51 protein-coding genes and 1 pseudogene are annotated in these 51,600 nt (G+C 62.9%); 40 read left to right on the plus strand and 12 right to left on the minus strand.

Annotated features, from left to right (window positions below; translation table 11 throughout):
• Together CQ14_RS02850 and CQ14_RS02855 are read left to right on the plus strand one after the other, a co-directional pair.
• Positions 1 to 376, plus strand: a 376-nt coding sequence (locus CQ14_RS02850) for a tail fiber domain-containing protein (protein WP_199805428.1), incomplete at its 5' end; no start/stop codon positions are given.
• Between the two features lie 2 nt (positions 377 to 378).
• Positions 379 to 1,305: a DUF2950 domain-containing protein gene (locus tag CQ14_RS02855; RefSeq protein WP_057856434.1), complete on the plus strand. Its 927-nt coding sequence runs from the start codon at positions 379 to 381 to the stop codon at positions 1,303 to 1,305.
• Positions 1,306 to 1,314: 9 nt separating this feature from the next.
• On the opposite strand, the gene CQ14_RS02860 is transcribed toward CQ14_RS02855, so the two are convergent.
• Genes CQ14_RS02860 through CQ14_RS02870 form a run of 3 tightly spaced genes read right to left on the minus strand, consistent with a single transcriptional unit; the run spans position 1,315 to position 3,288 of the window.
• The gene (locus CQ14_RS02860; protein WP_057856435.1) at positions 1,315 to 1,614 is read right to left on the minus strand and encodes a hypothetical protein; all 300 of its coding nucleotides are present in this window, start codon (positions 1,612 to 1,614) and stop codon (positions 1,315 to 1,317) included.
• 25 nt (positions 1,615 to 1,639) lie between these two features.
• Complete coding sequence (locus CQ14_RS02865) at positions 1,640 to 2,161, minus strand: flavin reductase family protein (RefSeq protein ID WP_245320167.1); 522 nt, start codon at positions 2,159 to 2,161, stop codon at positions 1,640 to 1,642.
• A gap of 35 nt (positions 2,162 to 2,196) precedes the next feature.
• A complete protein-coding gene (locus CQ14_RS02870) occupies positions 2,197 to 3,288 on the minus strand; it encodes an LLM class flavin-dependent oxidoreductase (RefSeq protein WP_057856436.1) in 1,092 nt (363 codons plus the stop codon).
• Between the two features lie 125 nt (positions 3,289 to 3,413).
• Between CQ14_RS02870 and CQ14_RS02875 the strand changes: the two genes are divergently transcribed.
• Positions 3,414 to 4,328: a LysR family transcriptional regulator gene (locus tag CQ14_RS02875; RefSeq protein WP_057856488.1), complete on the plus strand. Its 915-nt coding sequence runs from the start codon at positions 3,414 to 3,416 to the stop codon at positions 4,326 to 4,328.
• Between the two features lie 128 nt (positions 4,329 to 4,456).
• Here the strand turns inward: CQ14_RS02875 and CQ14_RS02880 are convergent, their stop codons facing one another.
• Positions 4,457 to 5,338, minus strand: coding sequence for an SMP-30/gluconolactonase/LRE family protein (locus CQ14_RS02880; RefSeq protein WP_057856437.1), 882 nt, complete (start codon positions 5,336 to 5,338; stop codon positions 4,457 to 4,459).
• Between the two features lie 130 nt (positions 5,339 to 5,468).
• On the opposite strand from CQ14_RS02880, the gene CQ14_RS02885 reads away from it, so the two are divergent.
• A complete protein-coding gene (locus CQ14_RS02885; protein ID WP_057856438.1) occupies positions 5,469 to 6,158 on the plus strand; it encodes a TetR/AcrR family transcriptional regulator in 690 nt (229 codons plus the stop codon).
• Between the two features lie 28 nt (positions 6,159 to 6,186).
• On the opposite strand, the gene CQ14_RS02890 is transcribed toward CQ14_RS02885, so the two are convergent.
• Positions 6,187 to 7,167, minus strand: a complete 981-nt coding sequence (locus CQ14_RS02890) for a tripartite tricarboxylate transporter substrate binding protein (protein ID WP_057856439.1) — start codon at positions 7,165 to 7,167, stop codon at positions 6,187 to 6,189.
• Positions 7,168 to 7,373: 206 nt separating this feature from the next.
• Here CQ14_RS02890 and CQ14_RS02895 point away from each other — a divergent pair, with 206 nt between their 5' ends.
• The 10 genes from CQ14_RS02895 (at position 7,374) to CQ14_RS02940 (ending at position 18,997) form a co-directional block, all read left to right on the plus strand.
• Complete coding sequence (locus CQ14_RS02895) at positions 7,374 to 8,144, plus strand: enoyl-CoA hydratase/isomerase family protein (RefSeq protein ID WP_057856489.1); 771 nt, start codon at positions 7,374 to 7,376, stop codon at positions 8,142 to 8,144.
• A gap of 2 nt (positions 8,145 to 8,146) precedes the next feature.
• Positions 8,147 to 10,270, plus strand: coding sequence for an acetate--CoA ligase family protein (locus tag CQ14_RS02900; protein WP_057856440.1), 2,124 nt, complete (start codon positions 8,147 to 8,149; stop codon positions 10,268 to 10,270).
• A 58-nt stretch (positions 10,271 to 10,328) separates the two neighbouring features.
• A complete protein-coding gene (locus CQ14_RS02905; protein ID WP_057856441.1) occupies positions 10,329 to 11,546 on the plus strand; it encodes an ABC transporter substrate-binding protein in 1,218 nt (405 codons plus the stop codon).
• A gap of 73 nt (positions 11,547 to 11,619) precedes the next feature.
• Positions 11,620 to 12,831: an acyl-CoA dehydrogenase family protein gene (locus CQ14_RS02910; protein WP_057856442.1), complete on the plus strand. Its 1,212-nt coding sequence runs from the start codon at positions 11,620 to 11,622 to the stop codon at positions 12,829 to 12,831.
• Entirely contained in the window at positions 12,831 to 13,865 is a 1,035-nt protein-coding gene (locus CQ14_RS02915) for an acyl-CoA dehydrogenase family protein (protein WP_057856443.1), read from the plus strand. Before CQ14_RS02910 ends, CQ14_RS02915 begins: the two co-directional genes overlap by 1 nt.
• 15 nt (positions 13,866 to 13,880) lie before the next feature.
• The gene (locus CQ14_RS02920; protein WP_057856444.1) at positions 13,881 to 14,654 is read left to right on the plus strand and encodes an SDR family NAD(P)-dependent oxidoreductase; all 774 of its coding nucleotides are present in this window, start codon (positions 13,881 to 13,883) and stop codon (positions 14,652 to 14,654) included.
• A gap of 34 nt (positions 14,655 to 14,688) precedes the next feature.
• The gene (locus CQ14_RS02925; RefSeq protein WP_057856445.1) at positions 14,689 to 16,239 is read left to right on the plus strand and encodes an SDR family oxidoreductase; all 1,551 of its coding nucleotides are present in this window, start codon (positions 14,689 to 14,691) and stop codon (positions 16,237 to 16,239) included.
• A complete protein-coding gene (locus CQ14_RS02930; protein ID WP_057856446.1) occupies positions 16,236 to 17,021 on the plus strand; it encodes a carboxymuconolactone decarboxylase family protein in 786 nt (261 codons plus the stop codon). The genes CQ14_RS02925 and CQ14_RS02930 overlap by 4 nt, the downstream gene beginning before the upstream one ends.
• A complete protein-coding gene (locus tag CQ14_RS02935; RefSeq protein WP_057856447.1) occupies positions 17,018 to 17,485 on the plus strand; it encodes a tripartite tricarboxylate transporter TctB family protein in 468 nt (155 codons plus the stop codon). The genes CQ14_RS02930 and CQ14_RS02935 overlap by 4 nt, the downstream gene beginning before the upstream one ends.
• Before the next feature lie 12 nt (positions 17,486 to 17,497).
• Positions 17,498 to 18,997, plus strand: coding sequence for a tripartite tricarboxylate transporter permease (locus tag CQ14_RS02940; RefSeq protein ID WP_057856448.1), 1,500 nt, complete (start codon positions 17,498 to 17,500; stop codon positions 18,995 to 18,997).
• Positions 18,998 to 19,030: 33 nt separating this feature from the next.
• On the opposite strand, the gene CQ14_RS02945 is transcribed toward CQ14_RS02940, so the two are convergent.
• On the minus strand, positions 19,031 to 19,837 hold the full coding sequence (locus CQ14_RS02945; protein ID WP_199805429.1) for an IclR family transcriptional regulator: 807 nt from the start codon (positions 19,835 to 19,837) through the stop codon (positions 19,031 to 19,033).
• A gap of 164 nt (positions 19,838 to 20,001) precedes the next feature.
• Here CQ14_RS02945 and CQ14_RS02950 point away from each other — a divergent pair, with 164 nt between their 5' ends.
• Together CQ14_RS02950 and CQ14_RS02955 are read left to right on the plus strand one after the other, a co-directional pair.
• Entirely contained in the window at positions 20,002 to 20,526 is a 525-nt protein-coding gene (locus CQ14_RS02950) for a nuclear transport factor 2 family protein (protein WP_057856491.1), read from the plus strand.
• 48 nt (positions 20,527 to 20,574) lie between these two features.
• Positions 20,575 to 22,209, plus strand: coding sequence for a flavin-containing monooxygenase (locus CQ14_RS02955; protein WP_057856449.1), 1,635 nt, complete (start codon positions 20,575 to 20,577; stop codon positions 22,207 to 22,209).
• 64 nt (positions 22,210 to 22,273) lie between these two features.
• Here the strand turns inward: CQ14_RS02955 and CQ14_RS02960 are convergent, their stop codons facing one another.
• From CQ14_RS02960 to CQ14_RS02970, 3 genes are read right to left on the minus strand one after another with little or no spacing between them, the layout of a single operon-like run.
• The gene (locus CQ14_RS02960; protein ID WP_057856450.1) at positions 22,274 to 23,272 is read right to left on the minus strand and encodes an SIS domain-containing protein; all 999 of its coding nucleotides are present in this window, start codon (positions 23,270 to 23,272) and stop codon (positions 22,274 to 22,276) included.
• 11 nt (positions 23,273 to 23,283) lie between these two features.
• Complete coding sequence (locus CQ14_RS02965) at positions 23,284 to 24,228, minus strand: N-acetylmuramic acid 6-phosphate etherase (protein WP_057856492.1); 945 nt, start codon at positions 24,226 to 24,228, stop codon at positions 23,284 to 23,286.
• 19 nt (positions 24,229 to 24,247) lie between these two features.
• The gene (locus tag CQ14_RS02970; RefSeq protein ID WP_057856451.1) at positions 24,248 to 25,195 is read right to left on the minus strand and encodes a glucosamine kinase nucleotide-binding domain-containing protein; all 948 of its coding nucleotides are present in this window, start codon (positions 25,193 to 25,195) and stop codon (positions 24,248 to 24,250) included.
• 118 nt (positions 25,196 to 25,313) lie between these two features.
• On the opposite strand from CQ14_RS02970, the gene nagA reads away from it, so the two are divergent.
• Both nagA and CQ14_RS02980 read left to right on the plus strand, forming a co-directional pair.
• Positions 25,314 to 26,495 (plus strand): N-acetylglucosamine-6-phosphate deacetylase, encoded by a 1,182-nt coding sequence (nagA, locus tag CQ14_RS02975; RefSeq protein WP_057856452.1) that lies wholly within the window; start codon positions 25,314 to 25,316, stop codon positions 26,493 to 26,495.
• Positions 26,496 to 27,698 (plus strand): aspartate kinase, encoded by a 1,203-nt coding sequence (locus CQ14_RS02980; protein WP_057856453.1) that lies wholly within the window; start codon positions 26,496 to 26,498, stop codon positions 27,696 to 27,698.
• A gap of 94 nt (positions 27,699 to 27,792) precedes the next feature.
• Here CQ14_RS02980 and CQ14_RS02985 read toward each other — a convergent pair whose 3' ends face one another.
• Positions 27,793 to 28,695: a LysR substrate-binding domain-containing protein gene (locus CQ14_RS02985; RefSeq protein ID WP_057856454.1), complete on the minus strand. Its 903-nt coding sequence runs from the start codon at positions 28,693 to 28,695 to the stop codon at positions 27,793 to 27,795.
• A gap of 378 nt (positions 28,696 to 29,073) precedes the next feature.
• On the opposite strand from CQ14_RS02985, the pseudogene CQ14_RS48060 reads away from it, so the two are divergent.
• The 4 genes and pseudogenes from CQ14_RS48060 to CQ14_RS03005 form a co-directional block, all read left to right on the plus strand.
• Positions 29,074 to 30,322: pseudogene (locus CQ14_RS48060) on the plus strand (AMP-binding protein); the annotation flags it as partial.
• Positions 30,323 to 30,349: 27 nt separating this feature from the next.
• The gene (locus tag CQ14_RS48065; RefSeq protein WP_430650130.1) at positions 30,350 to 30,667 is read left to right on the plus strand and encodes a phosphopantetheine-binding protein; all 318 of its coding nucleotides are present in this window, start codon (positions 30,350 to 30,352) and stop codon (positions 30,665 to 30,667) included.
• Positions 30,664 to 31,080: a nuclear transport factor 2 family protein gene (locus CQ14_RS03000; RefSeq protein ID WP_057856457.1), complete on the plus strand. Its 417-nt coding sequence runs from the start codon at positions 30,664 to 30,666 to the stop codon at positions 31,078 to 31,080. The genes CQ14_RS48065 and CQ14_RS03000 overlap by 4 nt, the downstream gene beginning before the upstream one ends.
• Positions 31,047 to 31,877 carry an enoyl-CoA hydratase/isomerase family protein gene (locus CQ14_RS03005; RefSeq protein WP_156434647.1) on the plus strand — a complete coding sequence of 277 codons (831 nt, stop codon included), beginning with the start codon at positions 31,047 to 31,049 and terminating at the stop codon, positions 31,875 to 31,877. Before CQ14_RS03000 ends, CQ14_RS03005 begins: the two co-directional genes overlap by 34 nt.
• 95 nt (positions 31,878 to 31,972) lie before the next feature.
• Here CQ14_RS03005 and CQ14_RS43195 read toward each other — a convergent pair whose 3' ends face one another.
• Positions 31,973 to 32,470 carry an RraA family protein gene (locus tag CQ14_RS43195; RefSeq protein ID WP_156434648.1) on the minus strand — a complete coding sequence of 166 codons (498 nt, stop codon included), beginning with the start codon at positions 32,468 to 32,470 and terminating at the stop codon, positions 31,973 to 31,975.
• On the opposite strand from CQ14_RS43195, the gene CQ14_RS43200 reads away from it, so the two are divergent.
• Complete coding sequence (locus tag CQ14_RS43200; protein ID WP_156434649.1) at positions 32,471 to 32,626, plus strand: hypothetical protein; 156 nt, start codon at positions 32,471 to 32,473, stop codon at positions 32,624 to 32,626. It abuts the gene before it with no gap.
• 1,238 nt (positions 32,627 to 33,864) lie between these two features.
• On the opposite strand, the gene CQ14_RS03015 is transcribed toward CQ14_RS43200, so the two are convergent.
• Positions 33,865 to 35,076 carry an alpha/beta hydrolase family protein gene (locus tag CQ14_RS03015; protein WP_057856460.1) on the minus strand — a complete coding sequence of 404 codons (1,212 nt, stop codon included), beginning with the start codon at positions 35,074 to 35,076 and terminating at the stop codon, positions 33,865 to 33,867.
• A gap of 1,082 nt (positions 35,077 to 36,158) precedes the next feature.
• Here CQ14_RS03015 and CQ14_RS03025 point away from each other — a divergent pair.
• The 17 genes from CQ14_RS03025 to CQ14_RS03105 all read left to right on the plus strand — a co-directional run bounded on the left by CQ14_RS03025 (position 36,159) and on the right by CQ14_RS03105 (position 50,710).
• The gene (locus CQ14_RS03025) at positions 36,159 to 36,899 is read left to right on the plus strand and encodes a response regulator (protein WP_057856462.1); all 741 of its coding nucleotides are present in this window, start codon (positions 36,159 to 36,161) and stop codon (positions 36,897 to 36,899) included.
• A complete protein-coding gene (locus tag CQ14_RS03030; RefSeq protein ID WP_082649681.1) occupies positions 36,896 to 37,825 on the plus strand; it encodes a histidine kinase dimerization/phospho-acceptor domain-containing protein in 930 nt (309 codons plus the stop codon). The genes CQ14_RS03025 and CQ14_RS03030 overlap by 4 nt, the downstream gene beginning before the upstream one ends.
• Entirely contained in the window at positions 37,822 to 39,150 is a 1,329-nt protein-coding gene (locus CQ14_RS03035; RefSeq protein WP_199805430.1) for a sensor histidine kinase, read from the plus strand. Before CQ14_RS03030 ends, CQ14_RS03035 begins: the two co-directional genes overlap by 4 nt.
• A gap of 668 nt (positions 39,151 to 39,818) precedes the next feature.
• Positions 39,819 to 41,177, plus strand: a complete 1,359-nt coding sequence (locus CQ14_RS03040) for an ABC transporter substrate-binding protein (RefSeq protein ID WP_057856465.1) — start codon at positions 39,819 to 39,821, stop codon at positions 41,175 to 41,177.
• A gap of 231 nt (positions 41,178 to 41,408) precedes the next feature.
• Positions 41,409 to 42,332 carry a carbohydrate ABC transporter permease gene (locus CQ14_RS03045; protein WP_057856493.1) on the plus strand — a complete coding sequence of 308 codons (924 nt, stop codon included), beginning with the start codon at positions 41,409 to 41,411 and terminating at the stop codon, positions 42,330 to 42,332.
• The gene (locus CQ14_RS03050; RefSeq protein ID WP_057856466.1) at positions 42,329 to 43,306 is read left to right on the plus strand and encodes a carbohydrate ABC transporter permease; all 978 of its coding nucleotides are present in this window, start codon (positions 42,329 to 42,331) and stop codon (positions 43,304 to 43,306) included. Before CQ14_RS03045 ends, CQ14_RS03050 begins: the two co-directional genes overlap by 4 nt.
• A gap of 68 nt (positions 43,307 to 43,374) precedes the next feature.
• Positions 43,375 to 43,503 carry a hypothetical protein gene (locus tag CQ14_RS48070; protein ID WP_018645440.1) on the plus strand — a complete coding sequence of 43 codons (129 nt, stop codon included), beginning with the start codon at positions 43,375 to 43,377 and terminating at the stop codon, positions 43,501 to 43,503.
• Between the two features lie 10 nt (positions 43,504 to 43,513).
• A complete protein-coding gene (locus CQ14_RS03060) occupies positions 43,514 to 44,611 on the plus strand; it encodes an ABC transporter ATP-binding protein (protein WP_057856468.1) in 1,098 nt (365 codons plus the stop codon).
• Complete coding sequence (locus tag CQ14_RS03065) at positions 44,604 to 45,632, plus strand: ABC transporter ATP-binding protein (RefSeq protein WP_057856469.1); 1,029 nt, start codon at positions 44,604 to 44,606, stop codon at positions 45,630 to 45,632. The genes CQ14_RS03060 and CQ14_RS03065 overlap by 8 nt, the downstream gene beginning before the upstream one ends.
• 12 nt (positions 45,633 to 45,644) lie before the next feature.
• Complete coding sequence (dhaL, locus tag CQ14_RS03070; RefSeq protein ID WP_057856470.1) at positions 45,645 to 46,268, plus strand: dihydroxyacetone kinase subunit DhaL; 624 nt, start codon at positions 45,645 to 45,647, stop codon at positions 46,266 to 46,268.
• A complete protein-coding gene (dhaM, locus tag CQ14_RS03075) occupies positions 46,265 to 46,657 on the plus strand; it encodes a dihydroxyacetone kinase phosphoryl donor subunit DhaM (RefSeq protein WP_057856471.1) in 393 nt (130 codons plus the stop codon). The genes dhaL and dhaM overlap by 4 nt, the downstream gene beginning before the upstream one ends.
• Before the next feature lie 31 nt (positions 46,658 to 46,688).
• Entirely contained in the window at positions 46,689 to 46,988 is a 300-nt protein-coding gene (locus CQ14_RS03080; RefSeq protein WP_057856472.1) for an HPr family phosphocarrier protein, read from the plus strand.
• Positions 46,989 to 46,991: 3 nt separating this feature from the next.
• Positions 46,992 to 48,611 (plus strand): phosphoenolpyruvate--protein phosphotransferase, encoded by a 1,620-nt coding sequence (gene ptsP / locus CQ14_RS03085; RefSeq protein WP_057856473.1) that lies wholly within the window; start codon positions 46,992 to 46,994, stop codon positions 48,609 to 48,611.
• Positions 48,604 to 49,026 carry a hypothetical protein gene (locus tag CQ14_RS03090; protein ID WP_063800289.1) on the plus strand — a complete coding sequence of 141 codons (423 nt, stop codon included), beginning with the start codon at positions 48,604 to 48,606 and terminating at the stop codon, positions 49,024 to 49,026. The genes ptsP and CQ14_RS03090 overlap by 8 nt, the downstream gene beginning before the upstream one ends.
• A 47-nt stretch (positions 49,027 to 49,073) precedes the next feature.
• Positions 49,074 to 50,057 (plus strand): dihydroxyacetone kinase subunit DhaK, encoded by a 984-nt coding sequence (dhaK, locus tag CQ14_RS03095; RefSeq protein WP_057856474.1) that lies wholly within the window; start codon positions 49,074 to 49,076, stop codon positions 50,055 to 50,057.
• Between the two features lie 108 nt (positions 50,058 to 50,165).
• Complete coding sequence (locus tag CQ14_RS03100) at positions 50,166 to 50,483, plus strand: hypothetical protein (protein ID WP_057856475.1); 318 nt, start codon at positions 50,166 to 50,168, stop codon at positions 50,481 to 50,483.
• Positions 50,480 to 50,710 carry a hypothetical protein gene (locus tag CQ14_RS03105; RefSeq protein ID WP_057856476.1) on the plus strand — a complete coding sequence of 77 codons (231 nt, stop codon included), beginning with the start codon at positions 50,480 to 50,482 and terminating at the stop codon, positions 50,708 to 50,710. The genes CQ14_RS03100 and CQ14_RS03105 overlap by 4 nt, the downstream gene beginning before the upstream one ends.
• The last annotated feature ends 890 nt before the right edge of the window (positions 50,711 to 51,600 follow it).

The following is a 51,600-nucleotide window of genomic DNA, read 5'->3' on the forward strand; positions in this document are numbered from 1 at the left end:
CATGGCCTTCGCCGGAAGGGGCGGAGGTTTCGGCGGTCGAGCGGCGATGGGAGGTGGTGGCGGCTTCCGCGGCGGTGGCGGCGGCGGCTTCCGGGGCGGCGGCGGGCGGCGCTCCGACATTGAGCTGAAGCACGACATCACGCTGCTCGGTCATCTCCGTAACGGTCTCGGCTATTACCGCTTCAGCTATCTCGGCAGCACCAAGTCCTATGTCGGCGTGATGGCGCAGGAAGTGCAGATGGTGAAGCCGGACGCAGTGACCCGCGGCGGCGACGGCTATCTGCGCGTTCACTACGACAGACTCGGACTGAAATTCCGGACCTACCGCGACTGGGTCGCGTCAGGCGCACAGATTCCGACGCAATCGAGGATGTGACCATGACGATCCGCCATTCCGTCGGCTCCATTCGTACCCGGTCTTTCATTCCGGCTGCTGCGGTCATGCTGTGTCTGCTGTCGTTTCCGGCCGGCGCGCAACAGGCCTTCAAGACTCCCGATGAAGCGGCGGCTGCGCTGGCAGATGCCGTCAAGTCGGGGGCCGAGAAAAGCATCCTGCAGGTACTTGGCCCTGATGGAGCGGACATCGTCTCCTCCGGCGATGACGTCGCCGACAAGGAAACGCTCGACCGCTTCACCACGGCCTGGACCGCGAAGCACTCGATCAAGAGCGAGGGCGACAACAAGGCGACGATAATCGTTGGCAATGACGATTTCCCGTTCCCGATTCCGCTGGTGAAGAACAAGGCCGGGTGGGAATTCGACACCGCGGCGGGGCGCCTCGAAGTCCTGTACCGCCGCATCGGCCGCAACGAGCTCGATGCGATCCAGACCGCTCTCGCTGTTGTCGATGCGCAGAACGAATATGCGGAGAAGGATCGCGGCGCGGGCGTTGGCGTCTACGCGCAGCGCATCGTCAGCACATCCGGCAAGAAGGATGGGCTCTACTGGCCGGGCGACGACAGCCCGCTTGGCGAGCTCGCCGCGAAGGCGTCCGCCGAGGGATACAAGGCCGGAGAGGAGGCCACTCCCTATCACGGCTATTACTTCAAGATCCTGACGCAGCAGGGGGCGAATGCGCCGGGCGGTGAACTCAACTACGTCGTGAAGGGAAAGATGATCGGCGGCTTCGCGCTGCTTGCCTGGCCTGCCGAATACGGCAATTCGGGCGTGATGACCTTCCTGGTCAACCACAATGGCGTGGTTTACCAGAAGGACCTCGGCGCCCGCACCGCCTTGCTCGCCCTGCGTATCGCGCGGTTCAACCCCGACCAGACCTGGAAGAAGGTCGATACATCCTCCAACTAGGTGATGCGATCAAGGCTGTCGTTCGACGTGGGCGCGGATTGCATTTGTTTCTGCCTCGATCCAACCATGCTCACGCGCTTTCGCGACCATCTCGGCAAAGGCCCGTTCCCAGCTCTCGTCGTCGGGACAGCCGTTCAACGTCGGCACCAGCTGGATGGGAACGAGGGCATTGCGGTCATCGACAAAAGTGATCCCCTGCCACGCGCGCGACTCGGCACTTGCTCCGCCTTTCAGCACGAGCTTGAACCTGCGGAAATCAAACGGCTCTGTTAGCTGGATTTCACCTTCCGACGAGCATTCGACGATCATGCGTCGGTCCGTTCCGGATCTGGGACTAGCGCTGGGGCAATGTCCGTAGCGCGCCTTGAAAATTGACCAAAGGGTCGCCGGTACCTCCCCGGGTGGCCGCGATCCTTCCGACGAACAGGCCGTGGGTGCCGACCACGTGGTGGTGATGCAGCACGCACTCCAGCGCGCCGATGGCGGATCGCAACAGCGGCACGTCGAGGATGCCTTGCTGCCAGGCCGCCGTCTCGAAGCGCTGGACACCTTTGACACCATCCCGGCCGGCAAAACGCATGGCCAGATCCTGTTGTCCGTCGCCAAGCAGGCTCACGCCGAAACGGCCGGAGGCGAGGATCGCATCATGCGTTTCCGACGTCAGGTTGACACCCACCAGCAGGCAGGGTGGATCTATGCATAGCGAGGTGACCGAACTCACCGTCAGGCCACGCCGCTCGGTCTCCGTTCCGGTCGCCACGACGGCAACGCCGCTCGCCAGATTCCGCATGGCCTCGCGAAACTCCGCCGCCTCGACGGAGCGGACGTCGCTCATCGGAAAAAACTGACAGCCCATGTGGTCCTCCAGATCGCCCGATCCTGACGACTGCTCTATGCCGGGGCTGCTTCCCCGGCGATCTTGCTGTCGTCGGATCGGCTTGAGCGGAGTTCGCGCCGGATCGCCGGAATGATCTTGCTGCCCCACAGATCGATCTGACGGAGCATCGTGCGCTGGTCGAAATCGCCGAGCTGGGTCTGGAGCGCGATATGGGACGGCTTCAAAATGCTTATCTCCTCCAGCATGCGATCGATCACCTGGTTGACGCTGCCAACCGGCAGATTGCTGCGCATCGTCTCCAGGCTCATGTCATTCGGTCCGGCTTCCTCCTTGATCAGGTAACCGTCGTCGCTTTGGGCGCGCCGGAATTTCAGGCTTTCCGACAGCCGGCGCTGGAAGCGGGCATTGTCGAGGTAGGAGTGAATTTCATTCTCATTGTCGCTGGCATAGGCGCAGCGCAGGAAGCCGAAATGCGTGTCGTCGATCGAGCGTCCGTCCTTGGATGCAATGCCTTCGAGTCGTTCGCGCAGCGCCTTGATGGCGTCGAGACCATTGAGAAGGGCGGTCACGAACAGGTTGTGATTGTCGCTGATAGCGCGGCCGAGCGTTTCCGGATGCCCTGATGTCACCCAGATCGGCGGCATCGGCTTCTGTATCGTACGAACGGCGATAGCCGTCGGCGGCATCTGAAGGTGCTTGCCGGAGTAAGAGAATATCCGCTCCTGCATCCCCGCCTGAAGGACGTCGTAGAACTCTGCGAACAGGGAATGCGAGTTCTTCAGGTCGACGCCGAAGCGGTCGAACTCGAACTGCTGGTAGCCCGAGCCGATGCCAAGATCGAGCCGGCCGTTCGAGACCGTATCGGCAAAGCCGATCTCGCCCAACAGCCGCGCCGGATTGTAAAGCGGCAGCACGCAGACGGCGGAGCCGAGCCGGATCCGCTTGGTCAGGCCGGCGCAATGCGACACCATCATCAGCGGCGAAGGACACAGGCTGTAATTGTTGAAATGATGCTCGGCGTACCAGGCCGTATCGAAGCCCGCCGCTTCGGCGGTGACGGTCTGTTCGACGGCATTATTGATGACCTGCTGCGAGGTTTGGTGATAGCCGCGCTGTTGAGCCAAAATGAATACGCCGAATTCCATCGGATGCGTTCCTCACCATTTGTGTTTCGGCCCCGTGCGGCCGCTTCAGGCAAAGTTATGGCCTTGTGGTTTTTCGAACAATTGGCGTAATCTGAGCATGTCTTTTGCAGAATCTGAAAAGATCGATGAATCGCCTCCAGGCCATGGAATTGTTCGTCAGCACCGTCCGCGAGGGCAGCTTTTCCGCGGCTGGCCGAAAAGCGGGGCTGTCTCCGGCGTCGGTGTCGCGCTATGTCGGCGAGCTCGAGGCCCAGCTCGGGGTGCAATTGGTCAATCGCAGCACCCGTCATCTAGGACTAACCGAGGCCGGCAAGATCTTCTTCCAGCGCACCGAGCAGGTGCTGCATGGCATCGAGGATGCCGAGGCCGCGGCGCTTGCCTTGCAAAGTACGCCGCGAGGAACGCTCCGGGTTCATTCGCGAACGCTGTTCGGCATCAAGGTGCTTTCGCCGCTGATCCCGCAGTTTCAGAAGCTATATCCTGAGCTGAAGGTCGAGCTTCGTCTGTCGGAACGGCGCGTCCAGCTTCGCGAGGAGGAATTCGACATCGATTTCCAGATCGCCGCGCCGAAGGATCCGGGCCTGATGCAGCGCAGACTGGTGAGGAGCGAACGCATTCTGGTGGCATCGCCGGACTATGCCAGGCGAATGCCAAAGCTGCGCGGCCCGGAAGATCTGGCGGGGCACAACTGCCTGACCTACTGGATGGGAACTGAGGATGTGGTCTGGAAGTTCATGCGCAAGAACCGGCTTCGCGAAATCGTTGTGCCGTCCTCGTTCAGCAGCAACAACGGCATCATCCTGTGCGATCTCGCCGCGCAGGGGCACGGCATTGCCTTGCTCGACGACTACACGGTCGCGGACGAGTTGAAGAGCGGACGGCTGATGCGCCTGCTGCCGGGCTTCCGCGTCACCAACTCGACCTTCGACGAGGGCATCTACGCCACGTTCCAGCAGAGCAGCTATCTGCCGGAAAAGATCAGGGTGTTTGTCGATTACATGGCGGAGAGCGTGCCGCGGCAGATCAAGCGATCCGCCTAGCATGATCCGGAAAAGTGTGTAGCGGTTTTCCCTCGCGACAAACGCGAAGCGCGTTTGCGCGGAGATCATGCTCAAACAAAAAGATGAAGCGGGATGACGATTCGAAGAAGCGTCATCCCGCTTTAGCGTCAGCCGAACCTCTCAGCCGGCAGTCCCTTCACGCCGAGATCCTCGACGGCAAACAATCCTCCGGCATCCGGACTGTCGTCCGCGAGGTTCGTGCTCCGCGAAATTGACGTCACATAGAGCACATCGAGGCCGGGGCCGCCGAACGCCACGCTGGTCGGATGGCGGGCCGGCATCTCGACAAGCCGCTCCATCGTTCCATCCGGCGCGAACCGTGCAATCGCGCCGATGCGCACCAGCACGGTCCACAAATAACCTTCCGCATCGACCGTCGCGCCATCGGCACCCGAGCCCAGCGCGTCCGTGTTGACGAAGATGCGCTTGTTCACAAGCGGGCCCTCGCGGCGATAGTCATAGGCCCAGGTCACGTGCCGCGCCGAGTCCGCGAGATAGAACGTCCTGCCGTCCGGACTGAAGCACGGGCCGTTGGTCACGGCGAGATCGTCCTCGATCAGTTCGATCGCGCCTGACGCGTCGATGCGATACAGGCCGCCAAGCGGCCTTTCATTCTCTGCCCGGCCGCCATGCAGGGTCCCGGCCACGAAGCGTCCGAAAGGATCCGCCTTGCCGTCGTTCAGCCGCACCATGGGGTGGTCGACGTCGATGGAGGGGCCCATGGTCAATCCGCGCGTGTTGAAATCGTATTGCGCAAAACCATGGTGCAGCGCCAGCACCGCGCCGCCACCTTGCGTCAGGGCAAGTGACCCGATCGGGGCCGGAGCCTGGAATTCCTCGATCGCACCGCTTGCGGGAGACAATTTGCGGATCGCTCCCGCAAGGGAATCGATCCAGTACAGCGATTGCGTGCGCTCGTCCCACACCGGGCTCTCGCCGAGCTGGTCTTTGGTTCCGCCGATACGGGTGATGCGCGGGGTTTTATTCATCGCGGTGTACCTTGTTTGGCTGCAAGGGCTGAGCGGGCTTGACCGGCCGGTCGGTGAAAATCTACGGTCGTTCTGGAATGGCGGTCACTGCGGCTCAGGTTCGGACGCGCCAAGGCAGATTGCGGGTTCGATGGTTGAATTATCGACGACAAAGGACGGAATCCCCAATCAGGCGGAAGCGTCCGACCGCGTCCTGCAGATTCTCTCGGAAGCCGGTCGGCTGTTCGCCACCAAGGGATATGACGGAACGTCGATGCGCGACATTGCCGTCGCGTGCGGCATCTCGAAGTCGCTGCTGTATCACCATTTCTCGAACAAGGACGAGATCTACGCACGCGTGGCCGTCGGCTCCACGCTCGAATTGTACCTGTTCGTGCGCGACCGGGTTCCGGACGGGCCGCCGTCGCAGAAGATCCGCGCCTTCATGGTCGCGACCGCCGAGTATTTCCGGCGTTATCGCTGGGCCTGGATCGCATCGACGACCGCGTTCTGGAACGATCCGGATCGCCACCGGCAGAAGGAAAGGCTCACGCGCCGCGACCGGTTCGAAAACTTCCTGCGCGGCCTGATCCAGGAAGCGATCGACGCCGGTGAAATTCGAAAGGTCGATGTTCCCATGACCGGGCGGCTGATCCTGTCGTCGCTCAACTGGATGCATCGGTGGTACAATCCCAACAAGAGCGCGACGCCGGAGCAGATCGCCGACATCTTCTTCGACATGGTGTTTAACGGCCTTCGCAGCGGTGATGCTGCGGGATCGCCGCCGGCAGAGACACTCAAATCCTCCCGGCGAAAAGCGCGTCAGACGCCGCGATCCTGACGATCGAACGGCCGGGCGAAGGCCCGGTTCATTCGAGCGAAATATTTTGCGCCGTGATCACCGGTCCCCAGAGGGCCGCGTCCTTGCCCAGTTGGGAATCGAGCAATTGCGGTGCGCCGATATCGACTTGCAATCCGTCGGTTTCCAGTTGCTTTGCGATCTCCGGCTTCTGCATCGCGGCGTTGGCCGCCGCGTTCAGCCGTTCAATCACGTCGCGCGGGGTGCCGGCGGGCGCGTGCAGCGCGGTCCAGAACGATGCCGAGAGCTCCGGATAGCCTGACTCGGCGAGCGTCGGGACATCGGGGATGTTCGCCATGCGCTTGTCGGAGGAAACCGCGAGAATGCGCAACTGCCCGGTCCTGGCGTGCTCGGCCACGGCGGCGGGCGTTGCGAAATTGAGGTCGCACGTGCCCGACAGCAGCTCCATGATCGAAAGCGGATTGTTGCGATAGGCGACGTCGGTGACGGCGAATCCCATCGATTTTCCCATCATGATCCCGAACAGATGCGTCACGCTGCCGGGACCGAGGGTGGCGTAGAACAGCGGCTTGTCGCGGCCCTTGGCGTAGGTGACGAAACTGTTCACATCGGTGACCGGCATCTTGGCGTTCACGGTCAGCGACAGAGGTCCGTTGCAGAGCATGGCGACGGACGCGAAATCCGCAAGCTTGTAGGGCAGGTTCTTGCGTAACAGGACGTTCAGCGAGATCGGGCCGGTGCCGCCGGCGAGCAGGACGGTGCCGTCCTTGGCCGCCCGCGCCACGTATTGCGATCCGACGATGCCGTTGGCGCCGGGCTTGTTGTCGACCAGAACCGGCTGATCGAGCGTTTCCGACATTCCCTTGGCGATCGCGCGCATCAGGCTGTCGATCGAGCCGCCGCTTGCATAGGGCACGATGATGAAGATGGTCTGTGACGAGCGTGCCCTGACGATCGCAGGCGCGGCAAGCGGCGCGATGATGGCGCCGGCCACTAGCGTCGCGGCCTGACGTCGGCTGATTTTTGCCATGGCGAATTCTCCCGGGATTTTGTTGTCGGTTGGCTTGCAATCTACGTCCTGACCGATCGGTCAGTCAACTGATACGTCAAGTAAGCTATTGCAAGCGGGGAGCCTTGGTGCTATCTGGCAAAAAACTGACCGATCGGTCAGGCGCCTGTGCCTACGCCGGCGTCGAGGGTCGCGACGTCAAAGATCAAGCAAATCAGGAGGAAGCCATGTCCGGCGACATCATCACGCTCGAAGTATCCGATCACATTGCATTGGTGACGTTGAACCGCCCGCCGGTGAATGCGCTCAATCGCGCGATGCGGGATCGCATCGTCAGCGTGTTCGACGAGATATCCGAGCGCAGCGATGTCCGCGTTGCGATTCTCACCGGGGCCGGAAAGGTGTTTTGCAGCGGCGCCGATCTGAAGGATCGTCCGGATCCGACGAAGGTCGGTGCGTTTCACGACCACAACCGCATCACCCGCGAAACCGGTAACTGTATCCGCGAGTGCTCCAAGCCGGTGATTGCCGCGATCAACGGCGTCGCGCTCGGCGCCGGCCTCGGCCTGATGGCGTCCTGCGATATCTTCTTTGCTTCCGAAGAGGCCGTGTTCGGCATGCCCGAGATCAATGTCGGCCTCGCCGGCGGCGCCGCGATGCTGAACACACTGTTCGGCCGTTCCCTGATGCGCCGCATGTTCTTCACGGGCTACCGGGTGCCCGCCGCCGAGCTCTATCGGCTCGGTATCATCGAAGCCTGCACCACCCGCGAAAACCTGATTCCGGAAGCAATGAAGATCGCGCGCGAGATCGCCGAGAAGAGCCCGGTCGCGATCGAGTATGCCAAGCAGGCGACCAACATGGTCGAGCTGATGCCGCCGCGCGATGCCTATCGCTTCGAGCAGAACATCACCATGGCGCTGTCGAAGACCGAAGACGCCAAGGAAGCGCGCATGGCGTTCCTGGAGAAGCGCGCGCCGGTGTTCAAGGGGCGCTGACCATGCGGCCGGGAGAAGGTCTCGACGCGCTGATGGCGCCGCGCTCGATCGCCATCATCGGCGCATCGCAGGATGCGACCAAGATCGGCGGACGGCCGGTGGATCTGCTGCGCCGCTACAGCTATGCGGGGCAGATCTATCCGGTCAATCCGAAGGCCCCGGTGGTGCAGGGGCTTCAGGCCTATGCATCGCTCGACGAACTGCCGGAAGCGCCTGATCTTGCCATCATTGCGGTCGATGCCGAGAAGGCGCCCGAAGCGGTGGAGCAATGCGCCGGGCGCGGTGTCCGCAGCGTCGTCGTGTTCTCCTCGGGCTTTGCAGAGCTGGGCGAGAAGGGGCGCGCTATGCAGGATCGGCTGCGCGTGGCCGCGCGCCGGACCGGCATGCGGCTGCTGGGACCGAATTGCCTCGGCGCCGTTAGTGTCGCCGATCGGGCCATCGCCACTTTCTCGATCGTGCTCGAGCATAGTCTGCCGGCCGCCGGTTCGCTCGGCATCGTCTCGCAAAGCGGCAATCTCGGCAGCTTCACCATGCGCATGGCGAGCGACCGCGGCGTCGGCGTCAGCCGCTTCATGACGACCGGCAATGAATGCGACATCGACATTGCCGACGGAATTGCCTGGCTTGCCCGTGATCCCGCCACCAAGGTCATCTTGTGCTGTGTGGAAGCTTGCCGGGATGCGGGTCGACTGATTGCGGCGCTGACCGAGGCGCGCGATGCCGGAAAGCCGGTCCTTGTGCTGAAGATCGGTACATCGGCGGCGGGGCAGGCGGCGGCTGCCTCCCACACCGGCGCCCTGGCAGGATCGGACGCGGTGTTTGACGCCTTGCTCGCGCGTCATGGCGCGGTTCGGGTACGCAGCATCGAGGAACTGATCGAGCTTGGCCATGCCGCATCGATCCTGCTGCCGGACCGGCTGCCGAAGGGGCCGCGTCTGGCGGTTGTGACCGCGTCAGGCGGGTTCGGCGTCCTGCTGGCGGATGCCGCGCAGGCCGTCGGTTTGTCGTTGCCGGAGCTGAGCGAGGCGACGCAGCGCACGATCCTCGAACTCGTCCCGTTTGCGTCCGCGCGCAATCCGGTGGACGCCACCGCGCAGATGTCGAGCCGGCCCGATCTGTTGCAGAAGATACTGTCGGCAGTCGTGGCCGACGACCGCAGCGACGTGATCGTACTGCCGCTTCCGTTTTCGCTGCATATGCCGCGCCTGCGTTCGGTCTACATGGAGGCCCTGCGCCACATCCGCGCGCACTATCCCGACCGTCCCGTCATTCTCTGTGTCGACGGCCCGCCCGATGCGCTCGCCGAACTGCATGCCATGGGCTATCCGACGATTGCGAGCTTTGACGGCTGCTGCGCGGTGGTCGCGGCGCTGGCGCGACTGCAGGCGGCGGCGAAAGCCCCGAAGGATGCAAGCCCATCAGCCATTGCGAAAGCCTTGCCGCTTTCCGCTGAGGCGTTCCGCCATGAACTCGGCGCCAAGCGCGCGCTTGCGGACGCCGGCCTTCCGGTGCTCGCCGAGCAGTTGGTCTCGAATGCCGACGCCGCGGCACACGCCGCCAGCGAGATGGGCTTTCCGGTCGTCTTGAAAATCGCCTCGCCCGATCTGCCGCACAAGACAGAAGTCGGAGGTGTCGCTATCGGGCTTCGGTCCGAAGCCGAGGTGCGACAGACCCATGCCGAGATGCTCTCGCGGGTCGCTGCGAAGGCACCGCATGCAGCGATCGATGGCGTGATCGTTGCCCCGATGGCGCAAGGCCTGTCCGAGCTCATCCTCGGCAGCCGGATCGATCCGGTGTTCGGGCCGGTCGTCATGGTCGGCCTCGGCGGCATCTTCGCCGAAATCTTCCAGGATACCGCCGTGCAGATGGCGCCCGTGAGCGAGACGCAGGCCATGGCGATGCTGACATCGCTCAGGGCATTCGCGGTCCTCAACGGGGCGCGGGGCCGGCGGCGCGCTGATCTCGAGGCGGCGGTGCAGGCCATCGCCGCGTTGTCGCGCTTTGCCGTCGCGCATGCGGAATCGGTGTCCGAAGTCGACATCAATCCACTGCTCCTGAAGGCGGAAGGCGCGGTCGCGCTCGACGCGCTCATCGTTCCGCGCACAAGCGGTCCGCAGCAACACTGAAGACGCCAAACAACAAGAACCGCGAAGCCGGCTCAATCACTGCAGGGAGGAACTCTTGATGAAACTGAGCATCCGTTTTCTCGTTGTGCTGGGAGCGATGTTGGTCCTGACCGCACCGCTCCGCGCCCAAGGCATTTCCGGCGACGTGATCGCGATCGGGATCATGAACGACCAGAACGGTCCGTATGCCGACAATTGCGGACCGGGCGCCGTTGCCTCGGCGAAGCTCGCGATCTCCGATTTCGGCGGCGCCGTCAACGGCAAGAAGATCGAACTCGTCGTGGCCGACGACCAGAACAAGCCCGACATCGGGGTCGCCCTCGCGCTGCGCTGGCTCGACAATGAGGGCGTCGACGCCATCGTTGGCTGCTCGGCTTCCTCGATCGCGCTCGCCGTGCAGGACATCATGAAGGCGCGGAAGAAGCCGTACCTTCTGGCGGGGACGGCGGGATCGTTCTTCACCAACGACAAGTGCTCGCCCATGACCACGCAATGGATGGTGGACACCTATGCGCAGCCGAAGGCCACGGTGAAGGCCTTGCTGGGGCAGGGCGTGGACACATGGTTCTTCCTGACCGTCGACTACGCCTTCGGCAAGGGATGGCAGGCCGACACCACGAACTTCATCAAGGCGGGCGGCGGCAAGGTCGTGGGCTCGGTGCTGCATCCGCTGAACTCATCGGATTTCTCCTCCTTCCTGCTGACGGCGCAGGCGAGCGGCGCCAAGGCGATTGCGCTCGCCAATTCGGGAGCGGATTTCGGCAATGCCATCAAGCAGGCGCAGGAGTTCGGATTGCCGCAGAAGCAGTTGCTGGTGCCGCTGGGCTTGATGATCAATCAGGCGCACGGGATCGGTCTGCGCGACCTGCAGAACGTCCGCTTGACCACGCCGTTCTACTGGGACCTCGCTGTCGAAACCCGCGCCTTCGCCAAGCGCTTTGCCGAGGCGTCTAACGGCCAGATCCTGAACGAGGCAAAGTCTGCCACCTACAGTGCCATCACGCACTACCTCAAGGCGGTTGCGGCTGCCGGTACCGACGAGGGCGACGCGGTGACGCGGCAGATGAAGAGTACGCCGGTCAACGATTTCGCGATGAAGAATGTCAGCATCCGCGCCGACGGGCAGGTGATGCGTCCGCTCTACGTTGCACGCATCAAGACGCCGGCCGAGTCGAAATACGCCTACGACTACTACGAAATCACCGGGACCATTCCCGCCGAGGAGGCGTGGCGCCCGGCCTCGGAAAGCGCGTGCGATCTGCTCAAGTCGCCATGATCGGAAGAAGCGGGGCGAAGCCGGCCGACACACGGCCGGTGGTGGCCCGAGGTTCAGAATGCGGGAAATCGACATGACAGTCATTGAAACGGAGCCGCCTGCGGCCACAGCAACCGGTGATCTATCCGGTGAGGCCTATCGGGTCGCGATGCGTCGCTGGCTGCGGGCCAATCTGCCGGCGAGCTTTCGCAGCGACAGCGCGGCATTCTCGCCGCCGACCTTGCCGCAATCGATTGCGTGGGAGGCGGCGATGTATCGCGCCGGGCTCGCCGGCATCATTTGGCCGCAGGCGTATGGCGGGCACGGCCGGACCTTGCGCGAACACCTGATCGCGAACCAGGAAATCGGCGCGCTGGCGATGCCGGAAAGCGTCAATTCGATCGGCAAGGAGCTTGCGGGCCCGATCATTCTCGCGGTCGGCACCGAGGAGCAGAAGCGCCGCTTTCTGCCGGCGATCCTGGAGATGCGGGACATCTGGTGCCAGGGCTTTTCCGAGCCCGAAGCGGGGTCGGATCTCGCGGGCCTGCGGACGCGTGCCACGCGCAGCGGCGACACCTGGCGGATCAACGGTCAGAAGATCTGGACCAGCGGGGCGTACCGCGCCCAGCGCTGCCTGGTGCTGGCGCGAACGGGCCCGCTGGAGGACCGGCATCGTGGGCTAGCGATGTTTGCCGTGCGGCTCGACGCCAAGGGTGTGCGCGTGCGGCCGATCAAATCGATCGACGGACGCGAGAGTTTTTGCGAGGTATTCTTCGACGACGTCGAGGTGCTGCAGTCCGATGCGCTCGGCGCACCGGATGAAGGGTGGGCCGCCGCGATCCGGGTGCTCGAGATCGAGCGGGCGACCAACCGCATGTATCGGGCCTGGCGCTTCGAGAACGAGCTGCGTCACCTGATCTCGGCTTGCAAGGCCGACCCCACATTGGCGCAACTGGTCGCAGAGCGTCACTACGAAGTCAGGCTAGGTGAGATTGTCGTCGATATCGAGGTGTTGAAAGCGCATGTCGAGACGGCCGTGGACGCGCTGGTGAATGGCGACCGGATCGGCGCGCGCGGTAGCCTGGCGAAGCTGCATTGGAGCGAAGCGCATCAGCGCTTTGCGGCGCTCGCACTGGAGCTGCTGGCGCAGGCATCGTTGCCGCTGCATCCGGCCGTGCAGGTCGCGCGCCGCCGCTTCGAGGCGATCTATCTGCAGGCACGCGCCGAGACCATCTATGCCGGCACCACCGAAATTCAGCTCGGCATCATTGCCGACAGGATCTTGCAGCTTTCGAAAGGCAAGTGATGACATTGACCGGCGAAGCGTTGCAGCCGAGCGAGTTCGCCGTCACCGCGGCGCGCGCGGTTGCCGATTGTGCGGATTTGAGTTTGCGCGAGCAGGCAAAGCATTTGGCCAATGACGGCCTGCTCGGGGTGATCGCGGCTCACGACGTCGGCGGGCTGGATTTGCCGCTGGCTTTTGCAGTCCCGGTGGTTGCTGCGGCCGGCTCGGGCCTGCTCGGCTTTCCCTTGATGGAGGCGCTGCTCCTTGGCCGCGCGCTGCAAGAATCGCAACCGCGGACGGCCGAAGCCGTCGTGTCGGGCGAAATGCTTGCGACGATCGCCTGGCAGGGCAGCGTCAGTGCCGCCCGTGAAGGCGAATCGGTTGTGCTCGACGGCTGGGTTGCCCGGGCCGCTTGCGCGCGCGAGGCTGACTACCTTCTGGTCCGCATCGGCACGAGCGGGGCGGCTCTGGTTTCGACCAACAGCAATGGGATCGTCGTCGAAGACGCGACGGGGCTGGATCTGACGGTGCCCGAACACGCTGTCCACCTGGAGAGCGTCACCATATCGGCGGCAAACATTCTGCCCGAAAACAGCTGGAATGTTCTGTGCTCGGACGCCAACGTCCTGCGCGCCGCTGCCATCCTGGGCTCTGCCGAGACGTGCCTGACGTTGGCGCAGGAGCACGCCTCCACGCGCCGCCAGTTTGGCCGCGCGCTATCCTATAACCAGGCGATACGACATGCCCTGGCCCGCCAGAAACTCGGGCTGGAAGGCATACGACACGCCATCACACGCAGCGTCGGTGACGAGGCCGGCGCGCTGCAGCGTGATGCGGCGTTTCTCGCCGCCGGCGTCTATGGCAGCGCGATCAGCGAGGGCGCGCTCCAGATTCATGGCGGCATGGGATTCACCTGGGACGTGCCGGTGCACCGGCACTTGCGCCGTGTCCGCGCCTTGCAGGCGCAGGGTGATGCCAGCGGGGTCCTGGCCGCGCTTGGTCGCCGCTATGTTGGTGCGATCGCGCCGGCTTCCGATGTCACCGCGTCACGATAGGGAAGGAATACCGCAATGACGGAAACCAAGGACAAGCCCCTTGCAAATCGTGTCGCGTTCGTGAGCGGCGCCGGGAACGGGATCGGACGCGCGACCGCGCTGCTTCTGGCGTCACGCGGCGCCACCATCGGCGTCAATGACCTCAAGCCGGAGTTCGTCAGTTCGACGGTGGAAGCGATCAAGGCGGCCGGCGGCAGCGCGGTTGCTGTCACGCAGGACGTCTCGACCCGCGACGGAATGCGCGCCGCCGTCCTGGGCCTCGCTGAGAAGCAGGGACGCCTCGATATCCTCGTCAACAATGCCGCCTGGGTCCGCTACCAGTCGGTGCCCGACATCGCCCCCGAGACCGTGGATCGCATGCTCAATATCGGCTTCAAGGCGATCATCTGGGGCATCCAGGCGGCGGCCGAGGCGATGGATGGCGAGCGCGGCGGCGCGATCATCAACGTGGCCTCGGTTGCGGGATTGATCTCCGCGAAAAACAGCCTCGTCTATAGCGGCATCAAGGCCGGCGTGATGGGCATTACGCGGGCCGCGGCGGCGGAGCTCGGCGAGCGCAAGATCAGGGTGAACGCGGTGGCGCCATCGGCGATTCCGACCGAAGGGACGATGCGAAACCGCAATGCGGAGCTCGACGCGCGCCGGATCGCGCGGACGCCGCTCGGACGGCTCGGCACGGTCGACGATATCGCCAACACCATCGCCTTCCTGGCCGGCGACGACAGCAGCTTCATATCGGCGCAGGTGCTGACGGTCGACGGCGGGATTGTCCTCACAAACATCGCCTAGCGCAGAAGACGCATAGGAGCATCGGGGACCGGTTGTGACGCGAGCCGAACGGGAAGCTGAACTGAGCGGACGTGTCGTCCTGATCACGGGGGCGGCTGCCGGGATCGGTTGGGCAGCAGCGCGGCGCTTTGCAGCCCAGGGCGCCCGGGTGCTGATCGCCGACATCGATGCGGACAAGGCCGCAATCCGTGCCGACGAGCTTGGTGCAGCGCATGGATATTTCGGCGTGGATATGGCGCGGCCGGAGCAGGTTGCCGAGATGGTGCAGTATTGCGTCCGCCGCCTCGGTGGCCTCGATGTGCTTGTCAACAATGCCGGTCGTACCGACACGGACGGGGTTGGCGTGGTGGATCAGCCGGTTTCCGTCTTCGAAAATCTCGTGGCGGTCAATTTGCGCGGCAGCCTTGTCGCCGCGGAGCAGGCTGCAGCGGTGATGCGGCGCTCCGGCGGAGGTGTCATCGTCAATATCGCTTCCGGAGCGGCCTTGCGGCCGGTGCCGTTTCGAAACGGCTACAGCGCCTCCAAGGCGGGCGTGCTTGCGATGACGCGCCATCATGCCTGCGCATTTGCGCGCGATGGAATCAGGGTCAACGCAATCGCTCCGGGCTATACGCGTACCGAGCTCGTCGAAGCGCTGATCGCGCGCGGCCGCATCGATCCCGTCGCGGTGGCCAGACGAATTCCGCTCGGTCGCATGGCGGCGCCCGAGGAAATCGCCGCGGCCATCGCATTTCTGGCCTCGCCTCGGGTATCGTCCATCACGGGTTCCACTTTTCTCGTCGACGGTGGATCGCTGCTCGGTGGTCATGGCCACGCGGAAGAAGCCAACCGCAGCGCTCCGCCGCCGGGGAGGCCGACCTACGTCGTCGTCGGTGCCTGCAGTTCGCTCGGCCAGGCGATGGTCCGGAGGCTCTCCGATGAAGATGCGAGGGTCGTGGCGCTCGATGCCGACGGCAATCAATTGACGGCGTTCGCCGCTGGGGTTGCCGAATGCCACGCGCTTCCGGTCGAAATTTCGAACGAGCATGCCATGGCGGAGGCGATCGCCAGTATCGCGCGCCGTTTCGGTCGCGTCGATGGGGTCGTAAATGGGGTTGGTGCGGATGCAGTGACCACGGCCCATCGAACCGCTCCTTCTGCCGATGCCGGCGGTGACTCGCTGGCGGTTCATCTGACGGGAGCGCTCCGCGTCGCGAAAGCGGTTGGACCGGTGCTGCAGCAACAGGGCTTTGGCACGCTGCTCAACCTGACATCGATCGGCGGGGACGTCGCGTTCGGCGAAGATGTCGAGGTCGCGGCCAGCGCCGGGGCGGTCGCGATGCTCACGCGGACGCTGGCGTGTGAATGGAGCGGGCACGGCATTCGCGTCAATGCAATCGCCGCGGGACCGATCGAGGGGACGGCGTCGAGCGCTGCTAGCCGGATGCCGCTGGAGCGCGCAGCATCGGCGCAGGATATTGCCGAGACCGCGGCGTTTCTGCTCGGCCCCGACGCCGGCTTTGTCACCGGCAGCGTGATCGCAGTCGATGGTGGGCTCAGCGTCTATGCGGGTCCCGATCGTGCCATTGCAGGATACGACTCATGAATCTCACTTCCGAGGAACAGGTACTGAAGGAAGCTTTCATTCGCGCCCGCGGTTACTGGCGGCCATGGACGGAGGGCCTGCTGCGGCTCGATCCGGCTTTTCTCGCAACCTATGCCCGCTATGGCGGCTATCCCGCCGAAACCGGCCCGTTGTCGCGCAAGATGTGTGAATTGATCTATGTCGCGCTGGATGGATCGGCGACGCATCTGTTCCGCTCCGGGCTCGCGTTGCACGTGCAGCTGGCACTTGAACAAGGCGCCACCGCTCAGGAGATCGTCGATGTGTTGCGGCTGGCCACGGCGCAAGGACTCGATGGCAGCAATCTTGGAGTCGGCATTCTCGCCGAGGAGCTTGCTCTTGCCGGGCTCGATTCACGCCAAGCGGCGCTTACGAACGAGCAGACGGCGCTTCGCGACGCCTATGTCGCGCAATTCGGAGACTGGCCGGACTTCTGCGAACTGTGGCTGCGGGCCGATCCCGGTTATTTCGCCGCGATGCTGGACTTGTTGACGTTGGGGCGCCAGGCGGGCGGTCTCGACGAGCCGTCGCGCTGCCTGATCTCGCTGGCCTTGAACGCCTGCTTCACCGCGCTCAATCCGCAAGGGCTGCGCTTGCAGATCAGGCGAGCCTTGCGGCTCGGGATCGACAGGCGTGAGATCCTTCAGGTGCTGCAGATGACGGCCCATCTGGGCGTGCATGCCTGCGCTATTGGCGTGCCGATCCTGATGGACGCGATCGATCAGACGACACGCGCAGACGTAACAGCAGGAGGTCAGGGATGACAGGGCCGGCCATCCGCGATCAGCGCGCCTTTGTTTCGGGCGCGTTGTTTCTTGGCTTTGCGATCTTCTTCTTCGTGATGGCGCTGAACTATCCGGCGGGGACGGCGGCGCGGATGGGGCCGGGCTATTTTCCCCGGCTGCTTGCGATCGTGCTTGCTGCCATTGGACTCACGGTGATGCTGCGGGCGGTGAGGGGAACGGCCGAGCGGCAGGCCTTGCACAGATGGGACGTGAAAGGTCTCGCCTGGGTCACGGGTTCGGTGGTCCTGTTTGCCCTTCTGCTGTTTCCGCTCGGCCTAGTGGGCTCACTCTTCGTCCTGATCGTGGTGTCGAGCAGGGCCAGCCATGAGTTCACCTGGAAGGGGGCGCTGGCAAATGCGGCGATCCTGATCGTGCTGTGTCTGCTGGTGTTCGTCTACGGCCTCGGGCTGCAACTGCCGGTGCGGCCGGCGCTCTTCAATTGAAGGCGGAGCCTGATGGATCTCTTTCACAACCTGGCGATCGGCTTCTCCACCGCGGCCCAACCGGCCAATCTGCTCTACGCTTTCTTTGGATGCCTGCTGGGTACCTTGATCGGCGTACTGCCGGGCCTCGGTCCGCTCGCCACCATTGCGATGCTGCTACCCATCACTTACGCGCTGCAGCCGGACTCGGCGCTGATCATGCTGGCGGGTATCTATTACGGCGCGCAATATGGCGGCTCGACCACGGCCATCGTGGTCAACCTGCCCGGGGAGTCCTCGTCCGTTGTCACCACGATTGACGGCTATCAGATGGCAAAGCAGGGCCGGGCCGGTGTCGCGCTTTCAACGGCGGCGATGGGTTCCTTTTTTGCGGGCTGCGTCGCCACGCTGGCGCTTGCGGCCCTGGCAGGGCCGCTGACGGCGGCGGCCCTGCTGTTTGGCCCCAAGGAATTCTTTGCCCTGATGATCCTCGGCCTCATCCTTGCTTCGGTGCTGTCGAGCGGTCCCTTCATCGAAGGCGTCGGAATGGTCGTGCTCGGCATGCTGTTGAGCCTCGTGGGCACCGACCTCAGCAGCGGAACGCAGCGCTTCGCCTTCGGCGTCCCGCAACTCTTTGACGGTCTCGATTTCGTGCCGCTCGCGATGGGCATCTTCGGCTTTGCCGAGATCGTGAAGAACCTCGAGCAGGACGACAAGCTGTCGCTGGTGACGCAGAAGATCGCCAACCTGTTTCCGACGCGCGAGGATTTCCGGCGCATGATCCCGGCGATGCTTCGCGGCACCACGCTCGGCACGCTGCTCGGTGTGCTGCCGGGCGGTGGCGCGGTGCTCTCGTCGTTCGCCTCCTATACGCTGGAAAAGAAGCTGTCGAAACATCCGGAGCAATTCGGCAAAGGCGCGATCGAAGGCATCGCGGGTCCGGAATCGGCCAACAACGCCGGAGCGCAAACCTCCTTCATTCCGCTTCTGACGCTCGGCGTGCCGTCCAACGTCGTGATGGCGCTGATGGTCGGCGCCATGAACATTCACAACATTCAGCCCGGCCCGGAAGTCATGACCAAGAATCCAACCCTGTTCTGGGGGCTGATTGCCTCGATGTGGGTCGGCAATCTGATGCTGCTGGTTCTCAACCTTCCGCTGGTCGGATTGTGGGTCAAGCTTCTGACCATTCCCTATCGCTATCTGTTTCCGGCGATCATGGTGTTCTGTTCGATCGGCGTCTATTCGATCAACGGCGGCACCTTCGAGATCTATGAAGCGGCCGCCTTTTGCGTGTTCGGCTACGTCCTGATCAAGCTGCAGCTGCCGGCCGCGCCGCTGTTGCTCGGACTGGTCTTGGGGCCGGCAATCGAGGAGAATTTCCGCCGTGCGATGGTGCTCTCGCGCGGCGACGCGAGCGTGTTTCTGACCTCGCCATTGTCGGCCGGCCTTCTGGCTGCAGCCGCCGTGGCCATCATTTTGATCACGCTGCCTGCGATCCGCGCGCGGCGCGAGGAGGCGCTGCAGGAGTAACGGCGGTTCAGCATCTGCCCGTCTGGTGCGATATCACAGGCCGCTATCGGTTGAGGCGTCGTTGGCTTTGACCGATCGGGCCGCCTGCTGCAGAACGCTCAGGTAGCGGCTGGAATTTTGCCTGATCCGCTCGGCGGCACCGCCGAGTCCCAGGGCAACGGGTTGATTCTGAATGGTGGCCGGCAGCAGCACGCAAATCGTGGCCCCGCCCAGAATCGGAACGTTCTCCGCGGAGCAATAGCCCTTGCCGCGGATCTGGCGGATGCGTTTCATCATCTCCGGGAGCTTGACCCTGTCGTGCGCGTTTGGCGTGGCGATGTTGGCGCGGCGGACGATGTTGTCGACTTTCTCATCCGGCATCGTCGACATCAGCAGCCAGCCGAGCGCGGACAGCGTCAGCGGCCTGAGCGTGCCCTCGTCGACATGAAAGCGGAGCGGATGAATGGATTGGACGATCTTGACGTACTGCAGATAGACGTCGTTGGTGGTGCCGATCGCAACGGCTTCGCCCGTTGCGGCATGAACGTCGCGCATCGCCTCGAGCAGGCGGCTGCTGCCGAACAGGGCGCTCGGAATCCAGTCACCCAGTGAAGTCACCTTCGGCGTCGGGAAATACACCCGCGTCTTGCGATCGAAATTGAGGTAGCCGAGGCCGACCAGCGTCTTGAGCAGAACGGTGGTGCTGGACGCAGGATAACCCAGCGCCGCGCCGATCTCCGACATGGCGCGCGGCTGCCGAACGCGCGTGAAGAACTCCAGGATTTCAATGGCGCGCAACGCGGACTTCACCGTGGATCCGGCCGCGGAAATGGAGGCGGATGTCGTCAGTTGCGATGCCACATTGCCCCTCCCTTGGCCGGAGCAAATTCAAGAATGTGAAAGTCAGCTTCACATATGAAGTTTTGTTGGTTGCCTCCACTGCACATGAGATGGTTGCCGTCGTCAAGGGAGGGCCGATGCGCGGGTGCGCATCAAGCCGAAGACGGATGGGCTCTGATATGACCATAGCTCAAGCGAGGATTGCCGAACTGCTCGACCGCGAGGCGATCCGCGATTGCATCTACCGCTATTGCCGCGGCGTTGATCGCGCCGATGAAGCGGCGCTGCGTGGCGCCTACTGGCCGGATGCAACGGACGAGCACGGCCCGTATTCGGGTCCGGTCGAAGGGTTCTTTCAATGGGCGAGTGGAATCTTCGAAAGCGGTGCCCGCAACGTCCATATGGTCGGCAACATTCTGATCGAGTTCACCGCGCCCAACGAGGCCGTTGTCGAAACCTATTTCCTCGCGCTGCAGCGCGGGCCGGGACGGGATGGCGTCGTTCGCCAGTTTCTGATCGCCGGCCGCTATTGCGACGTCTTTCAGCAGCGGGACGGCGAATGGCGGGTCTTCCGACGCGTGGTCGTCTACGACTGGGTGGACGAGCAGGTCGCCGCAACCGAGCCCGAAGCGACTCGCTTCGGGCCGCGGCTGCCATTGGGCAGACGGTTTCCCGACGATCCCATCTACGGTCTTCTGCGTCCGCGGTAGCGGGCGCGGCCTCCAAGAATCCGAGCACCAGATCGAGGGAATGCCGGCATGAACAACGCTGATGCGAGGGGACAACGGCTGGACGTGGTCGTCGTCGGCGCTGGATTCGGCGGCCTGTACGCCGTCTACAAGTTCCGCGAAATGGGCCTCAGGATCGCGGCCTTCGAGGCCGGCGGCGATGTCGGCGGTGTGTGGTATTGGAATCGTTACCCCGGTGCGCGCGTCGATCTTCCGAGCATCGACTACAGCTATTCCTTTTCACCCGAGATCGAGCAGGAGTGGACGTGGTCGGAAGAGTTCGCGTCGCAGCCGGAGCTGCTGGCCTACTTCAATTTTGTCGCCGATCGGCTCGACTTGCGCAAGCACTACCAGTTCAACACGCGGGTCACGCGTGCCGTCTGGGATGAGGCGCGCAAGCTTTGGCAGGTGACGACCGATCGTGGCGAGACGATCGAGGCGACCTACTGCGTGATGGCGACCGGCCCCCTCTCGATTCCACGAGATCCCGAGATTCCCGGTATCGATGCCTACAAGGGCCAGCTGTTGCGGGCCGGCAAATGGCCGCATCATCCCGTTGACTTCACCGGCAAGCGCGTTGGCGTGATCGGCACGGGATCGACTGGCATCCAGATCGTGCAGGAGGTCGGCCGGCAGGCCGATGAGCTGTTCGTTTTTCAGCGCACGCCGAGCTTCACCATGCCCATGCGCAACCAGAAGCTCGATCCCGACTACGTGGCGGATGTCAAACGCAACTACGCCGGTATTCGCGAGGCGGCGCGCAACAGCCCGAATGGCGGCGTGCGGCCGTGGACGACCCGTGCGTTCTTCAGCGTGACGCCGTCGCGTCGCCGCGAACTCCTGGAAGATGCCTGGAAGTCCGGCGGACTGACCATGCTCGGGACTTTCACTGATCTCCTGAGCAACGAGGAGGCCAATGAGCACGTTGCCGAGTTCGTGCGGGACAAGATCAACGATGTCGTCACGGATTCCGCTACCGCGGAAAAGCTGAAGCCGCGCGGTTACCCGATCTTCGCCCGCCGTCCGTGCCTCGACACCGGCTATTATGAAACGTTCAACCAGCCGAATGTTCAGCTGATCGACTGCGTCACCGACCCGATCGTGGAGATCACGGAGCGTGGCATGCGCACGCAGTCGGGCGAGACCGAGCTCGACGTGCTCATCTTCGCAACCGGCTATGACGGGCTGACAGGTGCGCTGACGGCCTTCGACGTCGTCGGTCGTAACGGCCGCACGGTCAATGAGAAGTGGAAGGAGGGGGCCCGGTCGCATCTCGGCCTCATGATGGAGGGATTTCCGAATCTCTTCATGACCACCGGGCCTAACGGCCCGGCAGCGCTGGCCAACATCGTCAGGATCAGCGAGAACGACGTCGACTGGATCGCCAATGCCATCACGCATATGGCCGACCATGGCCTCGATACCATCGAGCCGACCAGGAAGGCGGAAGACGACTGGATGGCGCTCGTGTTCAAGCTCGCGCAGCGTTCGCTCCTGTCCAAGGCGAAGACCTGGTACGTCGGCACCAACGTCAAGGACAAGGCTCAGGGACTGACGCTGTTCACGGGCGGGTTTCCCAAATACCGGGAGTATTGCGCGGCCGCCATACAAAACGGGTATCGCGACTTCGTCTTTGAACGTGGGCGAAAGCCGGTCGCTGCTTGACGGTCGAAGTGCGTGTGCTCGGATGTGCGCCGTGTCTGGTGCGCCAGCTTGCGTCAGCCAGCCGTCAAAACGTCTCGGTAATCTTGCTCAGGCGAGGCGGACGATCGGGGTCAAATCCGCAGGCGCGCGCTGCCTGCTCGATCATCCGATAGGCTGGAACGAGCATGGTGATCGGGTCGGTGGCCGGCTCATCCTCGGCCAGCCAGGGCAGCGAGCCATGCGGCCCCCCGCATAGATGCACCGCGATCTTCTGCTCGCGCAATTCTTCCGCCAGCGCGTCCACCGTGGCGGCCGTTTCGTCCATGAGGCGCATCATGACGACCGGCGTGCGCGATGATAGCGCGGCGCGCGGCCCATGCTGCAGCTCGGCAGCGCTCAGACCGATGGAAGGCAGGCGCAGGATTTCCGAAAGCTTGAGCGCGATCTCCCGCGCCGGGCCGAGGCCGAGGCCCCGCGCCGCCACAAACACGGCTGACGCCCTGGCGAGATCATCGGCAATTTCGGACCAGTCGAGCGCCAGCGCGCGGTGCAGGCGCTCGGGCAGCCTGTCGAGGGCTGACCGCAGCGCCCGATCTTCCGCCAGCTCGGCAACGAGTTCGGCGCTGGCGGCCATCGAGCCGATCACGGTCTTGGTCGCCGCCACGGAGTGCTCTGTGCCTGCTTCGATCGGAACAACGAACTCCGCTTCGTCAGCCACCGGCGATGACGTTGCATTGACGATGGCGATCGTGCGGGCGCCCGCGGCGCGCGCCGACCGGGTCGCCGCGACAAGATCCGGGCTGCGTCCGGATTGCGAGATCACGATGAACAGCGCATCGCGCAGCATCAAGGGCGTGCGAAATGCCGTGATCACCGAAGGGGCGCTGGCTGAGACGGGAAGGCGAAGCCGCGTCTCGACGAGGTATCTCAGGAAAACCCCGGCATGCCCGGAGCTTCCCCGGCCGCACACGACACACAGGGGGGCGGACCCAATCCCAATTCGCTGCGCGATCTCGCGCGTGGCGGGGCGGTTACGAACTATGTTGGCGACAACATCCGGGCTTTCGCCGATTTCGCTCGCCATTGCGGATGATGTCACGGCTCGACCGCTCCGCCCTGCTTGCGAGCCGCCGCTTCCTTGGGATGCCGGTCCTGATCCTTGGTCAGCTCGGCAAACACGCGCCGAAGGTTGCCGTCACAGTTTTTCAGAATGGTCTCGGCATCAACCCTGTCGACACCCAGCGCCAGAAGGCTTGCCGTCTTGATGTCTCCCTCGGCCTGCTCGAGCGAGCGTGCCGCCTGCGACGGATCGCAGTGCGCGATTTGCGCCACCATGGCCTCGGCGCGCCGCTTCAGCTTGGCATTGGTCGGCGGCATGTTCACCATCATGCCGCGATACACCCGGCCAAGGCGCAGCATGATCCCCGAGGAGATCAGGTTGAGCACAACCTTCTGCGCGGTGCCTGCCTTCATCCGCGTGGAGCCCGCGATCAGCTCGCGGCCGGTCTCGATCAGGATCGGAAACTTTGCCGATTCCAGCAATGCGGTGCCGGGATTGTTGGCGACACCGATCGTCACGGCACCGCTGGCGCCTCCCTGCTGCAGCGCCGCGACCGTGAATGGCGTGGTCCCGCTGGCGGCCACGGCGATCACCACGTCGTGCGGTGTGAGCCGCGCGGCGTCGATCTGCGCGACGGCGTCATCGACATCGTCCTCCGCGCCCTCGATGCTGGTGACGAACGCGCTGTCGCCCCCCGCAACGATGAAGCGGACGCGCTCCCTGGGCCAGGCGAAGGTCGGCGTCAGTTCGGCCCCGTCCTGGACCGCCACGCGGCCCGAGGTGCCGGCGCCGACATATACGATGCGCCCGCGATCGCCCAGCGCCGCCTTGGCCGCTTCAGTCGCCGCGGTGATCGCGGGAAGGGCGTGACCAATCGCCGCGACGGCCGCGAGCTGGCCCTCCCACATCGCCTCCATCGCTGACGTCAGCGACCACGCATCAAGATCGGCAAAGCGGGGATCGACTTCTTCGGTGGCCATGTTGTTGATCCAAACGCCGTCAAACGCGGAACTTCGAAGCCTGTTCATGGTCAGTTTCTCTGTCCATCTCTCCGTCCATTTCTCTCTTGGGCAGATCAAGCCGCCCTCGCGCCAGCAGCAGCGCGCCGGCCGCCGCGTCGGCATCGGGAGGCCTCAGGCGGGCGCGCAGGTCAGGTGTCAGCCAGGGCGTCATGACTTCCGCAAGCCCGCCCACCAGCGAGAGCCGGTCAATTCCTTTCGCCAGGAACAGATCGAGCAGATCGCCAATGGCATCGGCCGCGCGCTCGACAATGCGACGGCCGACCGGATCGCCCTGATTGGCGTGTCGCATCACGATCGGCGCGAACGCCGCGTAATCTGTGGCCCTGGCTTCTTCAGACCAGGCCACCGCCTGATAGGGATCATGGTCGAATGCGCCCAGCACCTCTGACAGCAATGGGGTCAGCTCGCCGCGGCGATCTGCGGCACGGAGCGCCAGTCGAACGACCTGGAGGCCGATATCGGCGCCGCTGCCTTCGTCCGACACCGGAAAACCGTAACCGGCGATGCGGATTTCGCGGCCGTCGATCAGGCCGACGCCCACCGAGCCTGTGCCGGCGACCACGATGGCCCCGTCCGCGCCGCTATGGGCGCCGAGGCAGGCCGCCAGGCCGTCGCTGATGAAGATAACGGAAGCAAAGGGATGCGCAATGGTGTTGAGCGCCGCTTCCGCGCCCCGCCGACCAAGACCGGCAAGGCCAATGCCGGCGCGCATCTGCGCGAAATCCTCGCGCGCCAGTCCGGCCTGCGCGGCTGCCGCCTCGGTGGCCTCCATGATCGACCGCCAGGCCTTCTCAAAGCCAATCCGCGTCGTCGCAGGTCCGGAGCTCGCTGTTCCGAGTACCCTGCCGTTTTCGTCTTCGATCCGGGCGCGGCAGCGGGTTCCACCGCCATCAATGCCGAGATACGTGGTACCTTTTGTTACCATGGAACGCTAACGCGAAGGTTTCGCTCCGGGTCCTCTTCAAGGTTCTTCGGAGTACATATGAAGTCCTGCACGGGACTCACCTCACGAGTCCGTGACTGCCATTCTCGGATCAATGCTGATGGGCCACGCCGGTTCTTCCTCCCTCACGATTGCCGCGCAGCGCATCTTTGATGGCGCCGACATGCGCGGGCCGGGTTCGGTCAGGATCTCACAGGGGCGGATTGAAAGCATCACCTTTGGCGAGGCGGCGGCGCGGGCCTCAATCCAGCTTCCCGCGGATGCGATCCTTGCCCCCGGCTTCATCGACATCCAGGTGAACGGAGGCGGCGGCGTTCTTCTCAACGACCAGCCAACGGAGGCTGGCGTTCGACGCATCATTGAGGCGCACCGCAAGGCGGGGACCACGGGCTGCTTGCCGACCCTCATCACCGATCGCATCGAGGTCATCGAGCGCCTGGCTGCAGTCGCCGAGGCTGGTCTGAGGATTCCCGGCGTTCTCGGCTTTCATCTGGAAGGACCGGCCCTCAACCGGTCTCGCAAGGGCATTCACCCGGAAGCCGAGATACGCGTGCCCGATCGGCGCGATCTCGCCGCGATCAAGAGTTTCGGGGGCCGCGGCCATTCCATGGTGACCCTGGCCCCGGAATGCGTACCTGCGTCCATGATCGATGAATTGATCGGCGCCGGCTTGCGTATCGCGGCCGGCCACAGCGACGCCACCGCCGCCGAAACCGGGCAGGCGGTTAATCACGGTATTACGGGGGTGACCCATCTGTTCAATGCGATGTCGCAGTTGAGCGCAAGGGCACCGGGCCTGGTGGGCGCCGCGCTTGACGATGACCGGCTGTTTGCGGGGATCATCTGCGACGGCATCCACGTTGACCGCGCCGCGTTGCGTGTCGCCTTCCGCTGCAAGGGACGCGACCGATTGATGCTGGTCACCGATGCCATGCCATTGGTGGGCACCAACGACCGGCAATTCATGCTGCAGGGAAGGCAGATCACGTTGCGCGAAAATCGCCTGACTGGCCCTGATGGCACGCTGGCGGGCGCCCACCTCACCATGATCGAGGCGGTGCGCAACGCTGTTGCGCTGCTTGGAATCTCCCTTGTCGATGCCCTCATCATGGCTTCCAGGACGCCGGCGGCATTCCTGGGTCTTGAGTCCGAGCTTGGACGGATCGCACGCGGATACCGCGCCGATCTCGTCGCCTTCAATCCGGGCTTTGAAGTCGTCGGCACATGGATAGGCGGTGTCGGTTCGATGGACGAGGCGAGCGAGGCTCTCCAGGGAGGCTAGATGCGCAACCATCCCATCATCGTGCAGAAATATGGCGGTGTCTGCCTTGAAACGCCGGCGAAAATTCGCAGCGTCGCGCGCAGTCTCGCCGACCTGCATGGCCGTGGTCATCGTGTCGTGGCGATCGTCTCGGCCATGGGCAAGACCACCGATCAATTGATCCAGATGGCCTATCAGGTCAGCCCTGCGCCCAATCGCCGTGAACTCGACATGCTGCTTACGACCGGCGAACGCATCAGCATGTCGCTGATGAGCATGGCGCTTGCCGATCTCGGCGTCCCCGCGATCAGCTTCACCGGCAGCCAGGCCGGCGTGATGACCGACGACTCTCATTCCTCCGCGCGCATCCTGGATGTACGGCCCATTCGCGTGCGTGAGGAACTTGATCGTGGGCGCGTCGTGGTGCTGGCGGGATTTCAGGGCGTGAACCCGGCGACCCGGGAAATCACCACGCTCGGCCGGGGCGGCAGCGACACCACGGCCGTTGCGATGGCCGCAGCGTTGAAGGCCGAACGCTGTGAAATCATCAAGGAGGTCGACGGAATTTGTTCGGCCGACCCGCGCGTTGTGCCGGATGCAAAGCCGCTGCGGCAAGTGGACTTCGCATCCCTGTCGGAGATGTGCTTCTGGGGTGCCAAGGTCCTGCATTTTCGCAGCGTAGAGCTGGCGCAAAGTCAGGATATGCCGCTGGTCCTCAAGCAATGGGGCGGCGTTGAACACAGCACGCAGGTGATGAAAGAGGTTGCAGGCATGGAAAACGGAAAAGCTCTGGCCGTCAATTCGATCGCGCGCATCGAGCATGTGGAAATCGATTCCAGGGATCTCAATCACGGTTTCGAGAAATTCGCGCAGCATCTCAAGCAAAACAGCCTGTCCTGGCCGCAGCTCCTCGACTCCGGCTTCGCCGCGGGAAAAACCAGCATGACGGTGGCCTGCGATTCAGAATGGCTGGATGCCCTGTCGCGCACGCTGGAGCAGAGCCAGGATCTGCGCAAGCCGCGCGAGGCTTCAAGCTCGGTCAGCCTCACTTGCTTCGGCGCCGTTTCGCCGGAATTGCCGCTCTCGGCGCTGCAGGTTCTCGCGCATCACGGGATTGTCCCCGACAAGTATGTGATGTCGCCGAATTCGGTCAGCCTGTTCGTCCCGGTGGAGAAACGGGAGGCCGCGGTCAAGGCGTTGCATTCGCTTGTCCAGCAAGCGTAGCTTTGACAGGCGGCAGAGCCTGCCGACCGGCGGTGTCGCAAGCTCAGCGCGGTCCATTCGTGGGTTTGACGTCACCAAGCCCCAAGCCACGAACTCATTTTCTGCAGCGCCTGGCCTCTTCGCTGACATGCGAGACAAAACGCTTTAGGTACAAGGGTCTGTCGGTATTTCGACGCATGCAAAGATTCAATACCCGCTTTGCCCAGGGATCGACGAGCTTGACGATCTTCAACGGCATCGCCTTGCTTGCTCTTCGGGCTGCGCTTTCCGATACGATGCCCGGTGCAACCCCCATGGAAACCATGCCGCAAACAGCGATGAAGTTGGGGACTCGAACGCGCCAGCGTATCGGTGTCCCTGATCTTGCCGACTGCATCTCCAGATGCTCCGTGAGTGCGTTGGAGTTGAGAAGGCCAACCAGTTCGCTGGAGATGGCGCAGGAGAACTCGATCTCCCGACGGGATGCGAACCGGTGGTCATTGGGCACAACGAGCACAAGCTGATCAACAGCGAGGGGCACCAGTTCAAGGTCGCCCGCGGGCGTGAAATCCGCAATAATGCCGGCGTCCCGCTCGCCATGCCGAATTGCGTCTATGATTTCGTGACTCTGCCGCTCCTCGACGTCGAGATCGACGTTGGGGTTCTGGATAAGGTATTTTGCCACCAGGTGTGGCAGCAGTTCGGATAGCCCCGCGGTATTCGACAGCAATCTGATCCGCCCCCTCACGCCTTGGGAGAATTCCGCCAGATCGCCCTTCATGCTCTCGCTTTGAGCCAGGATAATTCGGGCGTGTTTCAACAGAGCGGAGCCGGCGGCGGTCGGACGTACGCCTGTTTTTTCGCGAACAAGGAGAGCGGTGCCGAGCTCCAATTCCATATGCTTGATCCGTTCGCTCGCTGCTCCGGCGCTTATCCGGATTGCGTTCGCGCCCAAGCTGATGCTTGCGCGCTCAGCGACGTTGATGAACAAGCGTAGGTCGGAGAGATCGAATCTCATTCAGCTTACTCCGTGCCCGGTCGTTGAAAGCTTTTGCAGGGGCCGAACGTGATAGCAGTCGCGAGGCAGGGAAGCAGAGCACGAATATGAGCGATGTTGCAATGATGGAGCCATGCGCCGCCTTGCCGTTGACGATTTGGGCTTTCCTAAACGACGCTTCGATTTTTCCAGTTTGCGCTGGAAATGCCCGGCAGATAACTAGAGTTCATGAACACAGCTACGGAAATTCTGCGCAACGATCCGGAAGCGATCGCGTTCGTCGATATCGATGAGCAGCGCCGACCGATCCGCTACGGCGACATCGGTCCTTTGCTGGTCGATCTCGCGGAGCAGGCGGGTCTTCCAGCGTTCTCGCGGTCAGCGCGGGTGGCGCTGATCATGCCGAGAGGAAAAGACGGGCTGCTTGGTTTTCTGGCCGCGTCGTCTTACGCGATCTGCTGTCCGCTCGACCCGCGCTTGCTCGACGATGAATTGGCCGATGCAATCCGGGATCTCAAGGTGGTAGCGATTGTCGACGGAACCGGAGAGCCGCGCATTGCGTCGATCGCCGAAAGTCTGAAGGTCGACATCCGGAGGCTGCGAGTCTCCGAGCATGCTTCGGGGCTGCCACAAAAGCATCGAATTGGCCGAACCGATGCGGACGATATCGCGCTGCTGTTGCAGACCTCGGGAACGACCTCGAAGCCGAAGCACGTCGCTCTCACGCACTCAAACATTCTTGCTGCCGCCAGGGCGATCGTGACAAGTTATGCCATCGGCCCGTCCGACTTGTGCATCAATCCCATGCCGCATCATCACGTCCATGGCCTGATAAGCGCGGGGACGTCGTCCTTGCTCGCCGGCGCGTCTCAATATTGCTTGCCGTCGTTCGCGCCTGCAGCCTTCGACAAGGCCATGGAGTTACTTGATCCCACATGGTTCACCGGCTCGCCCGCCTTCCACCTCGGACTCCTGGATCACTTCAATGCTTCCGGCCATGCTCCGAGGACGGAACGCTTGCGGTTCATGCGATCGTCTTCGGCTCGCCTCGGCCATCGCGCAATACGAACAGATGTTCGGGGTGCCATTGCTGGAAAACTACGGAATGACGGAGACTGCCTCGACGGTGTGCTCGAATCTGCTCGCGCCCGGGTTGCGGACACGGGGGTCGGTGGGGCGTCCGATCGGAGCGGAAATCCGTATCGTGGATGCTTTAGGTCTCGAACTCGGTGTCGGTTCGGAAGGAGAGGTGCTGCTGCGGGGGCCCAGCGTCATCACCCGGTATGCATCGGGCGAATCCGGCCGCGATCACTTCATCGACGGCTGGCTGCGCACGGGAGATGTCGGCAAGATCGACGAGGACGGATGTCTGTTCATTCGCGGCCGGACCAAGGAATTGATCAAGCGCGGCGGGCACTCGGTGTATCCGCTGGAAGTCGACAGCGCGATCCTGTCGCATCCGGAGGTGACGGAGGCCATCACTTTTTCCCTGGAGCATCCGACCCTGGGCGAAGAATTGGTGGCGGCATTTGTCCCGCGTGCCGGCAGCGCGATCGATGGAAATGATATCCGCCATTTCCTCGAGGGCAAGATCAGCACGTACAAGATTCCCGCTGCTATCATTCGTGTCGGAGAGATTCCGAAAAACGCCACGGGCAAGTCGGCGCGCCGGGCGATGCGTCCCGCATTCGCAGGTGAGTTTGCGCTGAAAGGCGTGGCGGCGCATTCGGAGCTTGAAGGTGCGATCCTCGAAGCCTGGGCGCGCGCAACCGACGCGTCGGGTCTTGGAGTCACCGATAATCTATTCGTTCATGGAGGCGATCCGATTCGGGCGCAGCGTGTTCGAGACGACCTTCGGCAACGCCCCGGTGTGGACTTGTCATTGAAGGACATGATTCGTAACCCGACGGTGCGCATGCAGGCGAGCCTTGTTTTATCCAGAGCCGGGCCGAGCGTGCCGGCACCGTCACCACTCACGGAGATATCGAAATGAATGCAACAGCATCCGCACCTGCCGGCGTACCTGCGGATCATGCTCCCGATGCCAAGGGCGTCGAGGCGCTCATTAACAGATACCTGGTCGCAGTAAAGCACTGCGATGTGGAGGCGCTGCGCTCGACGTTCGAGCCGTCGGCCAATATCTCCCATTACTATGTCAAGGGCGATACCGTGCGCGCGAACGACGTCGAGGGGTTCGTCAACGTGATCCGATCGCTTCACGACAAGTTTGACAACGCGGAGGAGGTCGCAAGGGCGATCGACGTTCGCCTGGTCGGTCCTCTTGCCAGTGTCCGCGTTCCGTTTGGTTTCGTCATGGGACCGAATACTCTCGAAGGCGAAGATATCTTCAATCTCGCCTTCTGCAGGGGAGAGTGGAAGATCATCCACAAGAGTTACTATCTCTGAGAGAGCCCGCGATGACCGATCTGGTCGAATATCGCCTCGAGGGGCATATCGCAACGATAACCCTGAACAGGCCCGACAAGCTCAACGCCTTCGATGCGGACCTTGTGCGGGCTCTTGCCGGCAAGCTGCGACGGTTTGACGAGGATGAGGTCGCACGGGTTGCGATCCTGAGAGGGGCCGGCAAGGCGTTTTCGAGCGGTGCCGATGTGAAGGCAAGACAATGCCGGAGCAGAGAGGAATTCGAGCGGTTCGGTGGCCCGCAGGAGCCCGATGCTCATTCCGGCGATCTATTGACGCGCGCGGTGAAGTGGAAGCCGGTGATTGCCGCTCCCCATGGTTATGTCATGGGACTTGCGGTCGGCATCGTGCTCGAGTGCGACATCGTCGTTTCCGAAGCTGAAACGAAGTTCCAGATCACGGAGACACCAAGGGGGCTCGGCGGTGCGAGGTATTGGGGGCTGGCGCACTTCTGCGGCGCCGCGGCCTTCGCCGCGGAGGTAGCTCTCACCGGAAGATTCTTCTCGGCTGAGGAAGCTCAAGGGGCTGGTTTGATTGCGCGCGTGTGTCCCAAGGGTGAACACCTCGGCGTGGCGCACCGGATCGCGCAGAGCATAGCCAGCAATCCGCCGCTCAGCGTTCGATCTACCGTCCGCTCGCGGCGCTATTTCATGGATTTGTTCGAGAAGGAGATTGCAGCCCAGACGGATCCGATGAAGCTTTACCTTACCGAAGATTTCCGAGAGGCGGTTAATGCCCATCTTGAGAAGCGGGAGCCAGGGCCCTTCCATGGACGCTGAATCAATCGCGATCGTAGCCGGGCAGGTGCGCTCCTTCTTGAGGCTAGTTTCGTGGCGACGCAAGCTCAGACAATTGGGGCGCACAACATGAGACGCTACTCCTCGATAGCTCCGCCGATCATTCTCAGGTGCTCTCGAAAGCCAAACGCCGGATGCTCCAGACGACGTGCGAGATATTGCGCAAAAGCAGCTTGATCCCTGAAGCTACGTCCCGCTCGCATTTCGCTGGCCTGCCGGTGCTCCGTTGACCTGATTGCTTCCGCCGCTTGGACAACCTCCGCAAGGCGCTCACGCGGAAGAAAAATCGCCCCATCTGCATCACACGCGACTACGTCGTCCGGACCGACCAGCCATTCGCCTACGCGAGCAGAGACGAGAGCATCGGGCGCACGCTTGTCGAGCCGCTGCGGCCCTGTCGGCAACGAACCGAGCGAGAAGAAATGTTGAACCGGAGTACGTTCATATGGCTGTTTGAAAATTGTCCCCGGTTCACGCAGTCCCTGGCGCAGCAGCTCAACGAGCGGATGGGTCAATTCATTGCCGCCATGGAATCGGATCGCCTTCACGATCCTGCGGCACGCGTAGCGCGCCATTTGGCGTGGCTGTTCAACCCGATCCTCTATCCGAGCACCCGCGTGCTCATCGAGATTACGCACGAGGAGCTTGCACTTCTGGCCGGGCTCTCGCGCCAGGTGGCGAACAAGGCGCTTGCGAGCATCGAGGCCACTAGCGACGTCCTGATCGCTTGAGTTCGGCGACTTGGGGCTGCTTCTCCCCGGCCAACTTCCCCGCGGCGTGCAGGCTGCTGCAATACCACCAGATTTCATATTGTCTCGCGCCCAAAAACAGTCCGGTCTCCCTGCACTCCTCGTAGGTTTTGAAGTTGCGTACGTTTCTGCACGTTGTCGATAAAGTAAAATCCCCTGATGACACGGAGCATCCGTTCCACGGCTGATTGCCGTATTTGAAGCTTGTTTGGCAACCGTCGGTGCAACTGCTGGAGGTCTTCTCAAGCGCGGCAATCCTCGCCATCACTGAACCGGTCACTGGCTTTTGAGCTGATGTCGGTGGCGTTTGAGGGGCTGGCGATGTCGGGCGAGCTGCAACCGTGTTTGCCACCGGCGGCGCCTGCCTCTGTGATCTTACTACCGGCGGCCTTGCCACCTGCTGCGGCGCCTGAACCGTGATGCTGGGAAGCTGGTTGGTGGGGCCTGTTGCGGTTTGCGAGGCTGCCGTGCCGCTCAGCAATACGGTTGACAGGACAGCGATAGCTGAGGGCGCGACAAGGCTCGATGACATTCTCACAACTCGTTCTCCCCAAATGCCGTCCCCGGGTCGGATTGCGCTACCTGTTTCGATTCTCCGCGGTAACCCGAAATTTTCCTCCAGCCAGCATGCCGTTGCAATACCACCAGGATCGTTGGTGGTTCCAGCCCAGGAACATTTTGGTTTCTACGCATTGCACGTAGTCCCTGTGAGTGAGCGTGTCTTTGCAGGTTGCTGAGAAAACTGAATTCCACCCCGCCGATTCGCTGCATCCAACCCAAGGGTCCTTGCCGCGTTTCAAGCTTGTTTCGCAACCATCGTTGCAACTGCTGGCCTCTCTCTCGAGGCGGGCAAGCTTCGCCATGACAGGACCCTGCGCAGCCGACGGCGTCCCTCCCGCTGTTTGAGCCGTCGTCCGGGCGGCCGGTCCTCTCCGGAAACCTGCACCGGTGTTTGCCGCCCGCTGCTGCGTCTGTGGCGGCCTCGCCGTTTGCTTCGGCGCTTCGACTGTGATGCTCGGAAGCGTGGAGCCTGATGTGGTTTGCGACGCGGCGGTGCCGCCGAGGGCGCTCAGCAATGCGGTTGACAGGATCGCGACAGCTGACGGCGCGACAAGGCTTGATGACATTCTCATGACCCGTTCTCCCAAATCCGGAAATAAACGCCGTCCCGGTGCGGACACCGTCTCACGTACCCAACCAGCCGTTCCGTTCGATCGGCATCATGCTCCGGCGCAGTCACACGCATCTCCCACGCTCGCGACAATGCGTACGGTCGTGCCGAGTTTTCGCCGCAGCCAATCGAATACGTACTCCTTTGCAAGGGTCGGATTGTCGATATGGCCGGGAGATGCCGCGGTTTCTTCCGTCGAAAAGACCTTCAAATCAAGCGGCGCGCCCGACCGTTTGCAGGATTCGTGGACATCGATTGCATTCTCGACGGCGATATGATCGTGTTGTCCGATCGTCATCAGCGAAGGGCATTTTAGCATCGCCGCGGAATGCACGACTCCCGCCATCCAGACCCGCTCGCCGGGCGCTGCTTGATCGCAGCCGATCCGACCTATCGCAAAAATGAGTTCGTGGCGTTCCCAAAGTCCCCCGTCACAAACCGCAGCGGCAAATCGATGATCGCGGCTTGCGATCCCGGTCGCGAGAGAGCTGCCCAAGCCGTCACCGTAAAGCGCGATCCTGGAGGGATCGATGTCGCCGCGCGCGAGCAGATAGTCCACCCAGCGACCGGCCGAAGCCTCGATGTCTTCGTCCGTGGCTTCGTAGTCCGGCAGATCGATCAGCAGAAGCGATAGGCCATTTCCAGCCGCGCTCCTACGCATCGTGTAAAGTAGTTCATCCTTGCAGAGGTCGACCCCGCCGAGACAGACCACGACCGGCATCAACGGGGGAGCGCCCGGAGCGCTGATGAAATATCCTTCCAGGGAGCAGCCGCCTTGGTATGGAATTCTGACGACGTCGCCCCTCGGGCAGGTATGTTCGAGATAGAGGCGCGAGCACCGTCTCATGCTTCGCAACAGAAACTCGCGCCTCGGATCCTTCTCATCCATGAATAGCTCGGCGCAGCGGTAATAGTTCGATGCCCGCAGCCAGTTGCTGGTCGCCGCATTGAAGCCGCCCCGGGCATGTGCTTCATCACCGCGGGCACGGTTGATATCGGCTGCGCTTTTCCAGGCTTCATACCAACTCTCGTCGTCGCCAGGCGTAATCAGCCTTGCGGCGAAAAAACATTCCGAGATGGTGCTTGCGCCCTCCTGTGCCGCACCGAGCATCCGCATGAACTGAAACGAGTAAGCCTCGTCGTCGGGCCATTGCAGCCATCCCGCGTCGCCGTAGCGGGGCGGCGGGGACGGCATTTTTGGCCCGCCCAATTTGGCCTCGGCCGGCAACGCGAGCATATCCTTGTCCGGGTCCATCGACATCGCTTCCTCCCAAAGGGAAGACAAAGCATCACTGGAAGTGTTCGATGTGTCTCGCGAATTTCCGCGTGTGCCCGTTTTTGTAATTTTCCATGTCGGACCGGGAGGACGATACATTGCGTTACAAGATGTCACTTGCCTCGGCGGTTGGGTACTCGGGCGCGTATGGCCAATCCGATGGGTTGGACGACGCTATTGGCCAATGTCTGGAGTGGCCCATAGAAGACATGGCCGAGCCTGCGGCTTTCTGACCCGAGGCGCCACCTCGGGGTGTGTCATTTCCCGGAATCTATCGAGCAGTGATGCTCAACCTTCTAGCCCGCTCCTATCGGCCGGACTGGCAATGTCGATCGAGAACGAGCTTGCGGCATCATATAGGGTGCAGAATATACGGCCTCACGCTATCCATTCTCAGTCCGAGGCACGCGATCTCCTTGTCGGAAAGGGGGCGCAAGGCGGTCCTCTTGTCATCCCGAACGATACCCGGATAGCGCAGGATAGCCTCTTCCGCCTCACCTGCTTCAAGCGTTCCAACCGCAAAGAATCTGGGATCAGCTTCCAGTTCCGCCAAGCGTAGCTCGACGAGCCAACCACATTGCGCAAGGTCATCTCCACGCGACTGCTCTCCCAGACCGACTTGGCTGGCTGTCGGATGTGAGTTTTCGAGGCTCGGTATCGGCAGGGCCAAATCGACAGAGGACGCCACAGTTCTCGCCATTCGAGGCGCCGCTATTCTCTACTTGTTAAAGGCCAGGCTGGAGCAATGCCACCAGACTTCCATGGGTTTCCAAGCGAGCATCGTCGGGGCATTGCAGCCATCCTGCGCCGCTGTAGCAGGGCGGTGCGGACGGCATTTTTGGCCCGCCCAATTTGGCCTCGGCTGGCAACGCGAGCATGCCATTGTCCGGGTCCAGCGACATCGCTTTCTCCTAAAAGGAAGACCAGCATCACTGGAAGTGTCCGATGTATCTCGCGAATTTCCGCGTGTGCCGGTTTTGAAATTTTCTATGTCGGGCCGGCAGGGCGATACATTACGTTACAAAATGGGATGTCACTTGCCCCGGCGGTTGGGTACTCTGGCGTGTATGGGCAATCCGGACCACATTCTCGTCGTCGACGATGACCTGGGTTTGCGCGAGCTGTTGGACCGATACTTTGTCGGCAACGGCTATCGGGTCACGACGGTGGCCAACGGCCGGCAGATGCGCGAGGTTCTCGCCAACCACCGGGTCGATCTGATCGTGCTCGACCTCATGCTGCCGGGGGACGACGGCCTCATGCTCTGTCGCAACTTGCGCGCGAATCAAGCCTATGACATTCCGATCCTGATGCTGACGGCGCGGGGCGACGAGGCAGACCGCATCGTCGGCCTCGAGATGGGGGCGGACGACTATCTTACGAAGCCGTTTGCCCCGCGCGAACTGCTCGCCCGCATCCGCTCGGTATTGCGCAGGGCCGAGATGCTGCCCCGCAACCTTGCGGCATCGGAGAAAGCCCGTCTGTTTCGGTTCGGCGAATGGAAGCTCGATACGGTCGGGCGTTTCCTGGTCGACGCCGACGAGACCGTGGTCTCGTTGAGCGGCGCCGAATATCGGCTGTTGCGCGTGTTTCTCGATCACCCCCAACATGTCCTCAATCGCGATCAACTGCTCAACCTGACGCAAGGCCGTGAGGCCGAAGTCTTCGACCGGTCGATAGACCTTCTTGTCAGCCGTCTTCGCCAGCGATTGCGCGACGACGCGCGGGAGCCGTCCTACATCAAGACGGTGCGCAGCGAAGGCTACGTGTTCGCTGCCTCCGTCGACGCATTGCCGGAGCCGTCATGAGCGCCCGTTTTCGGCGTATGGCGGCGCGTCTTTGGCCGGGCTCCCTGTTCGGCCGGCTGGCGATGATCCTGTTCTCCGGCCTTGTGGCCGCGCATGTTCTGGCCTTCGTTTGGATTGTCCTCGACCACATGGCGATCGAAGACGAAGTGGGGAATAAATTTGCTGCGGTGGACGTCGCGGAAGCGGTCGCTATCCTCGACTACGTCAAGCCCCAGGAAAGACCAGCCTGGCTCGACCGCCTCTCTCGACTCCACTATCGATACTTTCTCAGAGATGGGGGAGAGCTGGAAGCGGAGCTACCCAAACGACGGCAAGCGAACATCGCGCGTTTGCGGGCCCTGCTGGGGCCCGACCACGACGCGAACTTTGTCTACCCCGATCCACCGGCGCGGCGTGCCATACTTATGCACCTGAGGGACGGCAGCCCGCTGACGCTCGAGATCTATTGGCAGGGGGCAAGCATTTCACCATGGTTGCCAACGGCACTCGCCGTTCAACTCTGTATCATTGCATTCTTCGTCTGGCTGGCCGTAAAGCTCGCAACGCAACCGCTGGCTCGCCTCGAGCAGGCGGCCAACGGCCCGGGCTCGGATTCGCGCGGTGAGCCGCTGCCGGAGGATGGTCCTAAGGAAGTTGCGCGCGTCGCTGCCGCGTTCAACGCCATGCAGCGACGCATTGCCGAGCAGGTCGCGGAACGGATCCAGATTCTGGCAGCGATCTCGCACGATCTCCAGACCCCGATCACGCGCATGCGGCTGCGCGCTGATTTCCTGGGTGACAGCGACGCCAAGGAAAAGCTGCAGGGCGACCTGCAGGAAATGCAGACGCTCGTCAAGCAGGGTCTTGCCCTGGCACGGGAGTACGACGACATTGGCCCGCCGACGTCAGCGCATGTCGCCGTCGAAGCATCGCCGGAGCCGTCATGAGGGTTCGTTTTCGGCGCATGGTGGCGCGTGTTTGGCCGGACTCACTGTTCCGCCGGCTGGCGATCATCCTGTTCGCCGGCCTCTTGGCTGCACATGTGCTATCCTTTGGTCTGGTCGCCCTCAATGTCTTCGGCCCCAGCAACGAGTCATCGGATGACTATTTCATGCGATATATCGCGACGGCGGTCGCTATCCTCGACCGGGTCAAGCCCGAAGAAAGACCCGCATGGCTCGATCGCCTCGGTCGACCTACCTATCGGTACGTTATCAGAGACGGAGGAGAGATCGAAACGGCGCCACCCAAACGACGACAAGAGAACCTCGCGCGTTTGCGGGCCATGGTCGGGGAGGGCCACGACGCGAAAACCGTCTTCTATCTCGATCCACTGAATCGGCGGCGACTGGGCTGGCTCCTTCATCTGAAGGACGGCACCCCACTGATGCTCGAATTCACCGCGCGGAGGACGGTGAGTTCGCCCTGGTTGCCGACGGCGCTCGCCGTCCAACTCTGTCTTCTCGCATTCTTCACCTGGGTTGCCGTGAAGCTCGCGACGCAACCGCTGGCGCGCCTCGAGCGCGCGGCCAACAGCCTGGGTTCGGATCTGCGGCGTGAGCCGCTCCCGGAGGATGGTCCGAAGGAAGTGGCGCGCGCCGCTGCCGCATTCAATGCCATGCAGCGACGCATTGCCGAGCAGGCGGTGGAACGGATTCAGATTCTGGCGGGGATCTCGCGCCGCCTTCAGACTCCGATTACGCGCATGCGCCTGCGCGCGGATTTTCTCGGTGACCGCGATGTCAGGGAAAAGCTGCAGGGCGACCTGCAGGAAATGCAGACGCTCGTTAAGGAGGGGCTCACCCTGGCCCGCGGACGCGACGAGATCGGCAAGCAGCGGTGCCAGACCGACCTGCATGCCCTTATCGACAGTATCGTCTGCGACTATTCCGACGCCGGAAAACCGCTTCGCTTTTCCGGAGAACGCGGGGTAACGATTCTCACGCACCCGCAGGGCTTGCGCCGCATCCTGATCAACTTGATCGATAACGGGCTGAAATTCGGCGAGGATGTCGAAGTCGCCATCGACACGCAACCGTCGAACCGCATCGCGATCACCGTATCCGACCGTGGCCCCGGTATTCCCGATGAGCATCTGAAGTCGGTATTCCTGCCGTTTTACCGGGTCGAGGCTTCGCGCAATCGCGAGACCGGTGGCACCGGGCTTGGCCTTGCCATCGCCCAGCAACTCGTCAGCGCGCTTCGCGGCACGCTCACGCTCGCCAACCGCGACGGCGGCGGATTGGAAGCGCGCCTCGAATTTTCGAGATAACAATACGATGGCTCTGACGCGGATGATATCTCGTGCGCGCAGCAGGACTCGAACCTGCAACCAGACCGTTATGAGCGGGGGATATCGTGTCGCTTCGTTGATTTTGCTGCACCATTGCTTGAGTTCGATCGCGTTCGTTGCGCTTTGGCGAGGTCGTTTCCGGTGCGAAGCCGGCGCGGTCCCCGGCAATGGAAGATTTCGCCCGACGAGGAGGCTGCTCGCGCTCTCAACGCTTTGTTGAACGTTCAGTAAAGTGGTTTGCTAAACATGCTGACCATGACCAACCTTCTGGCGCTCCTGTTATCCAGATAGGCCGAACTATCTCCGTCGGACCAGATCGGCAATCGTGTTCCTAACAATCTTCGGGTATTTTGCTGCGCTGCGAACATCCGGCCGCGCGCGCGAATGTCGCAAATCTTTTCGCCAGGCTCGCGAGAAACCGGCTTGACGGCCTCCAAAATTTAGTAATACGTTTAGTGTTATAAAAAAACTAAACATCACGCATCGAGTGGATGTGTGGGAGGAGCCCAAGCCTTCTGGACCCGTTTCCGGAAATGGTCCGTCTCGTCCTTCACTCATCGCTCCTCAAACTCGGTTTCAGGGTCTTGGCGTCGTTCCGACAGGGAGCGCCGAGCGGGTTAGATGCTTCAACGAGAGAGGAAACGGATATGCGGACATTCAATTGTTTAGGAAGCTCGGCGGCCGCCACGGTCCTCGGGGCGGCGCTGCTGGGGATGTTTGGCGGAGGCGAAGCCGCAGCACAGAGCAAGCAGCTCACGCTGTGCTGGGCGGCATGGGATCCCGCCAATGCGCTGGTCGAGCTCGGCAAGGACTTCACCAAGCAATCCGGCATCGAGATGAAATACGAGTTCGTCCCATGGACGAGCTATGCCGATCGCTTTCTCAACGAGCTCAATTCCCATGGCAAGCTCTGCGACCTGATCATCGGCGACAGCCAGTGGATCGGCGGGGCTGCCGAGAACAAGTGGTACGTCAAGCTCAACGATTTCTTCGACAAGGAGAAGATATCGATGGACGACTTCGTTCCGGCGACGGTCGTCGGCTATTCGCAGTGGCCGAAGAACTCGCCGAACTATTGGGCGCTGCCGGCCATGGCAGACGCGGTGGGCTGGACCTATCGCAAGGACTGGTTCTCGCGGCCGGAAATTCAATCCGCATTCAAGGCCAAACACGGCCGCGACCTGGCGCCGCCGAAAACCTATGACGAGCTGAAGCAGATCGCGGAGTTCTTCCAGGGCCGCGAGATCGACGGCAAGAAGGTCTATGGCGCCTACATCTTCACCGAGCGCGGCTCGGAGGGCATCACCATGGGCGTGACCAACGCGCTCTATAATTACGGCTTCAGCTACGACAATCCGAAGAAGCCATACCAGATGCAGGGGATCGTCAATTCATCCGACGCGGCCAAGGGGCTGGAGTTCTACAAGGAGCTCTACAAGTGCTGCACGGCGCCCGGCATGACCAACGCCTACATGCAGGAGGGGCTCGATGCCTTCAAGTCCGGCCAGGTGGCGATGCAGATGAACTGGTTCGCCTTCTTCCCGGGCCTCTACAAGGATCCGAATGTCGGCGGCGACAAGATCGGCTTCTTCGTCAATCCGGCCGGCCCGAACGCACACTTCACCCAACTCGGCGGTCAGGGCATCTCGGTCGTCGCGACCTCCGACCGCAAGAACGATGCGCTCGCCTACATCAAGTGGTTTGCGCAGCCCGCCGTGCAGCAGAAGTGGTGGCAGATCGGCGGCTACTCGGCCCTGAAGGCCGTCGTCGATGCACCCGACTTTCCGAAGAGCGCGGCGTTCGCACCGCAATTCCTGGAGTCGATGGGCATCGTCAAGGACTTCTGGGCCGAGCCGTCCTATGCGCAACTGCTGCTCGACATGCAGAAGCGCGTGCATGACTACGTCGTCGCCGACAAGGGCACGGCCCAGCAGGCGCTCGATCTTCTGGTCAAGGACTGGACCAAGGTCTTCAAGGAGCAGGGCAAGCAGGTCGCCTCGCAATAGCGCCTGATCCGGAAAAGTGTGCAGCGGTCCTCCCTCGCGACAAACGCGGAGCGTTTGCGCGGAGATCATGCTCAAACAATAAAGCTAAAGCGCGTTCATCGCGCTTTAGACACGGCAATCGCATCAACTGAACAGGTTTCCCCGGGGGGCGCGCCTCGGGGAAGCCGAACCAGCCAGCCGATGGACCAGATGACGACGATCCTTCAACCCGATGATGCTACGATTGCAGGTATGAGTGAGCCCGCCAGATCTCGTGCCACGCGGCGCGTCCGCGGCCTGTCGGACCGGGCCATCGCCTGGCTGTTCGTTGCGCCGACGATCGCGCTGTTGCTGGCGATCAACATCTTTCCGCTGGTGTGGATGATCCGGCTATCCTTCACCAGCCTCAACCTCAGCATGTCCTATCTGCCGCTGCGGTTCGTCGGGCTCGATAATTTCCGCGACATCCTCACCGACGAGGACGTCTGGTTCCGGCTTCAGACCACGGCGCAATTCGTGATCTGGTCGGTGGCACTACAGGTGGTCATCGGGTATGGCCTGGCGCTGTTGATCAACCGCCAGTTTCGCGGTCACAGCTTCTGGACCACGATCATCCTGCTGCCGATGATGCTGTCGCCGGCGGTGGTCGGCAATTTCTGGACGCTGCTCTTGCAGCCCCAGATCGGTCCGTTCAACTACGTGATCAGCCTGTTCACGGGGGTGCCGCCGAGCTCGTTCAGCATGACCGGACAGGTCGCGCTCGCACCGTGGACCATCGTGATCGTCGACACCTGGATGTGGGCGCCTTACGTGATGCTGATCTGCCTCGCCGGGCTGCGCTCCATTCCCGATTACATCTACGAGGCGGCCGAAGTCGATCGCGCCTCGCCCTGGCGGCAATTCTGGTCGATCACGCTGCCGATGACTGTGCCGTTCCTGATGCTCGCGGTGCTGTTCCGCGCGATCGAGAACTTCAAGATGTTCGACATGGTGAACCTCCTGACGTCGGGAGGACCGGGCTCGACCACCGAACTGGTGTCGATCACGCTGAAGCGTGCGGCGTTCGAGAAGTGGCGCACCGGCTATTCCTCCGCGCTCGCCATCATCCTGTTTGTGACCGTGTTCGGTGCCGCCAACATCTACGTCAAAGCGCTCAACAAGGTGAAGCAACGATGACCGCTGCCGTCGCCAAATCCGTCCCGGCCAAGTCCACCGCACACTCCATCGTCGAAGCCTCGCCGCGCGCAAAGGCCGTGGCCAGTGGCCTCGTCATTCTCTATGCCGTGATCACGATCCTGCCGCTGCTCTGGATCGTCGCCACCGCCTTCAAGTCGCAGAGCGACGCCATCGCCTATCCACCCAAGGTGATCTTCGAGCCGACCCTCGAAGGCTATGTGAACCTGTTCACCGTGCGCACCCGCCAGACGCCGGACTTCATCGCCAAGCTGCCACCGCCGGAGACCTGGTATGACAAGCTCGTGCGCCAGCGCGACATGGTCATCGCCGGGCCGTCGAAGGTCGTGCCGCGTTTTGTCAACTCGCTGATCATCGGATTCGGCTCGACGTTTCTGGCCGTCTTTCTCGGTACGCTTGCGGCCTACGCCTTCTCGCGCTTCCGCATTCCGCTGGCCGATGATCTCCTGTTCTTCATCCTTTCGACGCGAATAATGCCACCGGTCGCGGTCGCGATCCCGATCTATCTGATGTACCGGCAGCTCAACCTGACCGACACCAGGCTCGGAATGATCCTGCTCTATACCGCCGTGAACGTCTCGCTCGCGGTGTGGCTGCTTAAGGGATTCATCGACGAGATCCCGCGCGAATATGAGGAGGCCGCCCTCGTCGACGGCTACACGCGGCTCCAGGCCCTGCGCAAGGTGGTATTGCCGCAGGCCGTCACCGGAATTGCGGCCACCGCGATCTTCTGCCTGATCTTCTCGTGGAACGAATACGCCTTCGCGGTGCTCCTGACGAGCGGCGAGGCGCAGACCATGCCGCCCTTCATCCCCTTCATCATCGGCGAGGGCGGACAGGATTGGCCGGCCGTGGCCGCCGCGACCACGCTGTTCGTCGTCCCGATCGTCCTGTTCACCGTGCTGTTGCGCAAGCACCTGCTGCGCGGCATTACCTTCGGAGCTGTGCGCAAATGAGCGGCGCTGTTGTTACCAAGGGTGGAGTGTCTCGCTGGTTCCGTCGTGGGCCCTGGGAGGCCGGCGCGATGACCTTGATCGGAGGCGGCATCGTCATGCTGGTGCAGCCCTGGTCGATCGATCTGTACAGCTATTCCTTCGTGACGATCCTGGCCGGTACGGTCGGATACGTCATCGTAAGCCATTTTCCGGAATAGGGCGGCAGACATGGCACAGATCCGCATCGAGAACCTGCGCAAATCGTTCGATCAGTTCACGGCCGTGCAGGGCTCAAACTTCACGATCGACGACGGCACCTTCTTTGCGATGCTGGGGCCGTCCGGCTGCGGCAAGACGACGACGCTGCGCATGATTGCGGGCCTTGAGCTGCCGACCGAAGGCAAGATCCTGCTCGACGGCGAGGACGTGACCTTCCGCCGTGCCGCGGCCCGCGATATCGCTTTCGTCTTCCAGCTCTTCGCGCTCTATCCGCACATGAATGTCGCTGACAATATCGGCTTCCCCTTGAAGTGCCAGGGCATGCGCCGGCGCGAGGTTCGCCAGCAGGTGCAGGAGACGGCGCGGCTCCTGCGGATCGAGCATCTCTTGTCGAGCAAGACCTCGAAACTTTCGGGTGGCGACCGGCAGCGGGTCGCGCTGGGGCGCGCCATGGTGAGGCGGCCGAAGGCCTTTCTGATGGACGAGCCGCTGGGCGCGCTCGACGCCGAGTTTCGTCATCTGATGTGCGGCGAGCTTCGCGATCTGCACGATCGCATCGGCGCGACCACCGTCTACGTGACGCACGACCAGCTCGAGGCGATGTCGATGGCGGATCAGATCGCCGTGATGAACAAGGGATGCATCGAGCAGATCGGTTCGCCACAGGAGATCTATGACCGCCCCGCGAGCATGTTTGTGGCTGACTTCATCGGCTCGCCGCCCATGAACTTTTTGCGCTTTGAGGGCGGCCTGAGATCCGGCGATCGAGCCATTGCCATCCATGACGCCAGGATAGCGATCCCGGAGATCCGAGAGGATCGCGCGAGCGCCCCGCTGGCGCTCGGGATACGTCCGGAGCACATTCGCTTCACCGACGCGGCACCCGTCCGCGGCGCGGTGTTCGGCGCCGAATATCTCGGCACCACGCAGATCGTCACCGTCGACACGGCGCATGGACGTGTCGCCGCGCGGCTGCCCTCCAGCGCGCCAGTGCGGATCGGCGAGACGGTGGGTCTTGAATTCCACTCCGAACGGCTGGCGCTGTTCGATGTCGGCAGCGGTTTGGCTATTCGGACCGCCAATGAGGGAGGCGCGCGCCATGGCTGACGTCATCCTGCGCAACATCAGCAAGCGTTTCGGCACGGTCGAGGCGGTGCGCGAGCTCTCGCTGGCGGTGAATGACGGAGAATTCATGGTCCTGCTCGGGCCGAGCGGCGCCGGAAAGACCACGACGCTGCGGTTGATCACCGGGCTCGAGAGCCCCGACGCCGGCTCGGTCATGATCAACGGCCGCGAAGTGACGCATGATCCACCGGGATCGCGCGATATCGCTTTTGTGTTCCAGCAATATTCGCTGTATCCACACCTCACGGTCTACGACAATCTGGCATTCCCGCTACGCTCGCCCGCGCGGCGCGTGCCGGAGCCCATCATCCGCAGGCGTGTCGAGCAGACGGCGGAGCTGTTGCATATCGCAAGCAAGCTGAACAATCGTGCCACCCGTCTGTCTGGCGGCGAGATGCAGCGCGTGGCTATCGGCCGCGCGCTGGTTCGCGATCCCTCGATCTACTTGATGGACGAGCCGCTTTCGTCGCTGGATGCGAAGCTTCGCACCGAGCTTCGTCTCGAACTCAAGCGGATTCAGCTCGAGCTCGGTGCGACCATCCTCTACGTGACTCACGATCAGGTCGAGGCCATGACCATGGCTTCCCGGATCGGCGTGATCAAGGACGGCCAGCTTCTTCAGCTCGGCACGCCGCGGGAGATTTACGAAAGCCCGTCCAGCAGCTATGTCGCTTCGCGGCTCGGGACGCCCCAGATCAACTTCCTTCCGGCCCGCCTGTTGTCCGACGTAGCAGTGCCGCCCGGAACCGAGACCGTCGGCATTCGCACCGAGCATCTGAAGGTTGCCGCGTGCAATGGCGGGCAGATGGTCGGTCGCGTGCACCGCGTCGAGCATCTTGGCGAGCAGAATCACGTTCACCTGGACTATAAGGGTGAGATGCTGGTGACGCTGGCGGATCCCCATCAGCAGCCGTTGAAGGCCGGTCAGGAGGTCGAATTGCGCCTGGTTCATCCGCTCTGTTTCGATCGCGCGGGGCAACGTATCCCGGCGATGATGCACTAAAGGATCAACTCGATGTCGCTGCAACCCGAGACGTTCAAGTCGTTGGTCAAGGTGGCCGCAGAGCAGGTCATCGCCAGCGCGCCGGAGCTTACAAGCCTGGATCAGGCGATTGGCGACGGCGACCACGGAATAAACATGAAGCGCGGGTTCGAAGCCGTGCTCGGCAAGCTCGACGCCATCTCCACGCAACCGCTCGACGAGGCGCTGAAGATGATCGGCAAGACTCTGGTGATGACGGTCGGCGGCGCGTCGGGGCCGCTTTACGGCAGTTTCTTTCTCGCCGCCGGCGAAGCGCTCTCGCATGACAGACATTTGCCGGACGATCTCGCTGACGTCTTCGGCAGCGGCGTGAACGCGGTCAGTGCGCGCGGCCGCTCGCAGGCCGGTGAGAAGACGATGCTCGACGTGCTTGTTCCCGTTCTGGAGACGCTGAGAGCGTCGGCCGGCCAGCCGGACCTGATCGGGCGGGTCCGGGCCACTGCCGCCGAAGCGGTCGAGCGGACCGCGCCGATGCAGGCCACCAAGGGGCGGGCGTCTTTCCTCGGGCCGCGCAGCGTCGGGCATATCGATCCCGGCGCGCGCTCGAGCTGCGTTCTCGTGCACGCGGTGTGTGCGAGCCTGGAGGGACAGCAATGACCGACACTGTGGGTATCGTGATCGTCTCGCATTCGAAGGACATCGCCAAGGGTACCGCCGACATGGTGCGGCAGATGGTCGGCAGCGAGGTCAAGGTGGCATTCTGCGGCGGCAATCCCGACGGCGGACTGGGCACCAGCGTCCCCCTGATCATCGATGCCATCAATGATGCCTGGTCCGCCAAGGGCGTCGCGATCCTCGTCGACCTCGGCGGTGCCGAAACCAACAGCGAAATGGCGGTCGAGATGCTGGAGCCCGCGCGGCGCGATCGCGTTGTCGTATGCAACGCGCCGATCGTCGAGGGGGCCGTGATGGCGGCGACCGAGGCTGCAGGCGGCAGCTCATTGGCCCAAGTGAAGGCCGTGGCCGAGGAACTCTCTGCCGACTGAGACGTCGGCGAAGCGAAGATGGAATATAAGCATGCTGGACAAAGCGGACGGACAAATCTTCACCGGCAATGTGCGGCTGGTGCACGCCGTGGGCATGCACGCGCGCCCGGCGGTCAAGCTGACCAAGCTTGCCAAGAAGTTCCAGGCGCAGGTTTCCGTTCGGGTCGCAGGCGCGGCCGAATGGATCAACGCCAAGAGCGTCGCCAAGATCATGGCGATGCGTGCGGCGCACGGCAGCACGATCGAGATCAAGGCGTCCGGCACTGACGCGGAAGCCGCGGTTGCGGCGCTGGTCGATCTGATTGCAACCGATTTCCCGGACGGGGCCTAGAGCATGCAGGGTGGCGCGACAGGACTGGCCTACCGCGGCAGAACCGCCTCGATCGGCTTTGCCCATGGTCCGTTCGTCCGGGTCGACGCCGATACGAACGGCGAGCGCGTCGCGGGTAACCTCGCTGAAGAAGCGCTTGCCCTTCGTGCTGCGATTGACACGGCAAGCGGGCAGATCGCGGATTTGGCCGGGATCGCCGGCGGCGAGGCCGCGCAAATTCTCGAATTCCAGGTCGCGCTCCTGGAGGACGAGGATTTCATCGAGGATATCTTCGCGTCGATCGGAGAGGGGGATGCGGCTGACGTCGCATGGCGTTCGGCGCTCGATGCGCAGATCGCGGATTACAATTCGGCGGCGGATGAATATTTGAAGGCACGCTCCTCGGACCTTGCGGACCTGCGCGACCGCGTGATCAACATTCTGCGGGGCGGTGGCGGCCAGGCGCTGGAGATTCCGAGCGGCGCCGTCGTGTGTGCCGACGATCTGCCGCCTTCGCGATTCCTGGAGATCGATTGGTCCGGCGGTGGCGGTCTGGCGCTGTTACGTGGCAGTCCCACGAGCCACGTCGCGATGCTGGCGCGCGCGCGGGGCATCCCCATGGTCGTGCAACTCGGCGCGATTCCGGACATCGGAGCCACCGCACTGCTCGACGGCGAAGGCGCGACGCTCGAACTTGATCCCGGCGCCGAGCAGGTCCGCCTGTTCGAGAAGCGGCGGGAAAGCCATCGCAAGAGCAGGGCATCCGCCCGCGCGATTCTGCGACGGCCGACGGCGTCGTGGCGCGGCGAGCGGATCAAGCTGTTCATCAATATCCAGCGAGTCGACGATCTCGAGCACGCCGACGCGCAATATGCCGATGGCATCGGCCTGATGCGCACCGAGTTTCTGCTGACGGAGCGGGGCGGCCTGCCCGACGAGGAGACGCAGTTCGGGGCATACGATGCGGTATTGCGTTGGGCCGACCGGCGCCCGGTCACCATTCGCACATTTGACGCGGGCGGCGACAAGCCTGTCGCCGGCTTCACGCTGGACGGCGAAGCCAATCCGTTCCTCGGGGTTCGGGGCTTGCGGCTTTGCCTGGCCCGGCCCGAGATCTTTGCCATTCAGCTCCGCGCGCTGGCCCGTGCCGCGGTGCGTGGAAACCTCAAAGTCATGTTTCCGATGGTCACATCGGCGGACGAGCTTGAGGCGGGGCGGAGGCTGTTCGCCGAAATCGTGCAGCGCTTGCAGGCGGACGGCATCGCCGCAATGCTCCCCGAGCTGGGAATCATGGTCGAAGTCCCGGCGGCGGCCCTGGCGATTGCGAGCTTCAAGGCCTCCTTCTTCTCGATCGGCTCGAACGATCTCGCGCAATATGTGCTTGCCTGCGATCGTTCCAATGGAGCGCTCGCCCCGTTGATGGACCCGCTGCATCCGGCAGTGCTCGAACTGATCGCGCGGACCGCCGAGCACGGGCGGCGCGCCGGGATCAGCGTGAGCCTGTGCGGCGACATGGCGGGCGATCCGCGCTGTCTCCCCGCATTGCTGAACTGCGGCTTGCGCGAGCTTTCCGTGAACGCGTCGGCGCTTGCGCAGATCAAGCAGACGATCGACCGGCTGAGCAGCGGAGGCGGCGTTGGCTGACACGGCGATCGATGAACCGGCCGAAGCCGGTGCTGTTGCGGTTTACAAGCGCATCTTCAAGGAGGTGCTGGACAGCCGTCCGTCGGGCATGCGGCTGCGTCTGGCGCATGCCATGGGGAAGAACCGCAGCTTCGTGAGCCAGATCAGCAATCCCGCCTATCCAGTGCCGATACCCGTGCAGCATCTCAACACGATTTTCGATGTCTGCCACTTCCCACCGCAGACGAAAGCGGCCTTTCTCCGCGCCTATGCCCGCGCGCATCCGCGCCGAATCGGCCGACTGACCGAAGGATCGCACGAGCGGACCTTGACGCTGCATTTGCCGGATCTCGGCAGTGCGAAACGGAACGCCGAGCTCGATGCGCTGCTCCAGGAATTTGCGCGGCGCTTGATTGCGATCATGCGGGAAAAATAAGGCGTGAAGCCAAGGGAAGGAAAAGGCGAGGAAGCGGGGAGGAGACAATGAAGAAGTTCATCAACTCGGTCGATAGTGTGCTTGCGGAGAGCCTCGACGGGCTTGCAGCCGCGCATGCCGATCTCGTCGCGCTTGGCGAGGGGCGCAAATTCGTGCGGCGCCGTGAACTGAACCCGAAGAAGGTCGCACTCGTTTCGGGCGGCGGCAGCGGGCATGAGCCGCTGCATGCAGGCTTCGTCGGCTATGGCATGCTCGACGCCGCCTGTCCGGGGCAGGTCTTCACATCACCGACGCCGGACCAGATCGTTGAGGCCGCGCAGGCTGTTTCCGGTGAGGCCGGCGTGCTGTTCATCGTGAAGAATTATGCGGGTGACCGCATGAACTTCGAGATGGCAGCCGAGATCGCCGAGGGCCGCACGGCGACCATCGTGACCGATGATGACGTCGCGGTCGAGAACTCGACCCACAGCATCGGGCGCCGCGGCGTCGCCGGTACGCTCATCGTCGAGAAGATTGTCGGCGCGGCCGCCGAGAAGGGCGCTGATCTGGCGGGCTGCGTTGCGCTCGGCGAGCGCGTTAACGCACGCACGCGCTCGATGGGCGTGGCGCTGACGAGCTGCACGGTCCCGGCCGCGGGCACGCCGACCTTCTCGCTCGGCGAGGACGAGATGGAGATGGGGGTTGGCATTCACGGCGAGCCGGGACGTCGCCGCGTCAAGCTGGAGCGAGCCGACGCGATTGCGGACGAGATGACGACGGCCATCGCGCAGGATCTCGACGCGCGAGACGGGGCCGAGGCCCTCCTGCTCGTCAACGGATTTGGCGGCACGCCTGCGATCGAGCTCTATCTGATGTACAATGCGGCGCGCCGGATGCTCGAGAAACGGGGCTTGCGCATCGCCCGCTCGCTGGTCGGCAGCTTCGTCACCTCGCTGGATATGGCCGGCTGCTCGCTCACCGTGAGCCTGCTCGACACTGAGACGACCGCGCTCTGGGACCATCGCGTGCGCACGGCCGCATTGAAATGGTGATCGCTGCGGCGAGCGGTCGCTGATTTTCAGATTGCGCCTTGGCCGACGATCGGCCGGAGTCTCACGCATGCACCGGGAGTTTTCCGGTTACCCTCCCTGAAACTTGCCGTGTCCTTCGGGCACGGCATCTTTTTTGTGCCGAACGGACAGCGATCTCCAGCGATCGATGATCGCGAATGCCTCATCAAGGGCTTCATGCAGACCAGCTTCTGGCGGGCCGGTCTCTCCGGCACGGCTCGTTGCCTCGGCATCGAAGTTGACGATGCGCTTTCGATTTCGGAGCAAATGGGCCGTTTGATCGTCGAAGCGCGTCAGGCTGTTGGGCCTTATCTTCCGATAAAGCCGCCGAATCTGCGATCGAGTGGAGAAACCGTATCCAGATCGGATGTGGAGCGGTACTTGGTGGCCGTTGAAGCAGAGCAATGAGCGATGGTGGAATCGTGCCGCTGATTTGCCCGACGTGTCAAAATGCTTTTGACGCAATCGCTCAAAGTATCGACCATGCGGCTACTTTGCATGGGGTTGTTTTCGATATTTTGGTTGGGCTGGCTGGCCCGGCGGTAGCTCGCAGCCCGGAAGCCCGCCTTCGCCCGATGGGCTTCGGCGCGGCAGCCTTCGCTGCGATGTGGCTTGCCGAGCCGAAGCTGGCGTAGCCAGCGAAGGCTGGTGGGCCCGGCANNNGGACTCGAACCTGCAACCAGACCGTTATGAGCGNNNNACGGGATAGAGGACAGGCTCGTTGATTTTCTTGCGTTTTTGTTCGGATTTGATCGCGTTCGTCGCGTTTCGTTCACGCCGTTGCTGGTGCGAAACTGGTGCGGTGGATGAGAAAGCCTTTATGGCTACCCGTGGCCGTGCTCTGTCTCGATTGGCATCTCCACTGCCGGCGCGGGGGCCGCGGCGGCATCGTCGTGTTGCACCGATAGCAGACCATGGTCCACGTCCGGCGTTCCATGCGCCGCGCCGATCTCTGCGAGAAGCTGATCAGGCTCGACAGGCTGCTGATGATCCTCCGGCGGCGTGACGTTTCCCGCCATCTGCGTGTAGTCCGATGCTGTTTGATCATGGCCACCGCCATGAACGACTTGTCCGGCATCATCAGCATGGGGCTGAGCCAACGCGAGATATTCGCTCGCCGGTGATGGTGCCGTAACTTCGCCGTGATGATCCCCGCCAGGATCAGCATTGGTTAGATCATGCGCCTCGCCGAGTGAGATCGTTCCGCCTGCTCCGGTGTCTGCAGGAGAGCCGTCGTGGTGATCAGCCGACTGAGATTGCGCGACAAGGTCCTGATAGGGCTGCGCAGGATCGGGGTCTGAAAAATCGGCGTGCCCCTGGCCAAGATGCAGCCCGCTATCGTCGTGGGTTCCTTGACCATCATGGTCCTGGCCAAGATGCAGTCCGTTGTCGCCTTGGTCGCCGTGATCGNGCTTTGTCCTGACCAAGGTGGAGTCCGTTGTCGTCTTGGTTGCCGTGATCGGCTTTGTCTTGACCAAGGTGGAGTCCGTTGTCGCCTTGGTTGCCGGGATCGCCCTTGTCCTGG

This window comes from Bradyrhizobium lablabi (genome assembly GCF_001440475.1).
Classification (GTDB): Bacteria; Pseudomonadota; Alphaproteobacteria; order Rhizobiales; family Xanthobacteraceae; genus Bradyrhizobium; species Bradyrhizobium lablabi.

Excerpts from the sequence above, each read along its gene's own strand:
- CQ14_RS02855 (WP_057856434.1), top strand. The coding sequence starts at position 379 with ATGACGATCCGCCATTCCGTCGGCTCCATTCGTACCCGGTCTTTCATT.
- CQ14_RS02860 (WP_057856435.1), bottom strand. The coding sequence starts at position 1,614 with ATGATCGTCGAATGCTCGTCGGAAGGTGAAATCCAGCTAACAGAGCCG.
- CQ14_RS02865 (WP_245320167.1), bottom strand. The coding sequence starts at position 2,161 with ATGGGCTGTCAGTTTTTTCCGATGAGCGACGTCCGCTCCGTCGAGGCG.
- CQ14_RS02870 (WP_057856436.1), bottom strand. The coding sequence starts at position 3,288 with ATGGAATTCGGCGTATTCATTTTGGCTCAACAGCGCGGCTATCACCAA.
- CQ14_RS02875 (WP_057856488.1), top strand. The coding sequence starts at position 3,414 with ATGAATCGCCTCCAGGCCATGGAATTGTTCGTCAGCACCGTCCGCGAG.
- CQ14_RS02880 (WP_057856437.1), bottom strand. The coding sequence starts at position 5,338 with ATGAATAAAACCCCGCGCATCACCCGTATCGGCGGAACCAAAGACCAG.
- CQ14_RS02885 (WP_057856438.1), top strand. The coding sequence starts at position 5,469 with ATGGTTGAATTATCGACGACAAAGGACGGAATCCCCAATCAGGCGGAA.
- CQ14_RS02890 (WP_057856439.1), bottom strand. The coding sequence starts at position 7,167 with ATGGCAAAAATCAGCCGACGTCAGGCCGCGACGCTAGTGGCCGGCGCC.
- CQ14_RS02895 (WP_057856489.1), top strand. The coding sequence starts at position 7,374 with ATGTCCGGCGACATCATCACGCTCGAAGTATCCGATCACATTGCATTG.
- CQ14_RS02900 (WP_057856440.1), top strand. The coding sequence starts at position 8,147 with ATGCGGCCGGGAGAAGGTCTCGACGCGCTGATGGCGCCGCGCTCGATC.
- CQ14_RS02905 (WP_057856441.1), top strand. The coding sequence starts at position 10,329 with ATGAAACTGAGCATCCGTTTTCTCGTTGTGCTGGGAGCGATGTTGGTC.
- CQ14_RS02910 (WP_057856442.1), top strand. The coding sequence starts at position 11,620 with ATGACAGTCATTGAAACGGAGCCGCCTGCGGCCACAGCAACCGGTGAT.
- CQ14_RS02915 (WP_057856443.1), top strand. The coding sequence starts at position 12,831 with ATGACATTGACCGGCGAAGCGTTGCAGCCGAGCGAGTTCGCCGTCACC.
- CQ14_RS02920 (WP_057856444.1), top strand. The coding sequence starts at position 13,881 with ATGACGGAAACCAAGGACAAGCCCCTTGCAAATCGTGTCGCGTTCGTG.
- CQ14_RS02930 (WP_057856446.1), top strand. The coding sequence starts at position 16,236 with ATGAATCTCACTTCCGAGGAACAGGTACTGAAGGAAGCTTTCATTCGC.
- CQ14_RS02935 (WP_057856447.1), top strand. The coding sequence starts at position 17,018 with ATGACAGGGCCGGCCATCCGCGATCAGCGCGCCTTTGTTTCGGGCGCG.
- CQ14_RS02940 (WP_057856448.1), top strand. The coding sequence starts at position 17,498 with ATGGATCTCTTTCACAACCTGGCGATCGGCTTCTCCACCGCGGCCCAA.
- CQ14_RS02955 (WP_057856449.1), top strand. The coding sequence starts at position 20,575 with ATGAACAACGCTGATGCGAGGGGACAACGGCTGGACGTGGTCGTCGTC.
- CQ14_RS02960 (WP_057856450.1), bottom strand. The coding sequence starts at position 23,272 with ATGGCGAGCGAAATCGGCGAAAGCCCGGATGTTGTCGCCAACATAGTT.
- CQ14_RS02965 (WP_057856492.1), bottom strand. The coding sequence starts at position 24,228 with ATGGCCACCGAAGAAGTCGATCCCCGCTTTGCCGATCTTGATGCGTGG.
- CQ14_RS02970 (WP_057856451.1), bottom strand. The coding sequence starts at position 25,195 with ATGGTAACAAAAGGTACCACGTATCTCGGCATTGATGGCGGTGGAACC.
- nagA (WP_057856452.1), top strand. The coding sequence starts at position 25,314 with ATGGGCCACGCCGGTTCTTCCTCCCTCACGATTGCCGCGCAGCGCATC.
- CQ14_RS02980 (WP_057856453.1), top strand. The coding sequence starts at position 26,496 with ATGCGCAACCATCCCATCATCGTGCAGAAATATGGCGGTGTCTGCCTT.
- CQ14_RS02985 (WP_057856454.1), bottom strand. The coding sequence starts at position 28,695 with ATGAGATTCGATCTCTCCGACCTACGCTTGTTCATCAACGTCGCTGAG.
- CQ14_RS48065 (WP_430650130.1), top strand. The coding sequence starts at position 30,350 with ATGCGTCCCGCATTCGCAGGTGAGTTTGCGCTGAAAGGCGTGGCGGCG.
- CQ14_RS03000 (WP_057856457.1), top strand. The coding sequence starts at position 30,664 with ATGAATGCAACAGCATCCGCACCTGCCGGCGTACCTGCGGATCATGCT.
- CQ14_RS43195 (WP_156434648.1), bottom strand. The coding sequence starts at position 32,470 with ATGGCGCGCTACGCGTGCCGCAGGATCGTGAAGGCGATCCGATTCCAT.
- CQ14_RS03015 (WP_057856460.1), bottom strand. The coding sequence starts at position 35,076 with ATGTCGATGGACCCGGACAAGGATATGCTCGCGTTGCCGGCCGAGGCC.
- CQ14_RS03025 (WP_057856462.1), top strand. The coding sequence starts at position 36,159 with ATGGGCAATCCGGACCACATTCTCGTCGTCGACGATGACCTGGGTTTG.
- CQ14_RS03030 (WP_082649681.1), top strand. The coding sequence starts at position 36,896 with ATGAGCGCCCGTTTTCGGCGTATGGCGGCGCGTCTTTGGCCGGGCTCC.
- CQ14_RS03035 (WP_199805430.1), top strand. The coding sequence starts at position 37,822 with ATGAGGGTTCGTTTTCGGCGCATGGTGGCGCGTGTTTGGCCGGACTCA.
- CQ14_RS03040 (WP_057856465.1), top strand. The coding sequence starts at position 39,819 with ATGCGGACATTCAATTGTTTAGGAAGCTCGGCGGCCGCCACGGTCCTC.
- CQ14_RS03045 (WP_057856493.1), top strand. The coding sequence starts at position 41,409 with ATGAGTGAGCCCGCCAGATCTCGTGCCACGCGGCGCGTCCGCGGCCTG.
- CQ14_RS03050 (WP_057856466.1), top strand. The coding sequence starts at position 42,329 with ATGACCGCTGCCGTCGCCAAATCCGTCCCGGCCAAGTCCACCGCACAC.
- CQ14_RS48070 (WP_018645440.1), top strand. The coding sequence starts at position 43,375 with ATGACCTTGATCGGAGGCGGCATCGTCATGCTGGTGCAGCCCTGGTCG.
- CQ14_RS03060 (WP_057856468.1), top strand. The coding sequence starts at position 43,514 with ATGGCACAGATCCGCATCGAGAACCTGCGCAAATCGTTCGATCAGTTC.
- CQ14_RS03065 (WP_057856469.1), top strand. The coding sequence starts at position 44,604 with ATGGCTGACGTCATCCTGCGCAACATCAGCAAGCGTTTCGGCACGGTC.
- dhaL (WP_057856470.1), top strand. The coding sequence starts at position 45,645 with ATGTCGCTGCAACCCGAGACGTTCAAGTCGTTGGTCAAGGTGGCCGCA.
- dhaM (WP_057856471.1), top strand. The coding sequence starts at position 46,265 with ATGACCGACACTGTGGGTATCGTGATCGTCTCGCATTCGAAGGACATC.
- CQ14_RS03080 (WP_057856472.1), top strand. The coding sequence starts at position 46,689 with ATGCTGGACAAAGCGGACGGACAAATCTTCACCGGCAATGTGCGGCTG.
- ptsP (WP_057856473.1), top strand. The coding sequence starts at position 46,992 with ATGCAGGGTGGCGCGACAGGACTGGCCTACCGCGGCAGAACCGCCTCG.
- dhaK (WP_057856474.1), top strand. The coding sequence starts at position 49,074 with ATGAAGAAGTTCATCAACTCGGTCGATAGTGTGCTTGCGGAGAGCCTC.
- CQ14_RS03105 (WP_057856476.1), top strand. The coding sequence starts at position 50,480 with ATGAGCGATGGTGGAATCGTGCCGCTGATTTGCCCGACGTGTCAAAAT.